Below are 57,288 nucleotides of genomic sequence, written 5' to 3'. Positions count from 1 at the left end.
ATATTCTCATAATAATTTTATTTCACTTTAGCTTGTTTCTCAAAGTATTGTTCAGGGAACATTTTATAGCAAACAAAGAGTTAGCTAGTACAAACCAAAACCCAAGAATCGAGTGGCAGCGCTTCGCACCGCCACTCGATTCTTGGGTTTTATGTCATATAGCAAAACTTGCTTTGCTATATGACTTCTGTTATCAGTGCTTGTGCAGAATAAACTACCCGAACCCATGAATTTGCTCTCCTACTGAGACTTAGACCTATTAGAGATTAAGGACAATATTTGCTGTTGATAATAATTTTGATAATATTTCCCTCCAGCCAATCCTAAACCTAGAAACCCCCACAATATTACTCCATGCGCCCCTCGCATCGTAGGACTGGCTAGAAGAAACATAAGTGACTTTATCAATATTCCGCGAGTTATGGGAATAAAAATATCGTTGTTGTTCTTGGTTTTGCTGGTAAAAACAAGAACACTTGCAAATATAAGACCACCCACATAAGGAATTACACCAATCCAACCTAAATTGAAAAATAGCACAAGTATGGCACTATCTGTATCAAAGCTTCCGATGCCCTCTCCAATAACTTTACTAAGAGCATCATTAATTAAAATTGCGTAAGTAGCTTGACGAACTTGGGAACTTCCATCGTCTTGTAAGTTAGATAAAGTGGCTAGACGAGGACCTATAGTCGTGGAAAATGGTTCTATAGTAGTTAAGGGAATTATTATTGCAGTTAAAATTATCAGTGTTAAAGCTATTCGGAATTTCTGCTTAGGTGTTAGAGATAATACCAATGAAATCATTCCTAAAAACCATCCTATCCAATCCGCTCTTACTAGACTGAGCAGTAATGATAAAGCACCTACACCAGCTGCTGGAGCCACTAGGTTTCCTTGACAACCCAGTAGCAACAACAGTCCTGTAACCATATAATCCCCAAAAGGACCCTGCGAATTCATGGTACTCCATACTCTCATTCCAAAGGGAACTGGGCTTCCAGCACTACTATCCATCCCAGAACCAATCATCCAAAGCCGATCCCACTCAGGAGCCACGAGGAATTGATAAATTCCGTATATGCCCATAATTAAAGCTCCCCATAAGAAGACACGCTTCACGTTTTGACTATAGGCTGGATATCGTTCCCAATTAACTAATAAATGATAACCAAAGAGTAATGGTGATATCCACTCAAGTAGTGCAACCGTAGCTCTTATCGGGCTTAGCGGAACTATAGCTTCTATACTTCCTACAGAAACTATCGGGATCTGACTATGAATCATGGCAATCACGTAGCCATAAATAACAGCAGCGATCGCTAATACAAAAGGCATAGTGCCCTGTTCGCGAGTCTTAGAGAGATTAAAGTGCAATGAATGAGCGCTTACTAAAATCGCCAAAAAGGGAGCTAAGAGAATATAGCTACTACTTGACTCTGTAAAAGCACCTATTCGCCAATCACAAATCCTTCTCAGGAACGGGGTGAGGAAAAATAACCACCATACAAATCCATTGTATAGAACTGGATAGCGAAAGTATAATAGCCAGCCGAGGGCAAGTGAAGCGGCTGGAAACAAAATATTGAGAATCCTTGCACCAAAGCCTCCAAGTCCAATTAGCATCAAAGATACTATGGAAAAACCTAAGATAGCTATCCATGCTCCTGCGGGTTGAAATAGTTTGTCGGGTATTTTTAGTGAGGGATTAGCTATTGTGGAATCTTGTTGGTTCATAAATTTGTTCATCGCTGAGCTAACGAGCTCTACCTAAAGTCGTAATGTATAAAACTGCTTCATCACTGGGAATACCAAGTACTTCATTGACGAGATCATCAAAGAATCCTGCGATGCCACTCACGCCCACACCTAAACCGATCGCAGCGAGATTTAACCTTTGTCCTAAATGTCCAGCGTCCATATGTAAATAACGATAAACGCGATCGCCATATTTCTCAACAGCTTTTTGGAGGTCAGCGGTATGGAAAATTACGGCTCCTGCATCGCGACCGAGTTCTTGACCGAGGCAGAGATAATGTAATTCATCACGGAAGTTCTTAAAACGAATTTGACGTAATTCCTGTGATTTGGGTGCGTAGTAATAACAACCTTCTTCCAATCCCACCACCCCTGTTACTGCTACAAAGGTTTCGATTAAGCTGAGATCGAAATAATCGGGATTACCATCAATACCTTGATCGGTATAGTGTTGGGGCTGATAAGTAAAATCAAGAATTGCTTTGAGTTCAGCTAGTTCTAAATTTGCTCCACTATATTCACGGGTCGATCGCCGTTGCAAGATCGTATTTTCCAGCATTTCCAAATCATCACCCCAATGAATGCTTTCAGTGGTAGTGCTGACTTTTGTACAGAAGGGGAAGTTGTACTTATCAAGATCTGGTTCAGAATTGTTTTCGGTTTGATCTGATTTTTTGACATCCAACTGTTCCCAAAGTTTTTGCTTATTTGGCTTTTCAGTAATTTTGGTGGATTGGTGTAGATATTCCAAAAGCTGACCATCGGGGAGTTTGGGGTAACTATGCACAGTTCCTGAAGGTAGGGCTGTCATTACTCCCCTAGAAATATCTAACGATCGCTGCATTGGTTCTCTGGATTCCTGACCTCGACCAATGCGCTCCTCGTCTTGCAAATCAAGAATTGGCACGATCGCGATCGCCCCTTCGATCTCTTTGTCTAAAAACAGCAGTTCATTGACAGACTCATCGGCAAAGCCGCCAATTAGTGAGGCTTGATAGTCCTCAATGGAACTTGCTAACTCAATATTTCCTAACAAATGTCCCGTATCTAGAAAAATACGGCGATAAGCGCGATCTTGATAGCGCCAAGCTGATCGATGAAATACGGCTGTGATTGCGATCGCCATACGGGTGTTTTGCAAAGCGGGATGACTAAAACAAGCTTGTTGCAAACCAGCCCAAACATGATTGTCTTGCCAAAAATGAATCAAACTATGGGTGCGAACTTGATAGTTATAGATTCCTGCGGATAACAGTGGTGTCCCTGCTGAGATCAGATACAACTCCGCAGGATATAACCCACCTGCCGAGGGAGCCGCCCTCAGATAAAAAGCCTCACCCGTTACGGTCGGTACTCTTGCGGTCAATCCATAGCTGCAAAATAGTAATCGTGATAATCGCCGCCAACGACTTGCCAATAATCCATCGCGATCCGACTGAATTTCTTCAGTGAGATAGGGTTTGAGATCATAAACTGTGCCAATTTTATAATCTTTATAAGGTGATGGTTGGGTACTCCAGTCTAATCCTTGACTTTTGCTGGCTAGGGTGGCAGGCGCATACTTAGTACGTTCATGATAATGTTCGGCGAAGGAAAGTCTGGCTTCGGGCATAGTTTTGCAACGTGACGGAAATAGGCGGCTAAATTAATCTTAAACCGATAAAGTAAGGGCAATTCATGAATTGCCCTTACTTTATTGGTTTAGCTACAACAATTCTCATTATAAAAATTGGTTTTTAGAAAGCCAACCAAAGGCTGGCATTCAAAAAACCAATTTTGGTGTTGCCAGTGCCTTCGGCGCTGGCAACACCAAAATTGGTTTCATAATGGGAATTGTCGGTTTAGCTAAAAATTGCGATCTCAATATCCATGATTTCGCATATAATAGGAAGGTTGTCAAAATTTTTCTAATTAGAAAATTATCGTATTTAATATAGGGATCACGTCATGGCAGTACCCAAGAAGAAAACTTCTAAATCTAAGCGAGATAGCCGTAAAGCTGTATGGAAGCGGAAAGCCGCAGTTCATGCTCAAAGAGCTATTTCCTTAGGTAAGTCCATCCTCTCAGGCAAAAATGATGGTTTTGTCTATCCAATGGCTGAAGAGGCTGAGACCGAAGAGTAATCTTAATAAAAAAGGCGAGCTAAGCTCGCCTTTTTTGATGGTTTGTTTAAGCTGATTGAGCTAGGCTTTCTTTGATACAAGCACCAATCTGAGTATCAATCTTTAAAATATGGCTGACCAACCATTCGCATAGTTCATTATAAATTTTGAGCGCAATCTCTTCACTTGCATCGCTCTGACGATATTGATCATGGAGCTTGCCAAAGGTCTCAATAAATTTCTTGTGGGCTTCTTGATTGACTCCAGCCATCGGGCAATTATGTTTTGCTGCACAGGTTTCTTCGTTACCAAAGTGCCATTCCGCGTAAAACTTGAGAAATACCAGCAATTTCTTAATAGCATTTGTACCATTGCCTTTTTCGAGTGCTTCCCCAATTTCGTTAGTCGCCGCAATTAGTTCACGATGCTGGCTGTCGATCATTGGCACACCAGTACTCAAGGAATCAGACCATTCAAATCTTTGCATACAGTTTCTCTCATCGCATTAGCGCATCATCTTTAATTCTCTTGTAAATAAGTGGAAAATCCTGAAAAAGTAATACAAATTTAACTCCATGATGCAGCTAGCCGCCACATTTGATGACCAATTCCTAAACCGATTAAACAAGGGGCAGTCAATATAGCAATCGCCATCCATAATTTGCGCTTTTTAGTTAGGAAATCACCAACAAAAGCGATCGCCGTTAATCCGACCCATGCCACGATTGCTACAACTAAGAGATAAAATTTCAACCTTACTAAAAAAACTAAACCCCCAACAATCAAAAAACCACTGATTAAATAGCTCCATTTCATCAGCGCATAGTCTGCAAAGGCGCTCAGGAGTGGCAGTAATGAAATAATCACAAAACCTGCGATCGCCAGATCTCGGCGGGCTGGGATCGTTAGCAGTATGGATAGGAAATAGCCCATGCACATGTAACTGATCAAAATGATGACTAGCCACATCCATAGAAAATTTATTTTTTTGAAAGATACTTCTGGCTTGGGTAACTTAAATTTGGGAAATTTAAGTTTAGGTAAACTAAACTTGGATTTCCCGAATCTAGGTGAGCTGAGACTCTTTAAGGTGTTGGGGTTTTTCGCATCAAATTTTGACGGATCAGAAGTGTTTGGTGATTGCTCCGCCGCAATTCTTTGATTTTCCGCATCATCAGTATCTGCCATAATTTCATACAAATGATAGGGCGGACAAAGCACGCCCTATTTACTAAAAGGCTGTTTCTGAGGCTACAATCATTGACCCTACACCACTATTTGTGAAAATTTCGAGCAGCAGAGAATGGGGGACTCGTCCATCTACAATGTGGGCTGCTTTTACACCTTGAGCCAGCGATCGTACACAACACTGGACTTTAGGAATCATGCCCCCACTGACGACATTTTGATTCATCAGTTCTCTAGCTTTCTGAATTGTCAAACTACGATAGAGAGTGCTGGGATCTTTATAGTTATGCAAAATCCCTGCAATGTCCGTTAGCAAGATTAATTTCTCAGCGCCCAAGGCGGCGGCAAGTTCACCAGCAACCGTATCTGCATTAATGTTGTAGGACTGCCCTGTTTCATCGGTTGCCACGCTGGACACAACGGGGATATGTCCTGCTTCTAGCAAGGTAGAGAGCAAGCCAATATTAATACCGCTAACTTCTCCTACAAAACCGATCGCATCATTGCCTTGAGGACGGGCGCGGATGAGGTTGCCATCTTTACCGCATAAACCGACTCCAGAGCCACCCGCCAGATTAATCATTTCTACAATCTGCTTATTGACTCGTCCCACTAGTACCATTTCTACAACTTCCATGGTGGCGGCATCGGTGACTCGTAAGCCATTGATAAACTGTGGCTCAATGTTGAGCTTGGTGAGCCATGTATTAATTTCTGGTCCCCCCCCATGGACTAACACGGGGCGCAGTCCCATAAATGACATGGTAACGACATCGCGGATCACGTCCTGTCGCAGGTTTTCTTCCTTCATTGCTGCCCCCCCGTATTTGACAACAATGGTACGCCCTGAAAATTGCTGCATGTAAGGCAGAGCTTCACTTAGAACCTGAACGCGATCGCTGTCTGTTAGCATTTAACGCCTCGACTACTCTAAAAAAATACTTTTATAAACCTTACAACCTCAAATACACCAATAGATAAGCGATTTAGGTTGCATATTAATATTTGATGACTTTTACGATTAGCTGTCCTATTTCCTTTTCCAAGATAGGGTTGGGCAGCGAAGCCGCGCACCCCTATCTTGGAAAAATGATTTAAAGACCATCAACTGTAGCTATAGCCACCTGTATCAGGACAAATCAAAACCCAAATAGTGTGGGGCGGCGCTTCGCGCCGCCCCACACTATTTGGGTTTTATGTCCCAACAAGACTGGCAATAGCTATAAATAAAATCTACAAATACCCAATAGATAAACCGTAGATTTTATTTGTACATTATCTCAAAAGTGGTGTATGGTATTTTAAGTACGGTAATCCCACCAAGATAACGTAGATTAAATCTGGAGATCCAAGCACATGAGTTCAAGGTATCAGCAGCCTTTGGGTAAATCCAAATCGGCAATTAAAGCGATCGCTAGTCTAGTCAGCAATACATTTAGCAGTCAGTTTGCACGTAAGTTTGTTTCCTTCTTTCTGGCAGGCGCACTCATCAGCGTCACTATGGCAGCCTGCACCGCCACCACTAATCCTAACTCAGGTAGTCCCGACGCATCTAAAAAGGATGTTGAACTCACGCTTGTATCCTTTGCTGTTACTAAACAAGCTCACGAAGTAATTATTCCTAAATTTGTCGAGAAATGGCAAAAGGAACAAAATCAAAAAGTAACATTTAAGCAAAGTTATGGTGGTTCAGGCTCTCAAACTCGTGCAGTCATTGATGGACTTGAGGCTGATATTGTGCATCTGGCGCTGGCGGCTGATACTACTAAAATTGAAAAAGCTGGACTAATTGACAAAGGCTGGGAACAGGAATACCCCAATGAGGGGATCGTCTCTAAGTCTGTTCCTGTGATTGTTACTCGTGATGGCAATCCCAAAAATATTAAAGATTGGTCTGATTTGGAAAAGGAAGGAGTAAGCTTAATTACAGCTGATCCTAAAACATCAGGTGTAGCTCGATGGAACTTCCTTGCCCTCTGGAATGCTGCTTTTAAGAAAGGTGGTAGTGATGAAAAGGCTTTAGAAGCATTAACTAAGGTATATACCAATGTACCGATTCTGACTAAAGATGCTAGAGAAGCTACTGATGCTTTCTTTAAACAAGGTCAAGGCGATGCGCTGATTAACTATGAGAACGAAATCATTCTTGCTTCGCAAAAAGGAACTAAGGTTAATTATGTAATTCCCGAAGTTAACTTCTCTATCGATAATCCGATCGCAGTTGTTGATAAGAACGTCGCTAAGCATGGTACAAAGGAAGTTGCTGAAGCATTTGTGAAGTTCTTATATTCTCCTGAAGCTCAAACTGAATTTGCCAAGGTTGGATTCCGTCCTGTGGATGAAACTGTAGCCAAGGAAAAGCAATTTGTTGAGCTTTATCCTGTGGTTAAAAATCTTTCAACCGTCAAGGATCTTGGTGGTTGGGATGCCATCAATAAGAAATTCTTTGCTGATGGTGCAGCCTTTGACCAAATTCAAGCCAAAATCAAGCGCTAGAATTTATCTAAATTGTTGATTTGCAAGGGGCTAAAGCCCCTTGTTTCTTAGTTTTTTATTTGAAGACATGACAACGACAACACCTTCATCACTACCCAACAGAAAGCAATCATCTAATCCTTTTCTGAAAATAATTACCAAAATTCCTTGGACTTGGGTAATCACTTTTACATATTTAGCTTTTTTGCTAATTTTGCCAATCACCGCCATGCTTATCAAAGCTGCGAGTGAACCTTTCGATAGCTTCTGGAAAACTGCAACATCTCCCCTCGCAATCTCTAGCTACGAAATTACCTTTGTCACCGCTTTTGCTGCCGCCGCAATTAATGGCATCTTCGGCACACTCATCGCATGGGTAATTGTACGTTATAACTTTTTTGGCAAACGCTTTCTCGAAGCTGTTGTTGATTTACCCTTTGCTTTACCTACGGCTGTTGCGGGTCTAACTCTTGCTACGGTCTACAGTGATAAGGGTTGGCTAGGCTCCCTTCTCGCTCCTCTAGGCATCAAAATTGCTTTTAGCCGAATTGGTGTCTTTGTGGCGATGACATTTATTTCTTTACCATTTATTGTTCGCACTGTGCAACCTGTACTTACGGATTTAGAGAAGGAAATTGAAGAGGCTGCTTGGTCATTGGGCGCAACACAAATACAGACTTTTATTAAAGTGATTTTGCCACCACTTACGCCTTCAATCCTTACAGGTATTGCCCTTGGCTTTTCTCGCGCTGTCGGTGAATATGGCTCCACCGTAATTATTGCCTCTAATACTCCTTTTAGGGATCTCATTACCCCAGTTTTGATCTTTCAGCGCCTAGAACAATATGACTATGTAGGTGCAACGGTAATTGGTGTTGTAATGTTAGCCATTTCCTTTGTGAGTCTCCTTGCCATCAATTTATTACAAGCTTGGAGCAAAAAATATGGTTAATCTGAATAATTCTGCAAGTAACTCTGCTCAAGATTTACCTAAATCTCAACCGAGAAAAGAGAAGAAAAGCATCGCGCCTAAAATCCTCATTGGAATCTCCTTTTTATATCTGGGTTTAGTGCTGTTAATTCCAGCGTCAAATGTATTTGTCCAAGCCTTTGCTAAAGGATTGACACCATTAATAGACTCTTTCAAGCGTGAAGATTTTCTCGCCGCCATTAAACTAACCGTAAGTTTAGCCGTAGTTGCTTTACCCCTAAATACGATCTTTGGTTTGAGTGCAGCTTGGGCGATCGCTCGCAATAAATTTCCAGGCAAGGCTTTGCTACTGAGCATTATCGATCTACCCTTCTCGATCTCGCCTGTGGTTGCAGGTTTGATGATTGTCTTGCTCTATGGTCGTATCGGTTGGTTTGGTTCATTTCTAGAAGCAAATAACATCAAAATTGTGTTTGCGTTCCCTGGGATGTTACTTGCCACAATCTTTGTGAGTATGCCTTTTATTGCCCGTGAAGTTATTCCTGTATTAGATGAAATGGGAACAGAACAGGAAGAGGCGGCGCGAACGCTTGGGGCTAATGACTGGCAGATTTTCTGGAAAGTAGTTGTTCCCAATATCCGATGGGGTTTGCTCTACGGCTTAGTTTTGACTAATGCCAGAGCTATGGGTGAGTTTGGTGCTGTTTCCGTCGTATCTGGTAATATTGCGTCAAAAACCCAAAGCTTGCCACTATTTGTTGAAGAAGCCTATAAGAACTATGAGAATGAAGTTGCTTATTCGGCGGCTGTTTTACTCGCGCTATTGGCTGTAGTTACTCTAGTTCTGAAGGAAATCTTGGAACGCAAAACCCATAATCCGAATGAACGCGAATAGTGATGGTGTAAACTTTCCACGCCACATATCCTTGCAAATTATCGTTGCTAATACCAATTCACAAAAGTGTAGTTACACTTTTGTGAATTAGAAACAAAACCCAGTAAGGGTTTTAAAAACACAAAATGGCGTAGCCATTTTGTGTTTCACTAAGCGGCGATTTCCGCCGCTTAGTGAAACATCCAATGATTATAAGGAGCTTAATTTTATGGCTATTGACACTCGTCCAGTAACTAAAGATGTCAAGATTCGCATCCCTGAAGATTTACATGGCGAACCTGTTATTTCGCAATTAATTTCACAGTATGGCATAACAGTAAATATCATCTCCGCAACTTTGGGAGTAAATGCTGGTAGTGGTTGGTTCCATCTCCGTTTCAACGGAACTCAAGCACAAATTCAAACTGCGATCGCCTATCTTAATGACCTTGATATCGAAATTTGGGAAGACAATAGTGAAACAAATACAGATCTATAGCAATCCTAAATGGTTTGTGGAAGGACACCCCATCGGGTGTCCTTATCAGTAAGTATCGGATCAGCAACTAATACCAAAACACAGAATGGTGTAGCCGTTAAGCATAATTTTTGGCTTTAACTTTAATGTTTTTTTGACTAGCACTAATGGGTTCATTCCGACGCAATCCTTCTAGTTGTTTTAGCTGTTGTGATTGCTCTTGTAATCGAATAGAGAGGCGATCGCTCACCAGTTCACATAGATCAAAAATAAATGGTTCGACAATTTCGTAATATACGCTGACTCCTTGAGGAGTCCTAGAAACAATCCCTGATTGAGCCAAAATCTTCAGGTGTTTCGAGACATTTGCTTGACCTAACCCTGTCTCTTCCATGATTTCCGTAACATTCTTTGAGCCTGACTTCAAAGAACATAGCACTTGCAATCGACTGAGTTCAGATAATACTTTAAAGTAATCAGCGACTTGAGTCAGAGCAGAGGAATTAAAGGTCATAACGGTGGAGAGAAGCTTTTTAACTACTATAGTTTATTACAACTTAATCCTAGCATATTACCATATAGTAATGTATCCCAAATAATGGTAACTACACAGTTGTCTGATGTTTAAGGGTGTTGACTGTAAACTTTAGAGTTAGCTAGTACAACCCAAGAATCGAGTGGCGGAGCGAAGCTCCGCCACTCGATTCTTGGGTTTTGGTTTGTACAGCAAAACTTGCTTTGCTATATTGACACTATACAGTCCAGACGGTATAGTTAATTTAAGACAAGTCAATTGACTTAAATTTTTAGTATTCGAGCAAAAGTTTATGGTAGAGGCTTTAGAGGTAGGCAAGCGATCGCGATCGGCGACGCGAGAATCACTGCTCAATGCAGCAGGTGAAGTTGTTTTGCGCTTTGGCTCTGACGCTTTGACCCTCGATGCTGTGGCAAAAGAAGCAGGCGTAAGCAAAGGCGGATTGCTCTATCATTTCCCTAATAAAGAAGCTCTATTGACGAGTATGGTGGCAAACCTGATCGCTGAGTTCGAGCAATTATTAGAGATAGAACTTCTTCGCGAAGGCGATCTTACGATCAAGGGAGCTTGGTTACGGGCTTACATCAGGGCTGGAGATACATTCGATCGCCAGAATGCCGCAATTCAGTCTGGATTGTTAGCAGCAGTCGCTAAAGACAGCAAACTCCTCCAACCATTCCAAGAAGCCTGTACTCAGTGGCATCAACAAGCCTGTAATTGTGGTATTGCTCCACTCAAGGCTGGGATAATTCTCTTAGCTGCGGATGGACTTTCTTGGAATCAGCTATTAGGGCTTAACTGCATTTCTGATGAGGAGCGATCGCAGGTGATCGGGGAACTCATTCGGATGACCTATGCGGATGAATGAAGCTTGCTAAATTTCTTTGAAAGTGGATTAGTAAAATATGACATCTCAATCTTTCTTTAACTCCCGCCATCTTTGGCTTGGGGGAATTTTCCTTGCGGCTCTAGCTACAGGAATTTCTATTTATAGCATTGTCTCTTCGAGCAAGCCCAATATTACCAATAACACTTCAGCGATCGCTAGTGCGCCTCTGCCCGTAACAGCGCTGGGTCGATTGGAACCCGAAGGAGAAGTCATGCGTTTAGCGGCTCCCGTTGCCCTAGATGGCGATCGCCTAAAGGAATTGCGCGTCCAAGTCGGCGATCGGGTGAAAGCAGGGCAGATTATCGCCGTACTAGATGCTAGCGATCGCTTTGCTGATGAGGTGGCGCAAGCTAAGGCTCAGGTGGAGATTGCTCAAGCGGAATTCGCAAGAGTTAGTGCTGGTGCGAAACAATCAGAAATTCAAGCCCAAGAAGCATCGATTTTACGATTGCAAGCAGATTTGCGCGGTAGTGAGGCTTCCCAATCGGCGACGATTTCCCGTTGGCAATCGGAAGTTCGTACTGCGGAGGCAGAGTTGGCTCGGTTTCAACAACTCTATGCCCAAGGCGTAATCTCTGCTTCAGTTTTGGATACGAAACGTCTGGCGGCGGAGACAACCCGCGCTCAATTGCAAGAAGCTTTAAGTAATCGCGATCGCTTTGCCAATACGCTCCAAGCCCAAATCCTTGAGGCAAGTAGCACTCGTGATCGCATTGCCGAAGTGCGTCCTGTGGATATTGCTACCAAGGCTAGAGAAGTAGACAGTGCGATCGCTGCTCTCAAACGGGCGGAGACGAACCTTGCTCAAGCCTATATTCGCGCTCCAATGGATGGACAAATCCTCAAAATCCGCACGCGATTAGGGGAAAAGGTTAGCAATGATGGCATCGTTGAATTGGGAGCAACCGATCGCATGGTCGCCGTGTTGGAAGTCTATCAAACGGAGATTGATCGGGTTAAGGTTGGACAATCGGCAACGATTACAGGGCAATCTTTTCAAGGCGAAGTAAAGGGTGTGGTTTCACAAGTTGGTTTGCAAATTGAACGTCAACGACAAGCAACCAATCAAGCAGGAGAGAATCTCGATCGCCGCGTGATTGAGGTCAAAGTGCGTTTAAGCCCAGAGGATAGCCGCCGCGTTGCTGCTTTTACAAACTTGCAAGTTCAAGGCAAGATCCAGCTTTCATCCATAAATTAATATCATCAGGAGATCTATTTATGACTATTCTCAATGACAAAATGACTGTTAGGAATGAAGAGCCGCAAATCCTCTCTCTTAAACAATCTCATATTTCTATTGCTGCCAAAATGATGGCAGACACGTTCTTTGTTGACCCCCTATCTTGCTATCTCATTCCCAATGAACGTTATCGCTTAGAAAGCCTCGAAAAAGCTTGGCGTAAAACGATAAATCATGACTTTCCTTTAGGACATGTCTATTGCAGTGAACAGAGCGATCGCAATACTTCTACGGCGCTCGATAACTTGCAAATTTTAGGAATTGCTAGTTGGTTGCCTCCTAACGCTAAGTCACCCTCATTGCTAGGATCACTGCCTTTGATCTTGGAAATATTCCTTCAGAACGGGGCTATTTCCACCAAGCGCATACTCAACACTTTGACAAAAACAGAAGCCTATCGCCTGCGTGATTGTCCAACCCCGCACTGGTATCTAGAAGGATTAGGTGTATCGCCAAAGGCTCAAAGCAAAGGGATAGGCAGTTTGCTATTACAACCTGTCTTGCAGCAAGCCGATCGCCAAGGTGAAATTTGCTATCTCTTTACTTCCACCGATCGCGCCGTAAAATTCTATCAACGACATGGATTTGTAGTGCGAGAGGAACTGCGAGTTCTCAAGGATGCGCCGCCCCTATGGATGATGATGCGATCGCCACAAGCTTAATCTCAGGAGATAAAAAATGTCATACACCTTTTTGTTAGCGCAATTGCCCAATGTCGCCTCAGTTCTAGAAGATGCGATCGCTGAAATTGAATACTACGCCGCTTACGAGCCAGATGTCATCAATTGTGCGATCGCCTTTGCGATATTCAAACCGTTAGAAATGACTTTTACTTACGGAATCGAATATCTATCTGCTTTTTTTAATGGTGATCGCCAAATCACAGCGAGTTTGGACTGATCAAATAAGATGACAACATACCTATAATTTCTTGTTCGAGTTCGCCATTTTTTAAGAGATTAGGGCGATCAACGATCGCATCATAAAGTAGGGCTTTGATTGTGCGGCTAACGATGAAAACCGTTATATCTAGGTTTTTTGGTCGCAATTGATCGCGATGTGGAGCGAGAAATGAGTAGAACATTTGCTCAATTCTGGCATCATCTAGCTTTCGCATCTCCTCACTGCGGGGAACCTGTTGGTGCAGGATGCGATAGAGTTTAGGGTTCACTGTATAAGCCGCTAAAACCGCTTTGATAATCTGCTGAATTACTTCTAGGATTGAGCGATCGCCTAGCCCTTCTAGATGATGTTGCGCTAACTGCGCCATTTCATTCGCATGATGCTCTCCTAAAGCATAAAGCAAAGATTCCTTATTGGGAAAGTATTGATACAGTGAGCCAACACTCACGCCTGCGAGTTCCGCGACTCGATTTGTATTGAATTTATCGTATCCCTCTTCGGTCAAAATGCGAGTTGTGGCGATGAGAATAGCGCTAACAGTTGCTTGAGAACGCTCCTGTTTTGGTAATTTACGCGGCTTTTGTAAGGGTTTGGTCATAGGTCACAAATATCAAAAAAAGATCAAAAAAGGCGAGTTGTCAGGCACTCTAAAGTAGCTATAAAATACGAGCAATTACTCACATTATATCAGGCAAGTCTCTCGATTTGTTGTAAAAAGGAAGGATTGTTTATGCGAATTGCGATTATTTCTCTAGGAAGTCGAGGCGATGTTCAACCCTATATTGCTTTGGGTAAGGGATTGCAAAAGGCAGGGCACAACGTGCGAATAGCAACTCATGAAAACTTTGAATTTCTAGTCAGTTCGCATGGGCTGGAGTTTTTCCCAATGACTGGGAATGTACAGGAATTTATGGCAACTCCCAAGATGCGAGAGTTAACGGAAAAAGGAGATTTTTTCGCGATTAACGCGGAAGCGACAAAAGCAACTAAACGCGCTGCTGTTGACTGGGCGAAAGATAGTTTGTCGGCTTGTCAGGATGTGGATCTTCTGATTACAGGTGTGGGCGGACTATTCCTCGGTCTTGCGCTTGCTGAAAAGTTTAATCTACCATTGCTTCAAGCCTATATCTTTCCATTTACCCCGACAAAAGCCTTTCCCGCGATCCTATTTCCGAAATCATTAGCAAAACTCGGTAGTTATGTTAATTGGTTGTCCCATATGCTATTTCGACAGATCATGTGGCAAGGAACCCGCCAAGGCGATGAACTAGCAAGAAAACAAGTTTTGGAACTACCTGCTGCCCCGTTTTTTGGTGCTTACAATTCCCCACATTTGCAGCGTTTTCCTATTCTCTATGGGTTTAGTCCATCGATAATTAATCCACCCTCCGATTGGCAAAATACCCATGTCACAGGATATTGGTTTTTAGATGAAGATCCCAGTTGGACTCCATCTAAAGACTTGATGGATTTTTTACTTGAGGGAGCGCCACCTGTATTTATTGGCTTTGGCAGCATGGGGAATCGTAACCCAGAGGCAACAGCCGATCTCGTTTTACAAGCGATCGCGATCGCAGGGCAACGCGCCATCTTGCAATCTGGTTGGGGCGGGTTGAGTAAGCGGGATTTGCCAGATACGGTCTTTATAGTGGATTCCATTCCCCATTCTTTTATCTTTCCCTATGTGGCGGCGGTAGTCCATCACGGTGGTGCTGGTACGACATCTGCGGCTCTCAGGGCAGGAGTTCCCAGCATTGTGATTCCCTTCTTTGGCGATCAACCATTTTGGGGTAATCGCATTGCTGAACTAGGTGGTGGCACTAAACCAATTCCCCGTAAAAAGCTGACTGCGGAAAATCTTGCAAAAGCTATACAAATGGCTGTAACAGATCGCTCAATGTGCGAAACAGCAGCCAATTTAGGCGAGAAAATTCGGGCTGAAAATGGAATTGCTAAGGCAGTCGCCATTGTCAACCAAATTGAATATTAAAAACTACACAGAGGATCTATGCTTCGTAAATTGCTGCGAAAAACTCCCCTTGCTTGGCTCCAACTGACTCGTAATAAAGTTCGCTTTATTGTGGCGCTATCGGGTATTGCCTTTGCTGATATCTTGATGTTCGTGCAGATGGGTTTTGAAGGAGCGCTCTATGATTCGGCGATGAAACCCTATCGCGAATTAATTCAGGCGGATCTAGCGATCGCTAGTACACAATTTCAAACTCTCATCTCTACTCCTAATTTTCAACGCGATCGCCTTTACCAAACCCTCGCCCATCCCCAAGTTAAATCCGTTTCTCCCCTGTACATTTCCGTTGCAGGTCAATGGCGCAATCCTGAAACTCGGCAAAATCGAGCGATTCTCATTTGGGGAGTTGATGCGGGTAATCCTAGCGTCAACCTACCCGATCCCGCCCAACAAATTCCCCAGATTCAACAACTCGATCGCGTTCTCTTCGATCGCGCTGGTCGTCCTGAATATGGCGATGTGGCAAATATGTTTATGCAAAAGGGTGAACTGGAAGCCCAGCTAAATAATAAATTGGTGCAGGTAAGCGGGCTATTTGAAGTTGGTTCTTCCTTTGCGGCGGATGGCAATATTATTACCAGTGATGCAACTTTTTTACGTTTATTTCCAGACCGACGTAGCGATCGCATTGAAATGGGGCTAATTCATCTAAAAGAAGGAGCCGACGTTCAGCAAGTCAAAAGGGAGATTGCTAGCCTGTTATCTGATGATATGCGCGTTCTGACTACCGAAGAATGGGCAGGTGTCGAAAAAAGCTATTGGGAAACGGGAACCAGTATCGGCTTCATCTTTGGGTTGGGCGTTGCCATGGGCTTTATTGTCGGTATCGTGATTGTCTATCAAATTCTCTATTCCGATGTCTCCGATCATCTTGCGGAATACGCCACTCTCAAGGCAATGGGCTACAGCGATCGCTTTCTCTTAAGCATCCTTTTTCAAGAGGCTCTTTTGTTAGCTTGCTTAGGATTTCTGCCCAGTTTCCTACTTTCTGTTGGACTATATCAAGTTACCTACGCCGCCACCATGCTACCGATAAAAATGACGCTAGAACGCGCCACTTCTGTATTTGTGATGACTGTAATCATGTGTACAGTTTCGGGCGCGATCGCCATGCGAAAACTCCAAACCGCCGATCCTGCTGATATTTTCTAATTATTTTTTAAACTTTATGTCAGCATTACTTCCCTCTCTAATAGCGATCGCGGCTCTCGATAGCCTTAATCCATCGGCGATCGCTTTACAAGTCTATTTGCTAGGAACGCCAAAGCCAATTCCGAGATCGATCGCCTTTGTAATTGGCATATTTTTAGCCTATTGGACATCGGGATTATTGGCAGTCTTGGGCTTAGATAGATTAATTCAGACCGTGATCGTAAACTCTGGATTCTCTTTATCTACGCCATTACTTTATACAATTCAGCTTCTGATTGGCATAATTTTATTGGTAGTGGGCATTATGCTCCGAATTCCTACTCAATCTGAACCAGCAAAAGTACCGAAAAAATTAAACTTGGCAAGAACTTTCCTGTTAGGAATGTCTGTAACGATTTTAGAACTTCCCACCGCTTTACCATATTTCGCAGCGATCGAGCAGATCGTCCGCGCTAACCTAGATCTCGTATCAACTATGAGGATCTTGGCACTCTATAACCTAATTTTTGTCCTGCCACCAAGCGCTCTAGTTGTTATCTATCTTTTCTTCCATCGTCAGAGCTTTGCCCTGTCTCTAATTCAGCGCATTAACCGCTCCATTGCCATCTATTCTCCTCACATCATCCGTTTTCTAATCTTAGGTTTAGGCATATTTTTTATTGCCGATAGCCTCGTCTATTGCATTGCCAACGCCTTTGGAAATCCATCAATCAAACTCCTATAGCTATGAACTCCCCACTTGCCATTGCTCCATCTACACCCGTAATCTCTGCCCAAAATCTCAATCATTATTTCGGCGAAGGTGATTTACGCAAACAGGCACTTTTTGATATCAATCTCGATATCTATGCTGGCGAAATCATCATCATGACGGGTCCCTCTGGTTCAGGCAAAACTACGCTCTTGACGCTCATGGGTGGTTTGCGATCGGCACAGGAAGGCAGCTTAAAAATTCTGGATCGAGAAATTCGTGGCGCTGATAAAAACGCTCTCGTGCAAATCCGCCGCAATATTGGCTATATCTTTCAAGCCCATAATTTGATGACATTCCTTACGGCTAGACAAAATGTACGCATGTCTCTAGAACTTCATGATGAGGATGGAACTTCTGATCTAGATGGTAATGCTACCGCCATGCTCGAAGCGGTTGGGCTGGGTCATCGCCTCGATTATTATCCTGATAGTCTCTCTGGTGGTCAAAAACAACGGGTGGCGATCGCCCGTGCGCTAGTTTCTCAACCCAAGATCGTCCTAGCCGATGAACCCACAGCAGCCCTCGATAAAAAATCAGGTCGCGAAGTTGTGGAACTCATGCAAACCCTCGCCAAACAAAAAGGTTGCACAATTCTCCTCATCACCCACGACAATCGCATCCTCGATATCGCTGATCGCATTGTCTATATGGAAGATGGCAAGCTCGTTCCCAATATTGAAGTTGGTCATTAATTAATGGCGATCGCCCCATAAATCACGACTCATGGTGATAGCGATCGCATTGAGTAGATAGATTGTTGATGCGATTGCATTTGACTTAAAGTAGGAATCTGCGATATTTTAGGTTAAATGAATAATTTGTGCAACATTTGCGATAAAACTGTAAATTATGCTTAAAGAGACGAATACATACACCAAATTCCTAATCTATGGATCTGCTTTGATAGCTTTTCTTACGATTCACGTTTTAGATGTAGACGCAAGAGTGAGAGTCCGTTTTCGTGGTTTAGGGCTTCGCAACAATATTCAGAATTCAGGTTCAGTTCTCTCCCGTGAGCAACTTCGTTCATGCGTTGGACAGCAAAATCGTCTCAATAGCGACAGTATTCGACTTGAACAAATGAAGTCAAGGCTAAAACAAAAATTGTCTGAGCTTGAGCGTTTTGAGCAAACAATTTCTCAACGTGAACCGTTCGTGGACAGGTATAGTCAAGAATCGGTAGACAGTTTCAATGCACTGATAACAAACCAGAGAAAACTTGTAGCCTCATATAACGAGTATCTGCCCACATACAATGCACAGGTAGATAAATATAAAATATTACAGCAGAGCTTTAACACTACCTGTGCTGGGCAGTCTTACTATGAAGACGATATGCAGGCAGTTATTTCAGATAAATAAGTCCAACAATTCGACCGTGCTAAGATTATTTATCTTTGCCCCAGACCAAGCAAATAAAGATAGTTGGCTGCGACGTGAGTTCTGAGAAATTATTGGCGATCATAAAGACAAATAATTGTGAAGTGATCGGGGCATAACAAATGATTGAAACGGGCAAATAGATATGATTTCAGTCGAGCTAAAGATAACTACAGCCTATTAATTCATTAGTCATAGGTCTTTATTGATATGGAAATTCGTCAATGTCTCACGTGTTTCAAGTCTTATCCATTGAATCGGGACAACTTTGGGAACACTCCTAGCGGGGGATTCCGCTTCAAGTGCCGTGCATGCATGAGAGCCTATGTTAAGGACTACAGCTCGGCAAATAAAGATGGTGTGGCTGAACGCTCAGCAATTCGTAGGGAGCGCGAGGCATCGTCTGCGGGCAATGGCTACACAGATAAAGATATTCTGGAAATTCGGATGTTACTTGAGGACAGGTGTGCATACTGCGATGCTCAACTCGCCGATAGATGGCACATCGATCACATGACTCCAGTTGTGCAAGGCGGTCGCACTGAGGTTTCCAATCTGACTCTTTGCTGCGAGAAGTGTAATTTTGCGAAGCATGCAAAGAATGTTGAGCAGTTTCTTCATTGGCGTACCCAGCGTGGACTCAAGAACAGGAATCCTCGTGTTGTCTAAACAAACACCTAATTCTTCGGCTGATAGCTAACGTTACAATATGGGTATAGATTATTGAGGCGATCGCCTAGAAATCATGACTCATAGTAATAGCGATCGCCTTTAAGAGATAGATTATTGATGCGATCGCCTAGAAATCATGGCTCATGGTAATAGCGATCGCCACTTTACAAAAATCAAACAGGGATCGCATTATTTCAGAACTGGGGTTTGATGTGAATGTTCCATACTTCACGCAAGTTATCAGCATCTTCTTGAGATAGCTGCCCTAATTTGGTAATCAGTAAAGATTTCTCTAAGCAATCAAGTCTTGATAAACGCACAGTTGAGGCAACTCGTAAACCACTGGTTGACCAGTCTCTTAGTAAAACATCGGTTTGTGTTCTCGGCTGCGCGGATGTCACTGCTGCTAATACAACATCATCTCCATCTAGCCAAAGAATTAATACGGGTCTCTTTTTTGAAGATATGCCATTGGTAAAAGGAATTGCTGCAACCCAGATTTCTCCTGCCTTAATAGTCGTCATATAATCCTTCATCTTCTGACGAATAACTTTTTAAAAAGGCATCATGGGCGCGATCGCCTGTTTCTGATTTTGGCTGAATAGTAATGAGCCATTTACCTTTGCCGATTCCTTCTATTATGGAGCTAGGTATTGTAAATTTTTCTCCGTCTTGAAGCTCTATTTCAAAAGCTAATTGTAATAACTGGCTTTTCATATTGTGTAGATACTAAAAATATTTAAAATCCTAACATAGAGTTCGGTTGGGGGGGTAGAGCGATCGCCCCCAAAACATCCCAATCGCCTAAAAATCATGACTCACGGTAATAGCGATCGCCTTTAGGAGATAGATTGTTGATGCGATCGCCTAGAAATCATGACTCATGGTAATAGCGATCGCATTGTTTATATGGAAGATGGTAAACTTGTTCCAAATATTGACGCTGGTCATTAATAGCGATCACCTAAAATCGCAATTCTTTCGGACTATAGATTAGCAATATTTTTATAGCGATCGCAGGAATTTGACTAGCTCCCTAAATGATGGGCAATACTTAGAGCATTCAACCATATCCAGCTTTTTAGCTAATTCAGCATTTCTATTAGTCCCATAACTTGGCTTTCCATTTTTCCCAATTGATAACTTCTTAAGAGCCTCTTTTGGACTTTTAATTTGGTGAGGGTTTGGGTTTGCTTTACATTTTTCGCCACCAATCTCTTTGATAATCTTTGAATCAGACCAAAACCAAGCCTCTAATTCTTCAATGGGAATACAGATATGTTTGCTAAAGCTATTCACCACAGAAAATAATGGTTCTAACTCTGATCGTAATGTTTCCTCATCTTTAAGGGAACCATTCGGAGAACGATCCAAATCCTGAACAACAATAAAAACATTACAACCTTTGTTAAAAAGAACTTTAAGCTCCCTTGAAAGTTTCTTTTTGGCAACAGATCCCCCAGATGTCCATTTTTTTATTGTTACATTTGAGTCAAGCACACGATGAATAATTTCTCGAACTGCATCCCAGTCCGTATCATCTTCGGTAATTAAACCTATTTTAATGTTACTCATCGAGAATACCACTGTAAATCCATTCCCCTAAGTTACCTTCTTCAGAAAGGTATTCGATAATACTGTGAATATCGTCTTCAGCTAATTGTCTAACAAATGTTTGACCGTCCTTGCGGTGAACTAGATTGATTTTTTCTGGACTAGCCCATGCGACTACTTGCGGAGAATGCGTTGAAATAATTAAATTTTCTCCATAAGTGTAAGTCTCGATTTCATTAAGTAACTTTGCTAGCATCGCTGGATGAATTTGTGCTTCAGGCTCCTCAATTATTATTGTTGATCTAGAATTTGAAACAATTATTTCTATAAGAATTGACAGTACTTTAAGAGTTCCATCGGAAAGGAATCCAATATTAACTCCATCTAACTTGACTTCAAAAAAATATTCTTTTTCAGAGATCTCTCTGGATTCGACATATTGAGGTGATTTTTGTTCAGTTATTTTGCCAAGTCCAACTCTCTGACAAACACTATCAAATTCATCAAGTTTCCCTATTTCCATAAGACGATGAATTTTTTGAGTTAATTTACTAGCTATTCCCAAACTATCGTCAACAACAATTTTTTTGTTGCGCGAAACTTTTATTGCAATGTTCTGACGCTTAGAAATAGTAGTCTTAATAAATATGCGAACTCCATTCAAAACATCATAGCTCCAAAACATTTCGCGAGGGAACTTTAGTGACGAGTTCTCAGGAAGAGTTGTTTGTGGGAACAAGTGAATATTGCCAAGAATTCCAGCATTTTGACCAAGCTCATTAATTATAGTTGTTATCCCATTTTCTGTAGTCCAGAGAGGCTCTTGTTTCCCATCAATATATTTGCAATAGCCATTCCAAGAGAATTGTCCTTCTACCAAGTTGTCACTTATAGAATCATCTATATCCAATCTTTCAGTAGATTTAGATAGAGGAATACGCTCATATTTATATATGAGATGACGTTTGTCTGGTGTCAAGATTTCGATCTCTAATATTTTGGGAATACTTTCGCTATGATTAGCTTTACCAATAGCACACAATGAGATAGCTTTAAGTCCTTCAATAATGGCTGATTTACCTGCTCCATTACGACCAACTAATACTGCAACACCATCGTGTAAAGGCACAGTAACTCGACCACCCAAAACAGACCAACCGTCAAGGGTGAATGATAAAAGGCGCGGATGCTTTGTGTTGGAATCTGGGTTAGACAAAATAGAGCTTCCTTTCCAATACAGATCGTCTTGATAAATTCTAGCCGAATATGTCTGCGCCTACCACAAACAAAATAACAGGATCAGCGATCGCCTCAATTTTTTGACTTACACCATCAATGCGATCGCATAGAAATCATGACTCACGGTAATAGCGATCGCCTTTCTCAAAGTTTTCCATTGTTAGTCTTCATCTTCTTCGGAATCAAATCCTAACCATACGAGTAAGACATCTTCTAAGTCTTCCATTTGCTCTGATGTTAGCTCTCCCAGTTTGCGTAAAAGTTTAGCATGAGGGATTGTGATGAGATTTTGCACATCAAAAGCGCCTTCTCGTATAAATTTAGCTTTCACTTTCACTTCAAATCTGGAATCGCGCAAACTTGTTGTATGTGGAACTAGGGTTACTAATGCTCGATCCCTATCTAGTGCTGGGATGCTAACAACTAAACATGGTCTGACTTTGGCGACATAGCCAATCGACTAGCCAAACTTCTCCACGATAGGGGCTATTCATAAGCAAATTCTTCTTCCTCTAGTGTTAGGAAGATATCCTCGGCATTCAGTGTTAATTCTTCGTCAGATAATGGTTCAAAGTCTAAATAAACTGTACGCCTCAGAATTTCTGACAATAAATCTAATCTTTCTGAGTACGTTAGGTTGTCAAAGGTGTTTAGAAGCTCTTGTACTACAGCAGTCATAGCTTTATTCCTTAAGTTATATTTTATAGATTAACATGATCGCCACTTTACAAAAATCAAACAGCGATCGCATCGCAATACAGCAAAATATACAATTGATCGGCGATCGTCCAGAAATCACGACTCACGGCAATAGCGATCGCTTTGAGAAGATAGATTGTTGATGCGATCGCCCATAAATCAAGCCTCACAGCATAACCATTTTTAATCTTAAAACCCTTGCTATAGTCTATCTCTGGCGTTCAGCACCCTTGGTAGATTTACCTCAATCCAGTCGGTCAAAGTGGCAACATGCTCAGCAACTTCTTCTCCCAGAGGCGTGAGGCTGTACTCGACAAAGGGTGGCACAACAGGGTGAGACACTCGCAGGACAAAACCATCTTCTGCTAACGTTTGCAAGCTTTGCGCGAGCATTTTCTCACTAACGCCCCCGATTTTTCGTCTCAACTCACTAAATCGATGCGTGCCTTGGCGAAGGGACATCAGACAGAGTACACCCCACTGACTGCAAACATGCTTGAGTATTCCCCGTGAAGGGCAGGGTTGAGCAAAAAGATCGCCTTTTTCAAGGCGTTCTGTCAAAGTATTTTGACGATTATTGGGAGGATTCATATACTTACCTTTTTGTATGTACTTACTAAAAGTTAGTGTATAGCACTATATTGAACTTGCATATGTCATTAAAACAAACAGCAAAGAGGTCAAACGATGATTGTTATTACAGGCGCATCAGGAATGTTAGGGCAATTGATCCTGAAAGAACTTTTAAAGTCAGTTCCTGCTAATGAATTAGTAGCCGCAGTCCGAAGTCCACAAAAGGTCGCGGATTTTGCCAGCTTGGGTGTGCAAGTTCGGCAGATTGATTACGATCGCCCCGATACTCTGGAGGCGGCTTTTACGGATGCCGAAAAAGTCTTGCTAATTTCTGGTAGTGAAGTCGGTAGCCGCGTTCCTCAACATGCAAACGTGATCAACGCTTGTAAAAAAAATGCCGATGTAAAATTGCTAGCTTATACGAGCCTCTTGCACGCCGACAGTAGCCCTCTGCCATTGGCTGCCGAACATCAGCAGACGGAAATTCTCCTCCAAGAGTCTGGGTTGCCCCATGTTATCTTGCGTCATGGCTGGTATACAGAAAATTATACTGCTGCTATTGCGGCTGCCCTTGAATATGGTGTTTTAATGGGCTGTGCGGGTGAAGGTAAAATTGCCTCAGCGACTCGCGCAGATTATGCCGCTGCTGCTGCTGTTTTATTGACGAGCGATCGCACTGACAAGGTGTATGAATTAGCAGGCGATGAGGCATATACTTTGAGCGAGTTTGCGGCTGAACTTAGTAGGCAGTCTGGTAAGACTGTTCAGTATCAGAATCTAAGTCAAGACGACTATAGTCGTGCGTTACAAAATGCTGGTTTACCTCAGCCAATTGCCTTGATGCTAGCGGAATCGGATACGGGAGCCTCAAAAGGAGGATTGTTTGATAACAGCAAAACTTTGAGTCAATTAATAGGTCGCCCAAGCACTCCCCTTAGCGAATCAATTAAAGCTTCTCTAACCACATAACAAGTTCTAGGCGATTGTGTTTAAGAGATAGATTGTTCTTGCGATCGCCTAATAATCACGACTCATGGAAATAGCGATCGCCTTTAAGAGATAGATTGTTGGTGCGATCGCCTAGAAATCACGCTTCACAGTAATAAGGAGTCTCGCCACAAAATAGTTATATAGCAATGTAAGTTTTGCTTAGGACATAAAACCCAAAAGATGAGTGGCGGCGCTTCCCGCCGCCACTCATCTTTTGGGTTTTGATTTGTCTTATCTATCTCTTCCGTTTGTTTCTTTATCTTTTTTCTTTTACATTTCTTGAATATTTTGGTAAGAGAGAAAGTTTTTCATTTGTATCAAACTTGATGAAATTACTTACGAACTGGGTAACCTATGAAAAGCACATTTTTCTGAAAGAATTTCAAGTACTCTAGGGGCTTTCCACAAACTACATAAGCAATTCTGAAACGGTACTATAGGAGATTTTATGTACGGCTTAGTTAACAAAGCAATTCATGACATGGTGTGTAGTCGGTTCGGTGAAGAAGCTTGGAAGGAGATTCAGCATAAAGCTGAAATTGGAGTTGATACTTTCATCAGCATGGAGTCTTACCCAGATGATGTAACCCATAACCTTGTAAAGGCTGCAAGTCTTGTTTTGGGACTACCTACTTCAGAAATCATGAAAGCCTTTGGAGAATTCTGGGTGCAATACACATCTCAAGAAGGGTATGGAGAATTGATGGCAATGAGCGGTGATACGCTTCCCGAATTTTTACAGAACCTAGATGATCTTCATACCCGTGTCGGAATAAGTTTTCCCAAACTCCAGCCGCCATCCTTTGACTGTGAGGAAGTTGAAGAACAAACCATACACCTTCACTATCATTCACAACGAGAGGGTTTAGCACCAATGGTAGTGGGATTGGTGAAAGGCTTGGGTACGCACTTAAATACGGATGTTGAAGTTACCCAGACTCAAAGCAAGTCTGACGGTGCAGATCATGATGAATTTACCATCCAGTATAAACCCAACTGAACTTTTCATGCAGCCTCAATTCACTTTGCCACCCCACTTACTTGCGAAAGCATTTCCTTTTCATTTTGTGTTTAAGGGCGATCTCACAATCATCCAAGCTGGAGAAGTTTTGCAGCGACTTATTCCTGACATTATCGAATCACAGTTTAGCCAGTGCTTCCAGATTAACCGCCCTATTATTCAAACTCCTAATTTTGCAGCCATTAGTAAGAAATCTAACAGTATATTTATTTTGAAATCGCTCCATAGCGAAATGGTTCTAAAAGGGCAGATGCTAACTGTTGATGATTCCGAGATCATTTTTTTTCTGGGTTCGCCAATCGTCACAGAGCTTAGACAGCTTAGCCAAATTGGAATCAAATTAAAAGACTTTGCAGTTCACGATTCTGTTGCTGATTTTCTTTTGCTTTTGCAAACGAAGAGTCGGCTAATGGATGAGTTAGTAGAACGGGAGACGAAACTAAAAGATATTTTGAGAGACAAGGAGGAGATTTCCATACTTGCAGAGGCAAGAGCCAGAGACTTAGAATTGGCTCTCGAGAACTTACAGAGAGCTAGAGACTTAGAACTGGCTCTCAGAGACTTACAGAGAACTAGCACACAGATGATTCAGGCTGAAAAAATGGCTGGGTTAGGGCAAATGGTGGCTGGAATTGCTCATGAAATTAACAATCCAATTAACTTTGTTAATGGTAATCTCACTTATATTGATCAGTATATTCGGGATCTGATAACCCTAATTAAACTTTATCAACAGCACTTTCCCACCCTCCCTTCTGAAATCATTGATTACATGGAGGAGATTGATCTGAATTTTTTATTGATTGACTTACCACGTATAATTGCATCAATACGAACAGGAACAGATCGGGTTATAGATCTTGTTGTGTCATTACGCAACTTTTCTAGATTGGATGAAGCAGAACAAAAAGATGTGGACTTACATGAAGGAATTGATAGCACGTTACTGATTCTTAGCCACAAGCTGAAGCAAGGCATTGAGGTTCTTAGGGAGTATGGAGATTTGCCAAAAGTTTTGTGTTATCCATCTCAGTTAAATCAAGTATTTATGAATATTATTTCTAATGCTGCTGATGCATTATTTGAGACTAATATAAAATCGAAGCAAATTATAATCAAAACCAGTTTAGATGACTCTAAACACATTTGTATTAGCGTTAAAGATAATGGAAATGGGATTCCTAATGAAATTAAGGACAGTATTTTTAATCCATTCTTTACGACAAAGCCTGTTGGCAAAGGGACGGGATTGGGATTGTCAATCAGCTATCAAATTATCGAAAAGCATCGGGGTATAATTGATGTCATCTCTGAGTTGGGAAAGGGAACTGAATTTGTCATTAAAATTCCAATTTCCTAATTGCCGTGGTTTTCTTTAGATCAAGAGATAAAGTTCCTAATCAATTGTCATCAGCCCAATACTGCGTTATACCAATTCAAGAAAGTGTGACAACACTTAATTATTAAGCGACCGCCTAAAAACCACCACTCACAATAATAGCGATCGCTTTAATATAATCACTGTCGCACTTGCAGCACATAGAACGTATATCCATAAATGTCACTAAATCTCTCAAACAGGTTCATTTCCTCTTCAATTTCATCGATAACTAATTGAATGACAGGGGAAATTTCCGCCTGACGCATCTGTTTGCTCAGTGGTTCGTAATAATTTTTCCACCAAGCCTGACTTGGCAGCCGATGCGTAGAAATCACCTTAAAGCCAGAGCGATGTGCCCGATCGCTATTCTCTGCCTCATTAGCAATCATCGGATAGGCATTTTGCCAGTACAAAGCCGCAGGTTCTGGTACATGATCGGCAAACCAACTCATTTCCGATATAACCGCAATACCTGTGTTTGTAAGCAGCGATCGCCAGATTGTCAGAGCTTGCTCAAACCCAAGATTATAAGCAGCCCCTTCAGACCAAAGTAAATCAATCGAACCATCTGCCCAATCAAGCTTTGCCATGTCACCATGAATCGGCTTGATCAGATGCTCCAGTTCACATTGTTTCGCACGAATCTTGAGTTCATCAATAAAACCCAATGCAAAATCCACCGCCATAACAGGGCTTTGATAATATTCTGCAAGTAGCAACGCGCCAGCACCACTCCCGCATCCCAGATCGGCTATCTGCGGATGGGGAGGTAAAGTGGGGAGGTTGCTCAAAATATTGAGTGAAAAGGCATTGTCGCCAGGTCCTTTACGTTCAATCCCTCGATGTAAATCAATCAAAGCGTCAATGTACTCGGTTTGAGGATCTCCACTCATTTAGTCTTTCCATTCTGATTTAGATTTTTGCCAATCTTACAGTCGATCCTCCCAGTAATGTCAAGTTTATAGGTGATCGCTACCTCACCCAAAAATTAAACAGCGATCATCCTTAGCAAACCATTAATCGCTCCGTAAATCACGACTCACTGTAATAGCGATCGGCTTCAGCAAACCCTTTGGCAGATAGGGGATTGATGCGATCACCTTGAACTTGCGACTCACAGTAATAGCGATCGCTTACAGTAAAACCTTAAATTGAATTTTCTTTTTTCCAATCGTTTTCAGTCTCCGCATCTGCTGGGAAAAAACATTCAATTCTAATTTCCTGAAGAGTGATATCGTAGGGAGTACCAAGAGTTGCGATCGTTGAGAAAAACTGCCAATTTAGATTGCTTTTCTGTAAATGCATAGTAAGCAGCAAAGTATGCTGTTCAGCGTGACTTGATTGATTCCACAATTCGGAAGCATCAGGATAACTTAGGAGTTCATTAAACAATAAAGCTGACTGTTCGCTCTCAATCGATGAATTAGCTTCACGATATGTTCGCTGAAGCAAATGCCTAGCCACTTCTTCCCAATTAGAAATAAAGGGACGTAAACCCTGTGGATCGAAAACAACTCGCATCAAATTGATTTTTCCATCAATACAAAATCGGCTTTGGAGCTTATCTGGATCGATGAAAGTACTCAACAGTCGAGCAGATCCTTGGTTGGTCAGAAGTAAATTCCAATAGCGATCGATGACGATTGCTGGATAAGGTTCTTGTTGGTGCAGCATAAAATTGATTGCTTTGTAAACTGATGCCATTTCAGGAGCCGACAAATCAGTTTCCGAATGAATAGGCGCAAAGCCAGCCGAACTAAGCATTAGATTTTGATGCCTGAGAGGAATTTCTAAAACTGTTGCTAATTGCAATACCATCTCCTGACTAGGCTTTGCTCGTCCTGACTCCAAGAAACTAATGTGACGCTGGGAGACTTGACTGATAAGAGCTAGATCAAGCTGACTAAGGCTACGCCGATCTCGCCATTGCTTCAGAATGGTTCCAAAGGTTGATGGTTGATGGTTGATCGCTAGTTGTTGCACTATCTAACTCCAAATACAACGTTTTTGATTACCTATGAGGTAATTGCTTTGATTATCTCTCTTTGACAAGATCATAACAAGCACTTGCATACCGTGGTTCGTTTGATTGGCAATTGATGTTATTTAGCTGTTTCCTCTCTATTTTTTTAATTTCACTAACCAGAAAAACAACATGACACTACTACGCGCTTTTTTAATTATTGCTACGCTGATAATTTATGCCGTGTCAATTTATGTTATTGCCACAATGGGCATTAACTATCCAGCCGTCTTTTTAAGTGACATGCTAAAGCTTGACTGGCGATCGCAGTTCAACACAGATCTTTTGATTGCTCTATGTCTATTCTTAATTTGGGTTGCATGGCGAGAGGGATTTACCATTAAGGGATTTCTATTCAGCCTTCTGTTCATGAACTTGGGTTTTATGTTCGGATGTCCTTATTTGCTATTCGCCACATATAGGGCAAATGGCAACATCAAGGCTCTTCTATTAGGTGTTCATGCTGATAAATGAATGATGTTGAGGGTAAGAAACTAAGAAAATGATTGTATAGGAACCACATCATAAAATCCTTATAAAGTCGATGCTGCTAGTTCTATGTCCTAAGCAAAACTTTTGTTGATATATAATTTGTTTGAACAATGCAATAAAAAAATGACTGACAACTGGATTGAAAATCTCAAATATGATGTTCAAGGATTGATTCCTGCGATCGCGCAAGATCATCAAGATGGCACGATTTTAATGATGGCTTGGATGAATCGCCAAGCCCTAGAACTAACCATCTCAACTGGTGAAGTCCATTATTGGAGCCGATCTCGCCAAGAACTATGGCATAAGGGTGCAACTTCAGGACATATTCAAAAGCTCAAAAAGCTCTACTACGATTGCGATCGCGATGTAATTTTGGTCAAGATTGAACAGGTTGGTGATGTCGCTTGTCACACTGGCGCAAGAAGTTGTTTCTTTACAGAAGTTCCCGTTTAATCCAAATTAAAGAGCAAACAGTATTTGTCAAAATAATGATTGGTGATACTGATGCAGGCTCAGAACTAGTTGAAGACTCAAGGTAAATATCCGCGATAGTCGTATTTTGAGCCAGATATATAAGCGATCGCTATCAATTTAGAAGCAAAGACTTAACTACAAAAATCGTTGCAAAACTTCTACAGTTGCTTGCCCCGTTTTTTCCCAGCTAAATTGTTTAGCCCTTTGTAATCCAAGTTGTGAAAGGTGCGATCTCAGACCTGTGTCATTAGCGATCGCCTGCATTGCATCGGCAATTTCTTCCACATTGTAAGGATCGATCAAAATCGCGGCATCACCAGCAACTTCGGGTAAGGATGACAGGTTAGAGGTGATCACAGGAGTGCCACAAGCCATTGCTTCGAGTACGGGTAAGCCAAACCCTTCCCACAGTGATGGAAATACTAAAGCGATCGCGCTACTGATTATTTTTGGTAAGTCCTCATAGGGTACATAGTCTAGGAATTTGACTTGATCCGTTAGTCCTAATTCTTGGACTTGTTTTTTTAACGCTGGAGTATAGCGATCGTCTGATGGCCCCGCTAGCCAAAGTTGATACTCATGATTTGACGGTAAACTAGCAAAAGCTGAAATTAGAGGACTAACGTTTTTATAAGGATCATGCCTACCAATATATAAAAAGTAAGAGTGTAATGATTTAGATTCTGACTTATTTACGATTTCTCGAAAGTGCTTCGCATCATACGCTAAAAGAATAGGTGTAATTTTATGTGATGGGATATGACAAAATTTAACGATATCGTTTGCAGTAGATTGGGAATTACAAACAATGTGCTGTGCCTGAGATAATACCTGAGGTACATAATATTGATTGTATGGTGTAAGCGGAGAAAATCGTTTAGGGAATCTCAAAGGTATAAAATCGTGAACCATCACCACTGTAGAACATTGAGACCATAATGGTGCTTCTGATATCGGTGAAAACAAAAGTTGCGATTTTAGCTCCTTGTAGATTTTTGGCAATTGAAATTGTATCCACATTAAGCGCCGTAGATGCCCTTTAAATCCTTGCTCTGCTGTTTGATCAACAGGTGTTTGATAACAATTATAATTAAGCAAAGGTTGTGAGGTTAAAATCGTCGGCTCAACCTTTTTTAGAAAAGGCAAAAGACTAAGTGCATAGGTTGTAGTACCTGTGGGCTTAGTTAATAAAAATGAATAGTTAATTAGTACAGACAAGATTATTTATAAACAAAAACTAATTTTATAATTTCTAGATTATAGAAGTTTGGTGATTTCAAATATTCATATAAAAATTTAACTAGTAAATATACTCTTAGACAGAATATTTCCCATAATTGGCAGTGCTTATGGTAGTAGTAAATTTGACTCTTCCTATATTCTAAAGACATTCTATCCGATAATTTTTTAACAGAATGTCCTCGCAAATGAATAATAGATATATGAGGAGTATATAAGACTTTATATCCTTTATCTCTAACTCTTTTACACAAATCAGACTCCTCAAAATACATAAAAAACCTTTCGTCAAACCCACCTAATAAATCGAACAAATCTTTCCTAATAAAAAAAGCAGCTCCAACAACTATATCTACAGCTCTAATAGATTGAAAATCCTTTTCAATGAGATATAGTTTATTTTCGTCATAAGAATTTTTATGCATTTTTTTTGCTCTAATTTCTCCAGTAAAACTAATTTCAGGTGAGAAAGAGACCTGAAATTTCCCATCAGGAAAAACTAGTTTAGGACCAATGATACCTACATCTGAATTTGAGGTCATTAATTCTAATAGGTGTGGCAGAAAATTACTTGTAACTATTGTGTCAGTGTTCAATAAAAGCAAAAAATCTCCCTTAGCTTCTCTAGCTCCAACATTATTTCCTGTTCCAAAACCAAGATTTTGAGGTAGTTTGATTAATCTCACATCAGGAAACTTGCTCTCAATAATATTGGTACTATTATCATGAGAGCTATTATCAACAACAATTATTTCAGAGTTATACTTAGGAACAAATTTTTCTAAAGATCTCAGGCAGTTAACTAAAACATCCTCTCCATTAAAGTTAACTAAAATAATTGACACAAAATTAGAAGACATATAGATTATCCACGCTTAGTAGTTTTTAATTGTCTATTAATTAATATTTGCTTAATCTTTTGTAAATCAAACAAGATTTTTAATAACCAAACCCTCAAAGCTACACCTTCAGCATTATATCCTGACGATATACTTGTGAATAGTAATGCAATTATTCTTACACCAAAATCAAACCTTTTATCTTCAAAAGGATTATTCCAGTTTATAATATCTAGATCTTTTTTAAATCTTTGATAGAACAGATTGCTAAAATTCCTCCTAACCAAGTAGCTATTAAGGGAAAGCTTAAATTTCTTCTTTATTAAAAGCATTATTTCTCGATAAATTTTTGAAGAATCTTTAGTGACTCCTACATTATTTAAACCATGAATTCTATACATAACTAGAGGCTGGCGAATATGTTCAATTCTACCTTTCTGTGCTGCAACTAAAGCAATCCACCAATCATGATACCAGTTAATTTTGTCTTGTTCAGGAAACGGGAGTATATCGTTTACTATAGATTTACAAAATATTAATGAGCATCCAGTTACTACATTACAAAGTAATAGCAGATCTGTTGATAGCTTTTCAGGATTTCGACCTTCAAATTCCCAAGTTGATTGATTAATTACATTGTCTTTAGAATCTATCATTTTCAAGTCAGAATGGACTAAAACTGCTTTTTTTTCTCTTAGTTTTGCTAATAATATAGATAATTTTTGAGGATGCCAAATATCATCTTGATCTGACAAAGCTATAGCAGTAATTGAACTATCTTCAATACAATATTTCAATCCACGTTCAAAATTATAATAATGATTAAGATTTTGATTATGAAAATGGCAAACAAATCGTGTGTCATCACCAATAATTATTTCAATAGATTTTTGCAAATCTATTAAAGAAAAGTCATCAACAATATGACAGATCCAATTTTCATGGATTTGATTTTTGATTGACTGAATCTGTTTTTGAAAATATTCTATATTGGGATTATATGTAGCTAAAACAATACCTATTTTCTCTAGTATTATCATTTTATTAAATTGAATACTGAATATTCATACAAATTAATTTCAATAAATATAAGCTCCAATAAAATCAACTAAATTAATTATATTACTATCTACTTAAAGTATTTATTAAATCACCAGTTTTTACCAAGCTTTCCTAATAGTCCATGATAAGTTCCTAACAAGCAAGCCCATATTTTTAATTGCTTATCGCTAAAGTCATAAAGTATGATCCAAAGAATATTAATAAGCATGTATCTCAAGCGCTGTATTAGACTAGTGAAATGATAATAACCTTTAGAAAATTGCATCTCTAAATATGTATGGTTTCGGCAAATATAGTAATGGCGTAAAGCTGAATATTGTTGAACTTGACGAGATTTATTCAAGAATTTCACTCTAATGGGATTCCCATAATTATGATGCATTGTAGCTTTACTAGAAATCAGATTGTGAAATCCTTTTTGTCTTAGCCTAAATCCATAGTCGAGGTCAATACCGTCGATAAACAAATCAATGCAAGGAGGAGAGACAGCTTGAGCCGCAGCTAATGAAATCAACGAACCTGATGTTATAGGTGAATCGCATTCATAAAAATCAACATCACTATTATGCTTAATTCCTTGAAATCGGTCACAACAAAAAACTGCACCTTCTATAATTTTACCTGTCCTAGGATCAGAAGGAGTTGGAGCAACAATACCAACTTCATAATTATTTCGTTGTATCGCTTCATTATATGTAGCGATTAATATTTCCAAGCAATTTTCTGAGGGAACACTATCTTGATCAAATGTCCACAGGAAGTCATATCCTTCAGCGATCGCCCATTCGATAGCTTTTACCATACCTCCAATAATTCCGATATTCTCAGGATAATGATGAATCAATAGCAGACCATTTTTATTATTTAATTGCAATGGCTCATGGGAATTATCTACTATATAAATAGCTTTAACTTGAACTGATTGAGCTCCGATAGATTGAATACATCTATTAGCAGATTCTTGATCTTGATAACATGTGATGTAGGCTGCTACTTTTGTCTGCATACAACAACTATTTCTTAATAAGTCTATTGATTCTAGCCTTGGTCTTTAGCCTTATGGATAAAGGTATTGTTTGTTTGATTTTTTTGAAAATATTAACCACAATATATTCCAATCTTGATAATTTATATGAATTGATTATTTCTGGATTTTCACATTTTAAAAAGTAATACTCTGTTAGTAATTTCCGCAAAACTTCAATTCTTTCCGCTTTAACATGAGATGCTCTAGGCTTAGAAGATAGGCTCTGGAAAAAAGACTCAAGCTTATCAATTGATTCTTCCCACTGCATAGAATTAGCTGTTATCTGCCCATTGCTCTGGAGTCTTGTATATAAATCTTTATCTTCAATTAGTCTCTTTAATGCTTGACGGGCTATCTCAATATCACCATTGGGTATGACTAAAGCATTATATTCATCCTTAATGTATTCATCATATCCAGTAACGTCACTAACAACACACACTCCACCACAAGCCATCATTTCTAAAGGTGGACCAAAAAAACCTTCTACACTGCTAAGTTTAACTAAAATATCACAGCTAGAATAAATCTTTTTCATTTGACTAAAATCAACTTTATAAAAGAAGCGATCTATTTTCCAATCTGGAGAAGGTTTCCCCCCATTTGAAACACACCAGATTTCGCAACCTAATCCTTCACTTGCTTTAATTGCCTCTCTTACTCTTTTAAAAGGAGAATCTATCGTGCCTTCTACTAATATTCTTAACTTGTCTTCTCTCTTTTTAGCAACTGGTTTGTCGGTATGAATAATACTAGTGTCAATAGCATTAGGGATATAAGCAGCTTGATGACCAAAGTTGTGATCAAGCCAATCAACAATCCACTTTGCTTCAGTCATATAATGAATATTACATAAATAAGTCAAAACTACCCAGTTTTTCATGATTAGATCATCATAAAAACGGGTTTCATCTGATTGAACAAAATAAACTTTATGCTTAGCAGGTAATTTAAGAACTTGAATTAATGTATCCCAGAAAGTTGCCACACAAATGTCAACATCTTTAGGAAAATTTTGGGGGTGAATGACAGGGTAGTCAAAGTTGGGAAACCAAGAGAAGGAAGCTGATGTGGGAGGTACAGTTTCATCTAAAATACAGATAGAAACATTATATCCCTTTTTAGCTAGCCGAGAAACATGTTGGAGAACTATTATATGTCCGCCACATAGCAAATTAGTGGTTAGTACATAAACTATTTTCATAATAGTGTTTTAATCCCTTCTTCTAGACTAACTAAAGCGCTGAAATCCAAATTTTCTTGAGCTAGATTAGGGCTTGCACAAGAGTGCTCAATCTCCCCTTGTCGAGACGACAAAAAATTAGGTTCTAAATAGGAATTAGTATATTTAGAAATTAGATCTAGTAATTCTAACAAGTTTGTTTTAATACCAGTTCCAATATTGAAAACTCGATGTTTATTCACTATAGTACTCGGTAGCATCGCTGCTAAAATGTTAGCTCTAGCGACATCAGAAACATGTATAAAATCTCGACTTTGGAGTCCAGTCCCGTAAATTTGAGGAGATTTTTTCTGGCGATAGCATTCTATAAATCGAGGAATCACTGCGGCATAATCTGAATCTGCTCTTTGACGTAAGCCATATACATTAAAGTATCTTAAGCATATTGTTTCTAGACCGTAGGAGTGGTAAAAACTTTCAGCAAATGCTTCTGCAATTAATTTACTAGCTGCATAAGGAGATTTAGGATTAGGCAAATAAGATTCTAGTAATGGAGGTTGGTGGCTATCTCCATATACTGAACAACTTGAAGCAATTATTACTCTTGAAACTTTTGCTTGTAATGCAGACCACAGTACATTTAATGTACCTGTATTATTAATTTGATTCGTGGAAAAGGGATCTAGTAAAGATTCGGTTACTGATGTTTGAGCTGCTAGATGAAATACATAATTTACTCCTTCCATTGATGCTTGAAGTTGCTCTAAATCAGTAACATCAGCTTTTATAATATGTATTTTTGAACTAATTGAACTAAGATTATTGACATCACCTGTTGAGAAATCATCATAAACAAGTGTAGTAATATTTTGTTTGACTAGCTCTTGGGTAATATAAGAGCCAATAAATCCTGAACCACCTATAACAATTGCTTTCATTTTACGTTTCCAGATTACAAGAAATTTGAATTTTGAACTATATTGCATTCACAAACATTTAAAAGAGATTAAGATCTAGTAATTAACTGAAGTTATTCTTCTTCTCAAGAGTTTTTATTCATCATATATTTAACCATTTGATAGATTAGCTTTTGGATTTTCTTATTGTCATTTCAAGGTAAAAGAGTGTTTTTTAATCCTCATATTTGGATGATGACTTCTTATATCCTTTACTTATTGATCATTAAAATAGCAGCAGTTTTTCAAGTTCAACTTGTTTTTTCTAATTCAATAGTCATAAACATTCCTAAAAATCTATTTAAAGGAGTTAATATAAATTCAAAAAAAGCTACTAAGGGATAAGTAAATGAAGGAAGAAGCTGGCGAAATGACAAACCACCACTTATCAAATATCTAAATGGGGTATGAAACGAGATTGAGCTTATTTTGAGGTTAGGATATTCATAAGTGAATTGCTTCAAATCTCTCTGAAAAATAATATAAGGTATAGCCATATTTGCTCCAGATAGTGGACCTCCTTCTTCAAAACCCCAACCCCCATTAACATCAAATGGCTCATGATGAAATCTAGTATATATAAATCTTGACCAGATTGTATTAGCTGGCTCAATCATTACCACCTTTCCTCCAACCTTTAAACAACGCTGCATTTCTTGAAAGAACAATCGGGAATCCTTAATGTGATGCAAAACATCAATCATTAAAAAAGCACTAGCACTACTGTCAGCCAAAGGTATATCCAAAGCAGAGAAGACCTTATCTACACCCTCATATGCAATAACGTCCGAAGTTATTACATATGGTATTTTTCTTTTAATAAATCCAGCTCCACTCCCTAGCTCAATCACTTCTCCTACAACTTTAATTGTTGACAATATATTAAGAAACTTTCTATAAAAGGATAGATAGATATTGCGCAAAAATACCTTTCTTTGGATGATTTTCCTAAGAATATATATATTTTCTGAATCGTCTAAACTCTTAATCTGCTGATTTTCTGGAAGTTTTAAAGTACGGACTAATTTTTGTATCATAGTTTGTATTAACGACTAAACTTTTAGATAAATTTTATCTTTTGGGCTGCATATAAACACATTTTCAATAAGACTAATCCTTCTTTGATATGTTGAATGTTTGATTGACCATACGTGCGTGGCATGTATCTTACAGGAATATCTTGAATCTGTAGCCCTAATTTGGCGGCTCCGAAAAGTAAGTCAAAGTCTCCAAAAGGGTCAAAGTCTCCAAAGTAACTGCGGTTTTGAGCAATTCTTTCATAGTGGATTTTTTTTAGAACTTTGGTTCCACAAAGTGAGTCTTTGATTTTTGTATTTAGTAGATAAGATAGCAACCATGCAAAAAAGCGATTTGCCATACGATTTAGCCATGGCATCGTATCTTCAGACACAGGATATATCAAACGACACCCGTTGGCAAATTCACATCTGCCTGAGGCAACAGCATTAAAGAAATAGATCAGATCTTCAGGGCGAACGGTCAAATCGGAGTCCAAAATAATTAGAATGTCTCCTTGTGCCATGGCAAAGCCCTCTCTAACAGCATTTCCTTTTCCTTTGCCTGTTTGCTGACAAATCTTGATATCCCATTTATCTTGATACTTGTTTTGTACACGCTGAATTTCCTCCCAAGTATCATCACTAGAATGCCCTTCAACAAAGATAATCTCTGTGTTTTTACCAAGCCTTGGCATTCGAGTAATACAGCTTTCGATATTTCCTGCCTCGTTACGGGCTGGGACAATCACAGAGCAGGTTAACTCTCTAGCATTTTCTTGAGATTCGTATGTGCTAATACGAGGTCTAGCAATAATATATTCAGTTAAACATAGCTGATTGAATATAGGTAAAGGAGCAATAAACTTATTAACGATATATGAAACTAGAGGGATATTTCTAGGAAATAAGCAACGCTTACCATGTTTAATTACTTCAAAACCAGCCAAATTGAATAAGTTTTCAATATCTTCTAAGTTTAACCAATTTAGAGAAGATACTGGCATTCTCTGTTTAAGGAATGTCGCTAATCTAAGGAATAATTCCCAACCAGGATTGTGAAAAGTTAAGATTACTCTGGTGGATGAATGACACATTTTTGATAAATTAGTAAAAACCATCTGAATATCACCAACATAACTGATTGTATTTGCTAATAATATGTAGTCAAACAACTGGTTACTTATAAATTCTTCAGCGTCAGTAGCTTCAAATTCAAGATGATTATACTTTTCTTTAGCGTTTTCAACTGCTAAAGGGTTTACGTCTATACCTAGTCCATAATCTGGCTTTACTTTATCTAGCAAATCACCCAAGCCGCTGCCAACTTCCAATACCTTAGTATATGGCTGAACCCAAAACTGGTAAAACAACTCTATGTCTCTATAATAATATGAGTTTCTGTTTCGCCATTTCTGAAGCTGTGTACTGACAAACATAAATATTCAAGGAGAAAGTAACTAACTATTTTTACAATATAATGGACAAATTATCAATCTAATTCCCAAAGCTCAGTCTAAAAATACTTTACAGGAATACATTGGAAATTAATATTATCATATTACAAACTAATAAAGAGATATACGAGAGATAAAAGTGATATTGGCAAAAAGATAAAAATGAATTTAAGTAAATCAAATAATTGATGAATATAAGTTGTAGTTTTATATTTCTATACTAGATACAAGCTTTTTTATCAATTTCTTGCCAAAGTTTATCCCGGGAATTTCTATAAAATAGTATGTAATTAGTGAAAAAATAGTTGAGAAAAATAAAATCAGTAGAAATGCTGCAATAAATTTAAAGTTTCCAGCAGAAATTTTAATAAAAAATGCCAGCTTGTCTAAAACTATAAAGTGTACGAGATACAAACTAAAACTTATTTTCCCCAGAAAAACAGTTGTCTTATTAACTAGAAATGGACTTGGATAAAAATGCAATGATAGTATAAAAAAAGAAAAAGAAATACTATACAAAAAATGTTTTGTAAGTAGATCGTTGAAACTTTGTGGTGTCAAAAATGCAATAAATAGAAATGCTGATGCAAACAGGAGTATTCTAGCAAGTGTTATATCTTTACAAGGAAATTTCTTGATAGTATGATAGACCAATATTCCTAATATAAATATTGGCAACTGTGAGAAAAAGTAAAGAGTTGAGAAATTATAAACTAAATAATTTTGAGTACTTGGATAAATACGGTAGAACAAGTCCAATACTATAATTGATGCAATTTTTGATAGTAACAAAGAGATAAGTAGAGCTATCAAGGTAGCTTTGATGCCATTTAATTTCTTAAATAGGAAAGGTAAAAAGAGATAAAATGTCACTTCTACAGCAATAGACCATCCACCTGGGACTACAGATGTAATTGTTTCAGGATTCCAACCATGAACAAAAAATACTGTTGAAATAATATGCCACCAATCAATTCCATTGGGAGCCCAATATCTAGGAGCCATACCATCACGCAATGTGTAGGTAACAATAGCTAAATAAAAAAGAGGTGCAATTCTAAAGAATCTCCTTATATAAAAACTAAGTAATGGTTTGGGTTCACTCTGTTTTCTTGCTTCCATGGACAAGAATAAAGTTAAAGCACTTGTCATAAAAAAAAGTTGCACTCCTCTTGAGCCTTCTGCAACTAGTTGAGACAAGAAAATGTCAGTAGGAGCAACCCTCTGTGAAGAGTGAACAATAATGACACCTAATATGGCAAAGCCCCTAAGAGCATCAATATAATCGAACTTTTTAATCGAATTATCTTTCATGAAATTATTTGTAAATTCGTCTGGATTAAATTCAAATCAGAAAAAGTCAGGTTGAATTTAATTTAAGCAATAATTTCATGATTCTAGTTAGTGATATTTTTGTAGAGTAAAACTGAGTCGTTATCAGTAGAAGGATACAATGTAAATTGTGAAGACTTTTGAATTCGTTCTAGAATTGGCAAAGAAGTTTGATTAAATGGATCATTAGGATGTAGTTCAGTCTTTAGCGTAATAAAAAAATTAATTTTCAAATCCAACAACCTTTTCCACGCTCTTTCTATATCTTTGTCTGCATAACCTAAGGGAGTATAATAGCAATGTATTTCTTGTGGGGAAAGCAATTGTTTAGAAGAATAATATGATGCTGAATTTGCATTAAACCAAGTTAGCTCTAAACCTATAATGTTGTATCTTTCGTTTCCTTCTTGCTTGCAAGTTGTATTTACTACATCAGCTAACAATTTTTTATTCGATATACTTCTATCAAATGCATATAACCAATACGAAAAATCACTATTTGGAAGAGTTAAGCCTAATGCTTGACTTTGGACAAAAAAGAACTGGGAAGTTAATATTAAAGCAAAGAAAATCACTATCAATTTCTGCCTTGTTCTCTTTAAAATCCAAGAAAGAATAATAACTAAGTAAGGCAATAAAGGTAGTAAATATCTATTCTCTTGATTTACATTTAGAGAGAATAAACATAATACTAAAACTATTTGAAACAAGGAAACAATAGCAAGAATATCAAAATAACTAGGCTTATAGAACCTTACTTTATTTTTAATTTTTAATACTTTTTTTGCAGCAATATAACCAAGCAAAACAAAAGTAGATATTAGACAAGTTGAAGAAAAAAAACTTTTTTGAAATGATGGTAGCCAAAATTGCAGTTTGCGAAAGAAATCTGCTTTTTCTCCATACAAAAGCGAAGCCTCTCCTGATGAGGCTAACATAGTAAAAGATAAAATAGTTTGTAGATTCTTTCCATACCATAACAAGAAACCACTTGCTAATACAAATGCTGTTAAAGCCAGAAAACCAGATTTTGAAATTGCATTAATATATTGGGGCTTACTATTGTTAATATTAATTTTATTATTCTTATCAATATTTCTGTTTTTCCAGATATTGTATAATATAAGTAAAACTGCAAGAAAGGAATATAATGGAGACGTTATTTTAGCCAGCATTGACAAAGATATTGCAGAAATCAAATGAAGAAGAGTTCTCTTTGTTTGCCAGTCTGGCGAGAAAACTGTTATGAGAACAATCCAAGTTACGGAAAGATACTGTAAAGGTTCAACAAGATACTGATGGGTTAATGCAACGGATAAAGGTGATGAAGCGGCAAAAAGACAACAAATAATTGTGATTAAGCGACTGCTTGTTAGTTTTGATACTATTTGATAAATAAGTACTAAAGAGCAGAATTGGGTCAATACTGTTGATGCAAGTAATCCAATTTCAATTGAGCCAATAAGATTGCCAATAGGAACAAATAGTTGTCCCAGCCAAGCAGTTCCCGGCGCTTTAATTCCGAAGGCTGATATCATATCTTTAGCCCAAGATATAGGTGAATGAGTTAGTTTGTAAAATAATTCTACAGAAACCTGCCCATACCAAGCTTGATCCCAAGGCCAAACACGTTGATCAAGGCTGATCCACAATATGCTAGGAGAAACAAATAGAAACAATAACAAATAAGAGTATAGATTGTTAAGCTTGTTTTGTTGTGCTTTTTCCATGATCATGGTTTGCAAAAAATAGATATACAGTCTAAATCATTGTTAATAAGTTGTTGTTTGACGATTTTTAGTCCAGCTTCACTACAATACTCAACAAATAGTTGTGCTGTCATATTGGTTCTCCAGCCAGGATTTTGCATCCATTCATTACTTGAATTGATAACACCATAATTAGAATGATGGACAAATCCAAATCCACCAGATCGCAAAACCCTGCAAAACTCTTTAACATATTCTTTGACTACTAATTTGTCAAAGTGAACCATTGCATCCCAAGAGTAGATGAATTGAATAGAATGGCTACTGATCTCTTTCAAAGTATGACCATCATTCACGTAGTAAAAGAAAGCGCATTTTTCGTCCCTCTCTCCAAATCTTTTCTTGCAAGCATCTATGCAACTTTTATTGACATCAACAAGATGGATCTCTTTTGCATATTCTCTCAATTTATTTGTGTTGCGACCGTGTCCTGAAGCAAGATCAATACAAATACTTAAATCACAATCTTTAATGTTTGGATAGATATACTCATTCCACTGATCATCCATAGCGGGTTCCGCCAAGTCAAAATAGGTTACATCTGATCCAAGAAGAACATCATGCGTATCTCTACATTCTTGAATCTGTTTGTACATTATTTTTTCTTTGTCATCAGATATTGGCGCACTAATAGCGTTTGACTTAGGTAAAAATAAAGATTGAATAGATTTAATTAATTTTTCCATAAAAAATTGAGCTCGGCGTGAATATTTTAGACTTTGATAATAGATGGTATCTTATTTGCGTCCCAAAAACAATATATAAATTCGTTAAAATTAATGCTCGTTATTGTCTGCTTCTGAGATTTTCTAACAATACTCAGAAAAATCTAGTATAAGCCAAATTTAATAACGCGTATTAACAAACGTACTGATTTCTTAAATCCAATATCAGTAGAGAAATTCCATACTAAATAAATAGCATCTTTCCATAATTTAAGATTTAATAATTCCAAGATCGTACCATTAGCAACCTGTTCGAGAAAGTAGACTTTGTCTATTTGTTTTAACATTTCTTGTGCTTTTGAATTTATCAGATCAATTGAAGCATTCTCATTTGTATGAGCTGACTGTGCAAGATAAACATAAAATAATTGTTCCCATTTTCGGCTTAATGTCATTCCTGAGACAGAAAATCTGTATCGTAATAATGGTTCGGAAATATTAGATAATGGATATAATTTACTAACTCGCAACCATAAATCGTAATCCTCCGCATTCTTAAATTCAGCTTTATAACCACCAAGCTCTAAAATTTTATTACGTCTCATCATCACTGAAGGATGATACATACAGTTGTATTGCAAAAGGGTTTGTTTGATTTGTTCAGAATTAGATGGAAGTTCTACTAAACGATCAAACTCTTGCTTAGCACCCATATGATAAACGTAGCTACCAACAACGGCAAATTCTGGATGACTAAGCATATAATCAAGTTGAATTCTAAGACGCTGGGGTAAAGACTCATCATCCTGATCCATTCTTGCAACAAAATCTGATTTCGCTAATTTAAGTCCTTCATTCAAGGTTTTAGCTAGTCCAATATTGACTTCATGAAAAATCAGGATGATCCTTGAATCCTTATCCGCGTATTGACGAATAACAGAAGTAGAGTTGTCAGTGGAACAGTCATCAATGATTATTAATTCAAACTCTGACATATCCTGAGAAAGGATAGATGCGATCGCTTGAGATAAGGTTGCCCCCCCATTATAAACAGGGAGTAAAACCGAAACCTTTACTGATGATTCCATAGTGTTTGCTCACATAAGGCTTTTAAACCTTGTTCAAGTTTAATTAAAGGCTCCCATGCTAAATTCTCATAGGATTTTTTTATGTCTAGCACTGTCCATGACGGCAATTGATTAGTAGTCTGGTTTGCTTGCCATATTTCTTTTGTCATAACAATACCAGTAAATTTCTCGATTAAGTCTAGGACTTGATTGACGGAATAGCCTGTTCCACTTCCCACATTGTAAACTTCAAAGGAGGATCTTTGATGTATAACCAACTCAAACATACGACACATATCCTCTAAATGAATGTAGTCTCTTACATTATTAGGATCTCCGTAAATTTTAACTGGTTGCCGATTAAGAGTTTTATTTAAAGCTACTCCAATTAAACCTTGCATACGCTCTGATGCTAGTAAAACTCCGTAGGGATTACCGATTCTGAGGCAAGTAGCTGTTAACCAGTTTTGTTCTGCACTCAAACGCAAATAATTTTCAACTGTAAGTTTTTGAATTCCATAAGAAGATGAAGGTTCGCAGGGATCAGATTCTTTAAAAGATAGGCAATTTAGAGAAGGCTTATAAATAGCCCCTCCGCTACTAGCATAAATTATGTTAGGAGATGCTCCATAGTCTCGAACTGCCTGCAATAAATTAAGTGTAGGGACTAAGTTAAGTAAGGTGTCACTAGAAATATCTCGATTTGAAGTAAGTGGCGTGTTGGTATGTGCAAGATGAATAATTAGATCAAGATTTTTGACAAAATCTGCACAAATTTGATTTGAGCTTAAATCCCCTTCAATCCAAACTACACTGTTAAAGCTTTTAATTTTTTCTGATGATATAGTTCTGCTTAAAGCATATAATTCATACTTTTCTAGATTCATTAAATACTTCAGCAAATATGATCCCAAAAATCCTGTTGCTCCAGTTATTCCAATTTTCACTATGTAGACCTTTGATAAAGGATGATTTTTTCTTTATTCATGATTAATATTAATTGCTAACAAAGTTAGCAATTATTCTGAAGCAATAATTTTTCAAACAAGCTTATATATTTGTTTTGGGCAATATTAATATCAAGATATTGCACAGCGTAATTCCTGGCATTTTTTCTCATACTTAGATAAAGCTCCTCATTTGCAAGCACCTTTTGAATGCAGTTTACAAAGCTTTCTATATCACCAGATGCACATAGAAATCCATTGTATTCATCCTTAATGATTTTCGGCAATCCTCCAACTGATGAGGCGATAACAGGTACAGCCATCGATAAGCTCTCTAGAACAGCATTTGGTCTCCCATCAATTTCAGATGGCAAAATAAGTAAATTAGAAATTTTTAGATAGTCTCTAGTGTCTACAAATCCAGGTAGATATACTTTACTCTCTAATCCATATCTTTTTATTTGCTCTAATGTTTCATGATACAAATTGCCGTTGCCAGCCATAACAAAATAAAGTGAATCATCATTTTTAAAGTGATTTGCAATTTCCACAAATAGTTTGGGACACTTTTCTTGTGAAAATCTGCCTAAAAAAGAAATGACAAACTTATCTTTAGGAACCAAATTATCAACTAATTCAATACTATTGATTACATTAGGATTGAAATAATCGGTATCGACTCCGTTATTAATTAGACGAACCCTATCGGATTGCTCTTGATGGTCTAATAAAAGACAATTTTCAACTGCTTCATTCTCAGCAATATTCATATCAATAAATTTTGAGTATCTACGATTGTTATTGATATGTCCAAATTCATTATATAGTTGATCAACAATCTTAATGTCTGGAAACTTATCTTTAATATCTGGCAATATGTCGTAAAGATAGGTTGATCCAGAAAGAAAAATAATTCCTATACTTTTGGATTCAATTAGATAAAAAACTAGTTCTTTCCAGATTTCAGGCTTAAGTAATTTGCATAGATTGTATATTTTTGTAGTTAACTCTTCGTACTTTGAAGTGTTATCACCCATGTCCAGAGTTACTGGGGATGTTGTGCAAATTGTTACATCAAAGCTTTGAGTTTTTAATGTTTTAATTAGTTGCAAAATTACTGTGTCAACGCCTCCAGTTGTCATCCAAGGTAAAGCAAATAAAATATTATTTTTCTTACACTCTTTAATAGAACTTTCTTGAAAAGAAAGACGTAAATTAGCGAAGCTATTATTAACAATATATTTCTTTCGATTACGCTTAATCTCTCTAACAAATCTGTTGTTAAGGTACAAGTTTTTATGATTATCCTTCACTTGTTTGTATAAAGCATCATGTTTTTCAAGTGCAGAAGATATCATTGAACGTCCATGCTTTCGGTACAAAAATAGGGGCTCATCAATTTTAGAGCCCGATCCTCCAATTTTAGCGATCGCCAACCAAAAATCCCAATCTTCATAGCCCTCAACCATCGACTCGTTGTAGCCTCCTACAGCCTCCCAAATACTACGCTTGAAAACTGCTGAAACATGTAGGCAATTTTGAACCATTAAAGTATCAATATCAAATTCTTTAGTTGGTATGACAGCTTGACTATCACCAAATTCTTGAACCCATGTATAACAAACATCTACATTTTCAGATTCGAGCCTAAACAAGCATTTCTCTAAGTAGGTAGGCTTAAGCAAATCATCAGCATCTAAACAGCAAATATATTTTCCTTTCGCTTCTTTAATCCCATTATTACGAGTGGCTGGAAGCTTGAAATTATTAGTCCTAACTATCTTTGTTTTAGGCTTGTTTAAATTTCTTAACAACATTATTGTATCTGGCTCAGTCGAACCATCATCAACAACAATTATTTCAAAATTTGTGTAAGTTTGAGCTAAGACTGAATCAATCGCTTCTTCTAGATATTTGCCATAGTTATAACAAGGAATAATCACACTAACTAGAGGTAAGTCACGAGACCACTGTTCTTGCTCAATGACCACTAAATTATCTTTCTTAGCGTTAGTACTAATATTGAATTTATTGTCAAAAACTTTGTAAAGAGTCAGCAATGAAAAACCCTGATCTTCATTCCTCACACCTATTTTTTTCCTGATCTCGAACCATTTCTCTCTAATTTTCCAGAATTTACTACTTTGAATAGCCTTTAAGTTAATTTTTTCTTGTTGTAGTTGAGATTTAGTTTGTTGTAGTCGCGATTCAGTTAGGAGGAGTTGAGATCTGGATTGTTGTAGTTGAGATTCAGTTTGTTGTAGCTGTAATTTGGTTTGTTGTAACTGAGGATTTGTAATTTCAAGTTGATATCGAAACTGAGACTTAAGTTGTTCTAGATTAGAGGCTAGATATTCCTTTTCATGTTTGGTTTGTTGCAGATTGTAGAAGTCTATATCTTCAAGATTACTAGTTTCATTGAGATAATCCTCAATAAAAGTGGATGATATATTTTTGTCAACATCTAGGAAAACAAAATTATTTTCTCTTTTAACGCTTTGGCTTGTATCTGCTGCTTCTTCAGTATTGTAATTAACTGTTACTTCTATATTGAAATAGAAGTTTTTTGTTAATTCAATAACTTTTGAGCTTTCTAGACATGAAGACTCTTCATTAAGTATACAAATTATGGTTGCAGGTAAAATTGATTGGCAGAGTAAAGACTCAATTTGATAGACCAATCGGAGAATATCGTTTCGACATAAAATGCCAACTACAAGACTAGAAATATTTTGAAATGGATTAAAGAATTGCAATGGAATTTCTTGATGAACAGAAATATTTTTAGTTTCTAGAACAGGTTTTAAGCTTAGACGATAGCCATTTAAAAAATGTTGATTCAAATTATTCAAATCACTCATCTGAGCATGACGATTACTATAAATATTTTGAACCTTATTAGCTGGTATATTAACAATCTTACTCTCGGCGTAACAGATCATCTGGTGCGCTGATATCGGTCGCAGAGCTAGCTGAGTTTCTAAAGTGTTGGGGTTATTAAATGATCGCTTGGATTCAATAAGATCGTATATTTCAAGAGTTCTAAATATATGCCCATCAAGAGACATAGGATAGCCCCAGTCTGAGTTTTTAGGCTGCTTTTGCCAATCCCATACAAGATTTGTGTCGAATGGAGGGGGAGGAGAGAAAATATTTGATGTGTAACAATACTCAATATCAGGAGAAAGCCTTAGTGATAAGCAAAGAATATTTGAGTCATTAATAAAAGTTTGAAATGTATTGTCTGCAAGATTAACAGGTGACTTGAATACTAAGTCATCAACGAGGAACATTGTGTAAGGATGATCATTCTTAAAGCATTCTAAAACTAATTGTTTAAATGAATCAGCAACAAATTGGTCTTGAGACTCTGGGAAATAGTTGAATGATGGAAATTGTTTTTTTACTATTTCATATCCCTGTTCATATTCTCTGTTTGTATAACTGAAGATAATATTTACAGAATAAAGTTGCCAATCTTGAAGATAGATCTTTAAACTTCTTAGTAATAGCTCTAACTGACAAGCTCTATTTTTACTAAAAATGATTATGTTTAACATGGCTTTATCAAGTGATACTAATGATTAATACTTTTTTCTGCTAATACGTGATAACCAAAACATAATAACTCTTCAGAATTATTTTGCTCCTGATTAATAATCTCTAAAAGACATAATGATTGATAAATTGTGTTATGGTCTAGTTCAGAAAAATTATAGTTGGCATATCGCTGAGCTACATAATTTATACGTCTTAACTCCTGTGCTACATAGTCAAAGAAGTTTCCGTTAGCTTCAATCTCAAGTATCTCCAAACCATATTTTCTCAAGTTTGCCTCATAAAAATATCTGTTAAATCCTGAATAAAAATGATACGGAGAAAAATGAGTTAAGCTGCAAAATGGAGCTGTTAAAATTAGTTTGCCACCTGAAACAAGCAGACGCTCAAACTCTTTTAAAGCGCCTAATGGATCAGGGAGATGCTCAAAAACCTCTGAACACAAAATAACATCAAAAGATTGATCTGGTTCAGGGATAGCGACTATGTCACTAATGATATCAATATTACTTTGATCCCAATTCCCCATCTGTAATCCTTTGAGATCTCCCTGTCCGTGATAGCTATCAAAGTCCTGCCCAACATAGTTTAAATGTTGGCAGAATTTTCGATGTTGTTGTTCCCCACATCCAGCATCTAGTATCCTTAATCCTGCGGGTAATGCTCTAAGTTGTTGCTCAATCCACTGATTACGTGGTTGCTCGTTTATAGTGCCTATTTGAACAGGCTTAGGATTATCACGAGCTTCTAAATTGGAGATTACTGGGTAATCAAAGACTTTTGTAGCTTCATCAAGTTGATTAGACTCTGATTTTAAGAACCTTTTAAATTTAACCCAAACATTTCTCAACTTCCAAAACTTACTGCTTTCCATAGCTGCAATTCTTTGTTGAGCTGCTTCGAGTTGTTGTACCAGTTCTATTTGTTTTGATTGCGTCATAAATACTTAGCGGTTCAAAGGTTATTCATTAAATGTTTGATGCAAAACATTAGGTTGAATTATAAATATATATTAGTTAACCTAGTTTGTTTTAATATTAACCGATCAAATCCACTAAATTAATTTAGATAAGAAATTTATGGTTTGTATTTATCGCAATAAAATATTTGAAGAGTGGCAATCATTAAACAATCAATTCAGTGTGGTTAACAGTACTAAGATATGACTCAACCACTTTATCTGCATCTCCAGTTAATTCTATTGTGCCTTTATTCATCCAAATTGCTTTAGTACAAGATTCACGAATAAACTCCATAGAATGAGAAACAACTAAGATAGTCACATGAGAATCCCAAAACTTATCTAAACGTTTTTTACATTTGTTTTTAAAACTCTCATCTCCTACAGACAGAACTTCATCCAGTATGAGTATGTCTGGCTGAACATCTGTAGCGATCGCAAATGCTAACCTAGCCACCATACCTGATGATAAACCTTTAACTGGGACATACTCGTATTCTTCTAACTCTGCAAACTCAAGTATTGATTTTGTTCTTTCTGCCATTTCTGCTCTAGAAAAGCCCAGAAGCACACCGTACAAGAGAATATTTTGTTTGACCGAAATTTCTGCATCAAAGCCAGCACCCAATTCAATTAAGGGTGCGATGTTTCCACGCACCCTAACAGTGCCAATTTTGGGTTCTAAAATGCCAGAAATCACTTTTAGTAACGTGGATTTACCTGCACCGTTACCACCAATAATTCCGATTTTTTCACCCTTTTCTACCACAAAGTCAATTTTATCAAGTACTAGCTTTCTCTCGGGATGACGATATTTGCCTTCTACTATAGATAGTATAGTTTTCTTGAGATCGTAGGAAAACTCTTCTTGAGTTCTGCGCCACAAACTAACTTGATCTAGCCGAATAACTTCCATCTATCGTAAATCCATGATTTTCGATTGTGAACCTTGAAAATGTAACGTGAAGATCATAATATCAAAGAATATACAGTTTGAGAAATTTTTTGCAATTACAAAGCTATTTTTTCCAGACTACTAGTATTACTCCAAGCATAATAAAGCTCAAACCAAATAGACGACTAGGAGGTATTGATTCTTTGAAGAAGAAGTACCCAAGCATTACAGAAAAAACATAGATAAGTGAGCCAGAGGGTGCAGCTATACTAAGATTAACTCTAGTAAGAAGGAGAATATAGGTCAAAGCCCCCAGCCCATAGAATGCTAACCCTCCAATTAATTCAGGTATTGTAATAATACTGAGGATATGACCAAGAGCATTGCTAGCACTAACTTTCCCCAATTTTATTGCGCCTAATTTCAAGAAAAACTGCCCCCCCACACTCGCCAAAACTGACATAAGCAGCAAACTAAACTCTTGTGGTGTCAACGCTTTATATACTCTAAATGAATAAATGGACGAATTTTAGGGCATCAACTTAAGATTCAAATATTCCCTATCTAAAGTAAATCCATAAACTGAGATCGAGATCGCTGAAAGTACAAGAAGCCCAGTCCTGCAAAAATCATACCACTTAAGAGTGCGGTCAAGATCAGGGTGAAATCTGGCAGATTGCCAGAGAGCGTTATTTGACGAAAGCTCTCAATAATTGGAGATAAGGGATTTAAATTCACAAATGGCTGTACAGATTTTGGCACAATTTCGGCGGGATAAAATACAGGACTACTAATCCAGAGCATAAAGACTAATAGTTCATAAAAATAGGGCAAGTCTCTGTAAAAGACATACAAGGCACTTACAAAAAATCCTACGCCAATACAAAATAATACCAATGCAATGAATGGTAAAAATATAGCAAAAACATTAATCAAGCTTTTTGATTTGATTAATGCAACGATCGCCAGTAGAAGAAAAGGTCCCAGCACAAACTGAAAAATATTGGCGGCGATCATGGAGACGGGAAAAACGCTCACAGGCAAGCGGATTTTATTTAGTAAGCTACCATTGCCAACAACACTCACTAGAGCCTGTGATGTAGAAGAAGAGAAGAAGTTGATTACTACTAAACCCGTGAAAGCAGCTAGGATATAGTTCCAAATTGACCCGTAATACTTAGAAAATGTACTACCGAAGATGGCTGAATATAATGCAGTCATTATTAAAGGGTTGAATAATGACCAATATATTCCCAAGACTGAGCCTCGATAACGCACATTGACGTTTCGACTGACTAAAACATGAAGTATTTCCCAAAAATGCCTTAATTCAGGGCTAATATATTTATTAACTAATGACAGATTCATTGACGGTCAAGACCTCATAATATTGAAAAGATAGTCTAACGTATGCACTATGCTAATAGTGTTTTACCATTAATGTGTGTTTATTGACTCAGGATACTAGCTTACAATGCTCTTCAATTAAATATTGAGATCACTTTCAGGCATTGATTTCAATTAAAACTTAATTCCTCATCGGCACTGGCTCACTAATTAGTGATATCAAGCTGTAATCCATATCTGATAGCAATCCTAGGCTTTAGCTACGATTTGCTTGTAAAGTCTCGCCAATCAACGGCTTCATCGGTCTATCACTAATTAGCTATCCAGAGCCCCTCATCAGTCTATCCAAAATATTTGAAATGTTTATCATTATCAATCCAAACATTTTTATCAAAGTACCCACTTATCTTTCTTGACAAAGATGGTATTGATATATGTGTCGGCATAAACCATGTACCCTTTACTCTCTAAAAACTGAATAATATGTATATCTTTCACTCCGTTACCAGTTTCGGAAAAGGAAATAGTTTCAACACAAATTATCAATGGAGAACTCTGTTCATAATTTATAGATTGTAGAATTTTTAGGTCAAGTCCCTCTACATCTAAAGACAAGAAATCTGGAAAGATTCCTTTGCAATAGTTCTGTATGATATTTGAAATCACGTCTACTTTAGTTCTTGAGATCGCAACTATTTGATGATTATTTTCTCGTATGCAATTTTCTGCTTCTTCTTTAGAAAATGTATTTAATGTGGGAGTTGAGATGATATAAAAATCTCTTTCTCCTTGCACATCATCAACCCCAACGTTTAGGTTAATATCTTCTGAACGCGCTAATTTAAAACTTTCAAACAAAGTAGGATCAGGCTCTATGTTTACACCTCTACTACCGTTTTTATAAAACAAAGCTGTATTGCTAAGATGCTCTGGATGATAAGCCCCAACATCAATGTAAGAAGGTGTTGAGATTCCAATAGCATCAAAGATAAACTTGACAATTAAATCTTCACCTGATTGAGAGTAAGATGTTTTAGAGTAGTTCTTTTGTTCTTTGATAGAGTCATTATTGTCTCCATTAGGAAGGTTATTCTTAGGCGATTTAACTTTTTTAGACTTTATTGAACGAATCTTTTTTGCCACCCAAACTAAATTAGAATCGAATGTTATTAGAAGTTCAACAACAAAGAATTTAAGCTTGTTGAAAATATTGATATCTTTATAGTTCTTTTCATGCCAAAGAAATAATCGAGAAGTCGTAATTAGAACTTTGCGTACAAGCTTAAATTTATCTTTTAAGCTAATAGAACTTCCAAAAATTAAGCTGATTTGTTTCATGATATATGGACTGTATACAAGCATTCTATCTACTCTTGAATCAACAGCCTTAATAACATACTCTGTATTATCTACTCCAGCTATGTAGAGCGCTTTATCCAGACTGTTTAAAACTTCAACTTGTCCATTGAGTAAAATTTTAGTTAATATAGCGCAGTCAGCAAAATCAAAGTAAAAATCATCATAATTCTGTTCATAATTCCGTATTAATGATTCTTTGAGATGTACCCCATAAAACATACTGGGTGCAGGTGAATCTAAAAATGCATTCACATTTTCTGCTCTTGAGTTGTTACTAGAGATGTTCGGTAAAACTATTTCTTCAATCAGATTATTATTTCTGTACAAAAGCTTCATTTTCGGGAAAACAAGTGTCGTGTGCTCATCAAAATTGGCTAAACATACTTGAATGAATTCAGGTTCCCACTCATCATCGTCAGCAGCCCACATAAAATATTTACCCATAGCTTGCTTAAGCACGAATAAAAAATTAGATCCTGCTCCTTTATTCTCTAATTGCCGAAAATAACAAATACGATTGTCTTTTGATTGAAATTCTTTAACTACTATTTCTACGTTTGGATCTATAGAACAGTTATCGGACACAATAATCTCAATATTTCGATAAGTTTGTTGAGTAATACATTCCAAAGTTCTTTTAAGACCGTTTGGACGATTATATGTCGGAATACCAACACTAACTAAAGGTTGTTTTTCTAGCTCATCTATGTTGTGCGTCATTATTTAACTCTCTTCAAATAACCATCAGGGGCAACGGTAATTAACAATTTATGTTGAATAATCTTATCAATTTCAAACTCTGGATGCGACTTGAGGTATTCCCACACTGCTGTTTTCGGATTGTTGCCTACTCCCCAAGGGCGATCTCCAAACATTTCATTAGGCAAATCCTCGATCGCAGTATCAAATATAATACAGTAACTACCCACAGAAGTTAGTGGCGCATATGCCTCTAGCTCAGCAAGGACATGATCGTGAGTGTGGTTACTGTCTAGGCATACTAAAATTTTCTGCTTACCAGCCGCTTTTGCTTTGACCTGTTCAATAATTTCAGGAGCGATACTTGATCCTTGAATCATCGAAATTCGCTTAAACATCGGATGTGATTCAATTGCCTCTCGGTTATGGGTGCGAATATCAATATCTAACCCCAATACTTCCGCATCTTGGCAACCACCACAAACCGCATTAAGTTCTAGCATCGAAGCCGAAAAAATCAGCGATCCACCATGGGCAATACCAGTCTCAATAATTAAGTCAGGCTGCACTTTCCAGATCAGCTCTTGCATCGCCAACATATCCTGCGGATATTGTATTATTGGGCGACCTAACCAAGAAAAATTATAAGTGTACTGATACGGTGCAGAATCCAGCATAAACTGAATAGCCGAACTCTTTGCTCTATCATCCTTGCCTAAACCATCAATATTGATAGACTTAGATTGCTCAAATTGTTCAATAGGATTCATGCTAAAAATTCTTTCCAGTAAATTGTTGATGACTTAATATATTCTTTCCCTTGTTTACCGATATTAGCAATAAGATCTAGTATTGATACATGAGGGTTAAATGTAGAAAATTGCTGTGGGTAAGGCAATTTGAGATAATTCATATACTCTACCCTAATACCGTTATTCTCGAAAAGAGAATGATCTAAATAATTTTTAGCTCCATGTCCAGTAATGTAATGAGTCCCATTTAAATATTTAACTATCTGATATACCCTCTCAGAACTACTACCTTCTATCTCCAGTTTAGAAGCAGTGTAAAAACTTTTATCTTTTGCAATATCAAAGTAATTCATACTAAGTTCTATACTTTTCATAGAGACTTCTGAAATAGTATTAAGATGGCAATCAAAAAGATTAGTTACTAAATCTAGCATTTCCTTAAGATAAGGTGCATTTTTATAAGATTGTTTAAGCAATTCTAGATGTTGGTTTTGCCAATCCCTTTGATTATCTATCTCTAATTCATTAATCAAAACACCTAGTTTTAAATTTTTTAGAGGCACTGTAAGCCAGTTAAATCCTCTTGATGAATTAGTTTTGATCTGTACACGATTAGTAAAACTACCTTTAGAAAACTGCACATCATCATAATTTACGTAAGCATCACATAAATTCACCTGCTCGAACATTCCGACCCAAGGGAAATACATTGGTTGAGATATAACAATCTTCATATTTAGATAAACTTATTTAGAACTTCCGCTTTCTAGCAGGATTACCCATAAGTTGTATGTTGCTGTCTGTCCACCTTCCATATACTACAGAATTGGGCGCTACACTACAGTAATCTCCCAATTCTGTGCCTGGCATAATGATACTACCAGCACCTATCCATACTCCTTTCCCGATTTTAACAGGTTGATACTTTAAGGAGGTTTCCGCAAGAGAACTTGTACTTCTATTTCCATATTGAGTCGTCAAAACTACATTAGGTCCAAAATGTGTAGCATCTCCAATCTCGACTCCGCCTTCTCCTAATATAGTACTTCCCATCCCTATAGCAACATCATCACCCAAAACCACCTTCATCCCGCGTCTAGAACCATAAATGTAGACACCAGATTGGAGAGTACACTTATGTCCAAATGAAATAGTGTCTATATACTTCAGAGTGACTGATTTCTCTATAAGCACATCATAACGATAGGCAATTTTAAAAGTATTGAGCCAAAGCCTAAATTGATGTTTAATGTTCTTCAACAACATAATTAAGAGTTTATAAATTCTGAAATGGCAAGTTTGATTAGCTTGTAGTTTAATAAATCACCAATTTGCTCATCATCAAAAACAACTGTAAACTCCTCCTCCAATGCAACCACCAAATTCATATGGTGTAAGGAGTCCCAAATTTCAATGGTATCTGGAGAAGCATCTTCAGAAATAGAATCAGCTTCAATCTCAAACACTGCCGCCATTACTTGTTTAATTCTTTTGTCAATCATATTTAACTCAACGTTGTTATACAAACTATTTAAAAATAAACTTAAAAACAAAAAAATCATTCTTATAGTGAATTTAATAATAAACGATATTCAGTCCTAGAATCACTAGCAGATAAAATATCAAAGCCATTTTTTTCATAGAAGTTAGCTACTTGCATATTCTTAGGGGTTTTCACATAATTTGCAAAGATATGATTTACACCTAATTCTTTTAGGTCATTAATAATAAAGTTAACAAAGTTAATTTCTATATTACGTCCCAATACTCTACAACTCAATAAGAATGTATCTATTTCTGCTTCGGTATGATTGATAGCGATGATTGCCAACCCTGTAAGACCATAATCTCCAAATTTGTCGCTTACTTCCATAACATAGATACGATGATCGCCGCCTTCTAATAAACCTTTAATTTCTGTTTCTGTATATCGTTTAGTTGTGAGATTAAATTGATTGGTCTTTTGAGTAAGTTGAGATGCTCTTGTTAGATGTTCTGAATGATTAATATGAATCGATAGTTTAAGCTCTAATGAACTTAAGTATTCATCTATTGATGCAAACTTTTTTCTTTCATTCTTTCGCCGAGCCTCATAATGATACATTTCTATCCTTTTGTTATCTTCAGCAGTTTGAGATAGCTTAAAAAATAGCGAAGTGGTTTCTCGAAATAAAGAAGGATAAGTATGAAGTGGCTTAGGAACTTGTAGAGTTGTAACTTCTGGTAAACTACTTTCAACACAGCTTATCTCAAATGATGAATCATCTACAAAAACTAAACTATCAGCACCAACATTTAAATCTTCAATTAATTCCTGTAAGTTTTTATCTTTGCTCTGCCAATTTATCTTTTTTGCAAAAACATCCCTTTCATCCAAAGCAAAATCGGATCTAGATTTCCATATCTCATCTAGATCCGATTGATTATTTTTACTGCATAAACAAACCATGACTCCATCGTTTGACAGATTTTTAATTAAATGATGTACCTCTTCAAAAAAAACACCATTTTTATCATTAGTAGATAAGGAAATCCCTTCTAATCCATCTTCCCCAATAATACCTTTCCACAATGTATTATCACAATCTAAAACTAGTACCTTCTTACTTTTGCCATTAACGGAAAGAATAAGAGGAGATATAAATTGTGCATAACATTTAAGGAAATCTATACTATAGAGAGCCTTAGAGGAATAGTAGTAACGAAGATCTACACTTCTTGCTATAGAGACTTGGGCAAATAACTTATCTATAGGTATTAAAAAGAAGTTGCTTGGAATATTGCTACTAATATATTGGTTTAGTTCATTACAAATTTCATCAAATTGGTTTACACGCAAAAAATGTTGATTAAATATTAATGTGCTAAATTGATTGAAAATCACTAAAGGTGTTGTAGACAAAGAATAAAATACAAAATCAATTTCTTGCTTTACTTTTACTATAAGTGCTGCAATTTCATCTGAAGTCATTGTTAAGGATTTATATTGCAGACCATCTATTATGTTCGCTAATTCCCAAAAAACAATTACCACATTAGATTTGGCATAGGTTGCACTATTCTGAACAATATTATCGTAGTCTCCAGAATTGACTTTTGCATTAATTCCTTGACTTCTGATGGCAAATTCTAAAATATCATTAAGCTGTGATGTAATTATGTTAGACAACACAGATATTGTATACATAGGTAAATTTGCTAGACTTTCACCTAACACTTTATTGTTGGATAATATTTCCGTATATTTTAAATCCTTAAGTACCAGTGTTCTCATAAATTTAAAGCAAATCAATATAAGTCCAATCATTAATTTTAAATATCAAAAAATATTGAATAAAATATCGACAA

The 57,288-nt window shown here is 37.7% G+C and carries 62 protein-coding genes (1 of these 62 running past the window's edge); 20 read left to right on the top strand and 42 right to left on the bottom strand.

What is annotated here, in order from left to right; genetic code table 11:
* From H6G05_RS01145 to H6G05_RS01135, 3 genes are all read right to left on the bottom strand, one after another.
* Window positions 1–10, bottom strand: partial view of a glycosyltransferase family 4 protein gene (locus tag H6G05_RS01145; RefSeq protein WP_190575543.1) — the start only. The gene continues 1,121 nt to the left of window position 1, outside the view; the window shows 10 of its 1,131 coding nt (coding positions 1–10); it begins with the start codon at window positions 8–10; the stop codon falls past the left edge of the window.
* A gap of 230 nt (window positions 11–240) precedes the next feature.
* Window positions 241–1,737, bottom strand: a complete 1,497-nt coding sequence (locus H6G05_RS01140; protein ID WP_190575541.1) for an O-antigen ligase domain-containing protein — start codon at window positions 1,735–1,737, stop codon at window positions 241–243.
* Between the two features lie 19 nt (window positions 1,738–1,756).
* Complete coding sequence (locus H6G05_RS01135; protein ID WP_190575539.1) at window positions 1,757–3,370, bottom strand: SagB/ThcOx family dehydrogenase; 1,614 nt, start codon at window positions 3,368–3,370, stop codon at window positions 1,757–1,759.
* A gap of 335 nt (window positions 3,371–3,705) precedes the next feature.
* On the opposite strand from H6G05_RS01135, the gene rpmF reads away from it, so the two are divergent.
* Window positions 3,706–3,882, top strand: coding sequence for a 50S ribosomal protein L32 (gene rpmF, locus H6G05_RS01130; RefSeq protein WP_094528850.1), 177 nt, complete (start codon window positions 3,706–3,708; stop codon window positions 3,880–3,882).
* 46 nt (window positions 3,883–3,928) lie between these two features.
* Here the strand turns inward: rpmF and H6G05_RS01125 are convergent, their stop codons facing one another.
* From H6G05_RS01125 to argB, 3 genes are all read right to left on the bottom strand, one after another.
* Window positions 3,929–4,348 carry a bacteriohemerythrin gene (locus H6G05_RS01125; protein WP_190575537.1) on the bottom strand — a complete coding sequence of 140 codons (420 nt, stop codon included), beginning with the start codon at window positions 4,346–4,348 and terminating at the stop codon, window positions 3,929–3,931.
* A gap of 80 nt (window positions 4,349–4,428) precedes the next feature.
* On the bottom strand, window positions 4,429–5,049 hold the full coding sequence (locus tag H6G05_RS01120) for a hypothetical protein (protein ID WP_190575534.1): 621 nt from the start codon (window positions 5,047–5,049) through the stop codon (window positions 4,429–4,431).
* A 43-nt stretch (window positions 5,050–5,092) separates the two neighbouring features.
* A complete protein-coding gene (argB, locus tag H6G05_RS01115) occupies window positions 5,093–5,962 on the bottom strand; it encodes an acetylglutamate kinase (RefSeq protein WP_190575532.1) in 870 nt (289 codons plus the stop codon).
* Between the two features lie 443 nt (window positions 5,963–6,405).
* Here argB and H6G05_RS01110 point away from each other — a divergent pair, with 443 nt between their 5' ends.
* The 4 genes from H6G05_RS01110 to H6G05_RS01095 all read left to right on the top strand — a co-directional run bounded on the left by H6G05_RS01110 (window position 6,406) and on the right by H6G05_RS01095 (window position 9,828).
* On the top strand, window positions 6,406–7,545 hold the full coding sequence (locus tag H6G05_RS01110; protein ID WP_190575530.1) for a sulfate ABC transporter substrate-binding protein: 1,140 nt from the start codon (window positions 6,406–6,408) through the stop codon (window positions 7,543–7,545).
* Between the two features lie 67 nt (window positions 7,546–7,612).
* Entirely contained in the window at window positions 7,613–8,476 is an 864-nt protein-coding gene (gene cysT / locus H6G05_RS01105) for a sulfate ABC transporter permease subunit CysT (protein ID WP_190575528.1), read from the top strand.
* A complete protein-coding gene (cysW, locus tag H6G05_RS01100; protein ID WP_190575526.1) occupies window positions 8,469–9,350 on the top strand; it encodes a sulfate ABC transporter permease subunit CysW in 882 nt (293 codons plus the stop codon). Before cysT ends, cysW begins: the two co-directional genes overlap by 8 nt.
* A 208-nt stretch (window positions 9,351–9,558) precedes the next feature.
* Entirely contained in the window at window positions 9,559–9,828 is a 270-nt protein-coding gene (locus H6G05_RS01095) for an NIL domain-containing protein (protein ID WP_190575524.1), read from the top strand.
* Window positions 9,829–9,925: 97 nt separating this feature from the next.
* Here the strand turns inward: H6G05_RS01095 and H6G05_RS01090 are convergent, their stop codons facing one another.
* Entirely contained in the window at window positions 9,926–10,321 is a 396-nt protein-coding gene (locus tag H6G05_RS01090) for an ArsR/SmtB family transcription factor (RefSeq protein ID WP_190575522.1), read from the bottom strand.
* 313 nt (window positions 10,322–10,634) lie between these two features.
* Between H6G05_RS01090 and H6G05_RS01085 the strand changes: the two genes are divergently transcribed.
* Genes H6G05_RS01085 through H6G05_RS01070 form a run of 4 tightly spaced genes read left to right on the top strand, consistent with a single transcriptional unit; the run spans window position 10,635 to window position 13,371 of the window.
* Window positions 10,635–11,210: a TetR/AcrR family transcriptional regulator gene (locus H6G05_RS01085; RefSeq protein WP_190575520.1), complete on the top strand. Its 576-nt coding sequence runs from the start codon at window positions 10,635–10,637 to the stop codon at window positions 11,208–11,210.
* A gap of 37 nt (window positions 11,211–11,247) precedes the next feature.
* Complete coding sequence (locus tag H6G05_RS01080; protein ID WP_190575518.1) at window positions 11,248–12,429, top strand: HlyD family efflux transporter periplasmic adaptor subunit; 1,182 nt, start codon at window positions 11,248–11,250, stop codon at window positions 12,427–12,429.
* 20 nt (window positions 12,430–12,449) lie between these two features.
* Complete coding sequence (locus H6G05_RS01075) at window positions 12,450–13,133, top strand: GNAT family N-acetyltransferase (protein WP_190575516.1); 684 nt, start codon at window positions 12,450–12,452, stop codon at window positions 13,131–13,133.
* 16 nt (window positions 13,134–13,149) lie between these two features.
* A complete protein-coding gene (locus H6G05_RS01070; RefSeq protein ID WP_190575515.1) occupies window positions 13,150–13,371 on the top strand; it encodes a hypothetical protein in 222 nt (73 codons plus the stop codon).
* Here H6G05_RS01070 and H6G05_RS01065 read toward each other — a convergent pair.
* Window positions 13,352–13,972, bottom strand: a complete 621-nt coding sequence (locus tag H6G05_RS01065; RefSeq protein WP_190575513.1) for a TetR/AcrR family transcriptional regulator — start codon at window positions 13,970–13,972, stop codon at window positions 13,352–13,354. The genes H6G05_RS01070 and H6G05_RS01065 overlap by 20 nt on opposite strands.
* 132 nt (window positions 13,973–14,104) lie before the next feature.
* On the opposite strand from H6G05_RS01065, the gene H6G05_RS01060 reads away from it, so the two are divergent.
* The 6 genes from H6G05_RS01060 to H6G05_RS25935 all read left to right on the top strand — a co-directional run bounded on the left by H6G05_RS01060 (window position 14,105) and on the right by H6G05_RS25935 (window position 19,358).
* The gene (locus tag H6G05_RS01060) at window positions 14,105–15,364 is read left to right on the top strand and encodes a glycosyltransferase (RefSeq protein WP_190575511.1); all 1,260 of its coding nucleotides are present in this window, start codon (window positions 14,105–14,107) and stop codon (window positions 15,362–15,364) included.
* 18 nt (window positions 15,365–15,382) lie between these two features.
* Complete coding sequence (gene devC / locus H6G05_RS01055; protein ID WP_190575509.1) at window positions 15,383–16,555, top strand: ABC transporter permease DevC; 1,173 nt, start codon at window positions 15,383–15,385, stop codon at window positions 16,553–16,555.
* A 16-nt stretch (window positions 16,556–16,571) separates the two neighbouring features.
* Window positions 16,572–17,279 (top strand): GAP family protein, encoded by a 708-nt coding sequence (locus tag H6G05_RS01050; protein ID WP_190575507.1) that lies wholly within the window; start codon window positions 16,572–16,574, stop codon window positions 17,277–17,279.
* Window positions 17,280–17,281: 2 nt separating this feature from the next.
* Window positions 17,282–18,001 (top strand): DevA family ABC transporter ATP-binding protein, encoded by a 720-nt coding sequence (locus H6G05_RS01045; RefSeq protein ID WP_190575505.1) that lies wholly within the window; start codon window positions 17,282–17,284, stop codon window positions 17,999–18,001.
* A gap of 157 nt (window positions 18,002–18,158) precedes the next feature.
* Complete coding sequence (locus tag H6G05_RS01040) at window positions 18,159–18,671, top strand: hypothetical protein (protein ID WP_190575503.1); 513 nt, start codon at window positions 18,159–18,161, stop codon at window positions 18,669–18,671.
* Between the two features lie 228 nt (window positions 18,672–18,899).
* Entirely contained in the window at window positions 18,900–19,358 is a 459-nt protein-coding gene (locus H6G05_RS25935) for an HNH endonuclease (protein WP_408962453.1), read from the top strand.
* A gap of 197 nt (window positions 19,359–19,555) precedes the next feature.
* On the opposite strand, the gene H6G05_RS01030 is transcribed toward H6G05_RS25935, so the two are convergent.
* The 8 genes from H6G05_RS01030 to H6G05_RS01000 form a co-directional block, all read right to left on the bottom strand.
* Complete coding sequence (locus H6G05_RS01030; RefSeq protein WP_190575499.1) at window positions 19,556–19,885, bottom strand: type II toxin-antitoxin system PemK/MazF family toxin; 330 nt, start codon at window positions 19,883–19,885, stop codon at window positions 19,556–19,558.
* Window positions 19,872–20,078 (bottom strand): hypothetical protein, encoded by a 207-nt coding sequence (locus H6G05_RS01025; protein WP_190575497.1) that lies wholly within the window; start codon window positions 20,076–20,078, stop codon window positions 19,872–19,874. Before H6G05_RS01025 ends, H6G05_RS01030 begins: the two co-directional genes overlap by 14 nt.
* A 288-nt stretch (window positions 20,079–20,366) precedes the next feature.
* Window positions 20,367–20,936, bottom strand: a complete 570-nt coding sequence (locus tag H6G05_RS01020) for a DUF4276 family protein (RefSeq protein WP_190575494.1) — start codon at window positions 20,934–20,936, stop codon at window positions 20,367–20,369.
* Entirely contained in the window at window positions 20,929–22,131 is a 1,203-nt protein-coding gene (locus H6G05_RS01015; RefSeq protein ID WP_190575492.1) for an AAA family ATPase, read from the bottom strand. The genes H6G05_RS01020 and H6G05_RS01015 overlap by 8 nt, the downstream gene beginning before the upstream one ends.
* 183 nt (window positions 22,132–22,314) lie before the next feature.
* Window positions 22,315–22,569, bottom strand: a complete 255-nt coding sequence (locus H6G05_RS01010) for a type II toxin-antitoxin system PemK/MazF family toxin (protein ID WP_322096306.1) — start codon at window positions 22,567–22,569, stop codon at window positions 22,315–22,317.
* 71 nt (window positions 22,570–22,640) lie between these two features.
* Complete coding sequence (locus H6G05_RS01005) at window positions 22,641–22,832, bottom strand: hypothetical protein (protein WP_190575490.1); 192 nt, start codon at window positions 22,830–22,832, stop codon at window positions 22,641–22,643.
* Between the two features lie 56 nt (window positions 22,833–22,888).
* Window positions 22,889–23,023, bottom strand: a complete 135-nt coding sequence (locus H6G05_RS25535; RefSeq protein WP_277874732.1) for a hypothetical protein — start codon at window positions 23,021–23,023, stop codon at window positions 22,889–22,891.
* A 31-nt stretch (window positions 23,024–23,054) separates the two neighbouring features.
* On the bottom strand, window positions 23,055–23,444 hold the full coding sequence (locus H6G05_RS01000) for a winged helix-turn-helix transcriptional regulator (protein ID WP_190575488.1): 390 nt from the start codon (window positions 23,442–23,444) through the stop codon (window positions 23,055–23,057).
* Window positions 23,445–23,540: 96 nt separating this feature from the next.
* On the opposite strand from H6G05_RS01000, the gene H6G05_RS00995 reads away from it, so the two are divergent.
* The 3 genes from H6G05_RS00995 to H6G05_RS00985 all read left to right on the top strand — a co-directional run bounded on the left by H6G05_RS00995 (window position 23,541) and on the right by H6G05_RS00985 (window position 26,797).
* Window positions 23,541–24,395, top strand: a complete 855-nt coding sequence (locus H6G05_RS00995; protein WP_190575486.1) for an SDR family oxidoreductase — start codon at window positions 23,541–23,543, stop codon at window positions 24,393–24,395.
* 469 nt (window positions 24,396–24,864) lie between these two features.
* Window positions 24,865–25,416, top strand: a complete 552-nt coding sequence (locus tag H6G05_RS00990; RefSeq protein WP_190575484.1) for a heme NO-binding domain-containing protein — start codon at window positions 24,865–24,867, stop codon at window positions 25,414–25,416.
* On the top strand, window positions 25,337–26,797 hold the full coding sequence (locus tag H6G05_RS00985; RefSeq protein WP_242025174.1) for an ATP-binding protein: 1,461 nt from the start codon (window positions 25,337–25,339) through the stop codon (window positions 26,795–26,797). Before H6G05_RS00990 ends, H6G05_RS00985 begins: the two co-directional genes overlap by 80 nt.
* A 158-nt stretch (window positions 26,798–26,955) precedes the next feature.
* On the opposite strand, the gene H6G05_RS00980 is transcribed toward H6G05_RS00985, so the two are convergent.
* Together H6G05_RS00980 and H6G05_RS00975 are read right to left on the bottom strand one after the other, a co-directional pair.
* On the bottom strand, window positions 26,956–27,711 hold the full coding sequence (locus H6G05_RS00980) for a class I SAM-dependent methyltransferase (protein ID WP_190575482.1): 756 nt from the start codon (window positions 27,709–27,711) through the stop codon (window positions 26,956–26,958).
* Window positions 27,712–27,964: 253 nt separating this feature from the next.
* Window positions 27,965–28,801 (bottom strand): helix-turn-helix domain-containing protein, encoded by an 837-nt coding sequence (locus tag H6G05_RS00975; protein ID WP_322096302.1) that lies wholly within the window; start codon window positions 28,799–28,801, stop codon window positions 27,965–27,967.
* Window positions 28,802–28,973: 172 nt separating this feature from the next.
* Between H6G05_RS00975 and H6G05_RS00970 the strand changes: the two genes are divergently transcribed.
* Together H6G05_RS00970 and hisI are read left to right on the top strand one after the other, a co-directional pair.
* Entirely contained in the window at window positions 28,974–29,315 is a 342-nt protein-coding gene (locus H6G05_RS00970) for a hypothetical protein (RefSeq protein WP_190575480.1), read from the top strand.
* Window positions 29,316–29,456: 141 nt separating this feature from the next.
* Window positions 29,457–29,789 (top strand): phosphoribosyl-AMP cyclohydrolase, encoded by a 333-nt coding sequence (gene hisI / locus H6G05_RS00965; protein ID WP_190575478.1) that lies wholly within the window; start codon window positions 29,457–29,459, stop codon window positions 29,787–29,789.
* Window positions 29,790–29,945: 156 nt separating this feature from the next.
* Here hisI and H6G05_RS00960 read toward each other — a convergent pair whose 3' ends face one another.
* The 24 genes from H6G05_RS00960 to H6G05_RS00845 form a co-directional block, all read right to left on the bottom strand.
* Window positions 29,946–31,031 carry a glycosyltransferase family 4 protein gene (locus tag H6G05_RS00960; protein ID WP_408962454.1) on the bottom strand — a complete coding sequence of 362 codons (1,086 nt, stop codon included), beginning with the start codon at window positions 31,029–31,031 and terminating at the stop codon, window positions 29,946–29,948.
* Window positions 31,031–31,909: a glycosyltransferase family 2 protein gene (locus H6G05_RS00955; RefSeq protein WP_190575474.1), complete on the bottom strand. Its 879-nt coding sequence runs from the start codon at window positions 31,907–31,909 to the stop codon at window positions 31,031–31,033. The genes H6G05_RS00960 and H6G05_RS00955 overlap by 1 nt, the downstream gene beginning before the upstream one ends.
* A 5-nt stretch (window positions 31,910–31,914) precedes the next feature.
* Entirely contained in the window at window positions 31,915–32,928 is a 1,014-nt protein-coding gene (locus tag H6G05_RS00950) for a glycosyltransferase (RefSeq protein ID WP_190575473.1), read from the bottom strand.
* Window positions 32,929–33,038: 110 nt separating this feature from the next.
* Entirely contained in the window at window positions 33,039–33,956 is a 918-nt protein-coding gene (locus tag H6G05_RS00945) for a glycosyltransferase family 2 protein (protein WP_190575471.1), read from the bottom strand.
* Window positions 33,957–33,963: 7 nt separating this feature from the next.
* Window positions 33,964–35,181: a glycosyltransferase family 4 protein gene (locus tag H6G05_RS00940; protein ID WP_190575469.1), complete on the bottom strand. Its 1,218-nt coding sequence runs from the start codon at window positions 35,179–35,181 to the stop codon at window positions 33,964–33,966.
* Window positions 35,178–36,098, bottom strand: coding sequence for an SDR family NAD(P)-dependent oxidoreductase (locus tag H6G05_RS00935; RefSeq protein WP_190575467.1), 921 nt, complete (start codon window positions 36,096–36,098; stop codon window positions 35,178–35,180). The genes H6G05_RS00940 and H6G05_RS00935 overlap by 4 nt, the downstream gene beginning before the upstream one ends.
* Before the next feature lie 269 nt (window positions 36,099–36,367).
* Window positions 36,368–37,153, bottom strand: coding sequence for a methyltransferase domain-containing protein (locus H6G05_RS00930; RefSeq protein WP_190575465.1), 786 nt, complete (start codon window positions 37,151–37,153; stop codon window positions 36,368–36,370).
* 23 nt (window positions 37,154–37,176) lie between these two features.
* Window positions 37,177–38,571 carry a glycosyltransferase gene (locus tag H6G05_RS00925; RefSeq protein WP_190575463.1) on the bottom strand — a complete coding sequence of 465 codons (1,395 nt, stop codon included), beginning with the start codon at window positions 38,569–38,571 and terminating at the stop codon, window positions 37,177–37,179.
* 225 nt (window positions 38,572–38,796) lie between these two features.
* Window positions 38,797–39,903: an acyltransferase family protein gene (locus H6G05_RS00920; protein ID WP_190575461.1), complete on the bottom strand. Its 1,107-nt coding sequence runs from the start codon at window positions 39,901–39,903 to the stop codon at window positions 38,797–38,799.
* A gap of 83 nt (window positions 39,904–39,986) precedes the next feature.
* Window positions 39,987–41,651, bottom strand: coding sequence for a hypothetical protein (locus H6G05_RS00915; protein ID WP_190575458.1), 1,665 nt, complete (start codon window positions 41,649–41,651; stop codon window positions 39,987–39,989).
* A 2-nt stretch (window positions 41,652–41,653) separates the two neighbouring features.
* Entirely contained in the window at window positions 41,654–42,376 is a 723-nt protein-coding gene (locus H6G05_RS00910) for a class I SAM-dependent methyltransferase (RefSeq protein WP_190575456.1), read from the bottom strand.
* Window positions 42,377–42,519: 143 nt separating this feature from the next.
* Complete coding sequence (locus H6G05_RS00905; RefSeq protein ID WP_190575454.1) at window positions 42,520–43,443, bottom strand: glycosyltransferase family 2 protein; 924 nt, start codon at window positions 43,441–43,443, stop codon at window positions 42,520–42,522.
* A complete protein-coding gene (locus H6G05_RS00900; RefSeq protein ID WP_190575452.1) occupies window positions 43,428–44,369 on the bottom strand; it encodes an NAD-dependent epimerase/dehydratase family protein in 942 nt (313 codons plus the stop codon). The genes H6G05_RS00905 and H6G05_RS00900 overlap by 16 nt, the downstream gene beginning before the upstream one ends.
* Before the next feature lie 65 nt (window positions 44,370–44,434).
* On the bottom strand, window positions 44,435–47,929 hold the full coding sequence (locus H6G05_RS00895; protein ID WP_190575450.1) for a glycosyltransferase: 3,495 nt from the start codon (window positions 47,927–47,929) through the stop codon (window positions 44,435–44,437).
* 17 nt (window positions 47,930–47,946) lie between these two features.
* A complete protein-coding gene (locus tag H6G05_RS00890) occupies window positions 47,947–48,867 on the bottom strand; it encodes a class I SAM-dependent methyltransferase (RefSeq protein WP_199310234.1) in 921 nt (306 codons plus the stop codon).
* A gap of 184 nt (window positions 48,868–49,051) precedes the next feature.
* Window positions 49,052–49,804 (bottom strand): ABC transporter ATP-binding protein, encoded by a 753-nt coding sequence (locus tag H6G05_RS00885; RefSeq protein WP_190575449.1) that lies wholly within the window; start codon window positions 49,802–49,804, stop codon window positions 49,052–49,054.
* A gap of 103 nt (window positions 49,805–49,907) precedes the next feature.
* Entirely contained in the window at window positions 49,908–50,276 is a 369-nt protein-coding gene (locus H6G05_RS00880) for an EamA family transporter (RefSeq protein WP_190575448.1), read from the bottom strand.
* Between the two features lie 71 nt (window positions 50,277–50,347).
* Entirely contained in the window at window positions 50,348–51,151 is an 804-nt protein-coding gene (locus H6G05_RS00875; RefSeq protein WP_190575447.1) for an ABC transporter permease, read from the bottom strand.
* Between the two features lie 369 nt (window positions 51,152–51,520).
* Window positions 51,521–53,209: a glycosyltransferase gene (locus tag H6G05_RS00870; protein WP_190575446.1), complete on the bottom strand. Its 1,689-nt coding sequence runs from the start codon at window positions 53,207–53,209 to the stop codon at window positions 51,521–51,523.
* On the bottom strand, window positions 53,209–53,958 hold the full coding sequence (locus tag H6G05_RS00865) for a cephalosporin hydroxylase family protein (protein ID WP_190575445.1): 750 nt from the start codon (window positions 53,956–53,958) through the stop codon (window positions 53,209–53,211). Before H6G05_RS00865 ends, H6G05_RS00870 begins: the two co-directional genes overlap by 1 nt.
* Complete coding sequence (locus H6G05_RS00860; protein WP_190575444.1) at window positions 53,955–54,674, bottom strand: WbqC family protein; 720 nt, start codon at window positions 54,672–54,674, stop codon at window positions 53,955–53,957. Before H6G05_RS00860 ends, H6G05_RS00865 begins: the two co-directional genes overlap by 4 nt.
* Before the next feature lie 16 nt (window positions 54,675–54,690).
* A complete protein-coding gene (locus H6G05_RS00855; RefSeq protein WP_190575443.1) occupies window positions 54,691–55,029 on the bottom strand; it encodes an acyltransferase in 339 nt (112 codons plus the stop codon).
* Window positions 55,030–55,208: 179 nt separating this feature from the next.
* On the bottom strand, window positions 55,209–55,442 hold the full coding sequence (locus H6G05_RS00850; protein WP_199310232.1) for an acyl carrier protein: 234 nt from the start codon (window positions 55,440–55,442) through the stop codon (window positions 55,209–55,211).
* Window positions 55,443–55,504: 62 nt separating this feature from the next.
* Window positions 55,505–57,214: an HAD-IIIC family phosphatase gene (locus H6G05_RS00845; protein WP_190575441.1), complete on the bottom strand. Its 1,710-nt coding sequence runs from the start codon at window positions 57,212–57,214 to the stop codon at window positions 55,505–55,507.
* Between the last annotated feature and the right edge of the window lie 74 nt (window positions 57,215–57,288).

It is taken from the genome of Phormidium tenue FACHB-1050 (assembly GCF_014696925.1).
Classification (GTDB): domain Bacteria; phylum Cyanobacteriota; class Cyanobacteriia; order Pseudanabaenales; family Pseudanabaenaceae; genus Pseudanabaena.
Note: the sequence above shows the minus strand (reverse complement) of the source record. Positions and strands in the feature narration are given on the sequence as shown.

What these genes read in the sequence shown, in the direction of transcription:
- H6G05_RS00885 (WP_190575449.1), bottom strand. Translation starts at nt 49,804, where the DNA reads ATGGAAGTTATTCGGCTAGATCAAGTTAGTTTGTGGCGCAGAACTCAA.
- H6G05_RS00920 (WP_190575461.1), bottom strand. Translation starts at nt 39,903, where the DNA reads ATGAAAGATAATTCGATTAAAAAGTTCGATTATATTGATGCTCTTAGG.
- H6G05_RS00945 (WP_190575471.1), bottom strand. Translation starts at nt 33,956, where the DNA reads ATGCAGACAAAAGTAGCAGCCTACATCACATGTTATCAAGATCAAGAA.
- H6G05_RS01110 (WP_190575530.1), top strand. Translation starts at nt 6,406, where the DNA reads ATGAGTTCAAGGTATCAGCAGCCTTTGGGTAAATCCAAATCGGCAATT.
- H6G05_RS00845 (WP_190575441.1), bottom strand. Translation starts at nt 57,214, where the DNA reads ATGAGAACACTGGTACTTAAGGATTTAAAATATACGGAAATATTATCC.
- H6G05_RS00865 (WP_190575445.1), bottom strand. Translation starts at nt 53,958, where the DNA reads ATGAATCCTATTGAACAATTTGAGCAATCTAAGTCTATCAATATTGAT.
- H6G05_RS00930 (WP_190575465.1), bottom strand. Translation starts at nt 37,153, where the DNA reads ATGATACAAAAATTAGTCCGTACTTTAAAACTTCCAGAAAATCAGCAG.
- H6G05_RS01005 (WP_190575490.1), bottom strand. Translation starts at nt 22,832, where the DNA reads ATGACTGCTGTAGTACAAGAGCTTCTAAACACCTTTGACAACCTAACG.
- H6G05_RS01065 (WP_190575513.1), bottom strand. Translation starts at nt 13,972, where the DNA reads ATGACCAAACCCTTACAAAAGCCGCGTAAATTACCAAAACAGGAGCGT.
- H6G05_RS01080 (WP_190575518.1), top strand. Translation starts at nt 11,248, where the DNA reads ATGACATCTCAATCTTTCTTTAACTCCCGCCATCTTTGGCTTGGGGGA.
- H6G05_RS01090 (WP_190575522.1), bottom strand. Translation starts at nt 10,321, where the DNA reads ATGACCTTTAATTCCTCTGCTCTGACTCAAGTCGCTGATTACTTTAAA.
- H6G05_RS00905 (WP_190575454.1), bottom strand. Translation starts at nt 43,443, where the DNA reads ATGGAATCATCAGTAAAGGTTTCGGTTTTACTCCCTGTTTATAATGGG.
- H6G05_RS00940 (WP_190575469.1), bottom strand. Translation starts at nt 35,181, where the DNA reads ATGAAAATAGTTTATGTACTAACCACTAATTTGCTATGTGGCGGACAT.
- H6G05_RS00985 (WP_242025174.1), top strand. Translation starts at nt 25,337, where the DNA reads ATGTTGAAGTTACCCAGACTCAAAGCAAGTCTGACGGTGCAGATCATG.
- H6G05_RS00850 (WP_199310232.1), bottom strand. Translation starts at nt 55,442, where the DNA reads ATGATTGACAAAAGAATTAAACAAGTAATGGCGGCAGTGTTTGAGATT.
- H6G05_RS01025 (WP_190575497.1), bottom strand. Translation starts at nt 20,078, where the DNA reads ATGAAAAGCCAGTTATTACAATTAGCTTTTGAAATAGAGCTTCAAGAC.
- H6G05_RS01120 (WP_190575534.1), bottom strand. Translation starts at nt 5,049, where the DNA reads ATGGCAGATACTGATGATGCGGAAAATCAAAGAATTGCGGCGGAGCAA.
- rpmF (WP_094528850.1), top strand. Translation starts at nt 3,706, where the DNA reads ATGGCAGTACCCAAGAAGAAAACTTCTAAATCTAAGCGAGATAGCCGT.
- H6G05_RS00970 (WP_190575480.1), top strand. Translation starts at nt 28,974, where the DNA reads ATGACACTACTACGCGCTTTTTTAATTATTGCTACGCTGATAATTTAT.
- H6G05_RS00980 (WP_190575482.1), bottom strand. Translation starts at nt 27,711, where the DNA reads ATGAGTGGAGATCCTCAAACCGAGTACATTGACGCTTTGATTGATTTA.
- H6G05_RS00855 (WP_190575443.1), bottom strand. Translation starts at nt 55,029, where the DNA reads ATGAAGGTGGTTTTGGGTGATGATGTTGCTATAGGGATGGGAAGTACT.
- H6G05_RS00875 (WP_190575447.1), bottom strand. Translation starts at nt 51,151, where the DNA reads ATGAATCTGTCATTAGTTAATAAATATATTAGCCCTGAATTAAGGCAT.
- H6G05_RS00925 (WP_190575463.1), bottom strand. Translation starts at nt 38,571, where the DNA reads ATGTTTGTCAGTACACAGCTTCAGAAATGGCGAAACAGAAACTCATAT.
- H6G05_RS01070 (WP_190575515.1), top strand. Translation starts at nt 13,150, where the DNA reads ATGTCATACACCTTTTTGTTAGCGCAATTGCCCAATGTCGCCTCAGTT.
- H6G05_RS01095 (WP_190575524.1), top strand. Translation starts at nt 9,559, where the DNA reads ATGGCTATTGACACTCGTCCAGTAACTAAAGATGTCAAGATTCGCATC.
- H6G05_RS01125 (WP_190575537.1), bottom strand. Translation starts at nt 4,348, where the DNA reads ATGCAAAGATTTGAATGGTCTGATTCCTTGAGTACTGGTGTGCCAATG.
- H6G05_RS00910 (WP_190575456.1), bottom strand. Translation starts at nt 42,376, where the DNA reads ATGGAAAAATTAATTAAATCTATTCAATCTTTATTTTTACCTAAGTCA.
- hisI (WP_190575478.1), top strand. Translation starts at nt 29,457, where the DNA reads ATGACTGACAACTGGATTGAAAATCTCAAATATGATGTTCAAGGATTG.
- H6G05_RS00995 (WP_190575486.1), top strand. Translation starts at nt 23,541, where the DNA reads ATGATTGTTATTACAGGCGCATCAGGAATGTTAGGGCAATTGATCCTG.
- H6G05_RS01050 (WP_190575507.1), top strand. Translation starts at nt 16,572, where the DNA reads ATGTCAGCATTACTTCCCTCTCTAATAGCGATCGCGGCTCTCGATAGC.
- H6G05_RS00990 (WP_190575484.1), top strand. Translation starts at nt 24,865, where the DNA reads ATGTACGGCTTAGTTAACAAAGCAATTCATGACATGGTGTGTAGTCGG.
- H6G05_RS00870 (WP_190575446.1), bottom strand. Translation starts at nt 53,209, where the DNA reads ATGACGCACAACATAGATGAGCTAGAAAAACAACCTTTAGTTAGTGTT.
- cysT (WP_190575528.1), top strand. Translation starts at nt 7,613, where the DNA reads ATGACAACGACAACACCTTCATCACTACCCAACAGAAAGCAATCATCT.
- H6G05_RS00860 (WP_190575444.1), bottom strand. Translation starts at nt 54,674, where the DNA reads ATGAAGATTGTTATATCTCAACCAATGTATTTCCCTTGGGTCGGAATG.
- H6G05_RS01060 (WP_190575511.1), top strand. Translation starts at nt 14,105, where the DNA reads ATGCGAATTGCGATTATTTCTCTAGGAAGTCGAGGCGATGTTCAACCC.
- H6G05_RS00935 (WP_190575467.1), bottom strand. Translation starts at nt 36,098, where the DNA reads ATGAAAGCAATTGTTATAGGTGGTTCAGGATTTATTGGCTCTTATATT.
- H6G05_RS25935 (WP_408962453.1), top strand. Translation starts at nt 18,900, where the DNA reads ATGGAAATTCGTCAATGTCTCACGTGTTTCAAGTCTTATCCATTGAAT.
- H6G05_RS00950 (WP_190575473.1), bottom strand. Translation starts at nt 32,928, where the DNA reads ATGATAATACTAGAGAAAATAGGTATTGTTTTAGCTACATATAATCCC.
- H6G05_RS01040 (WP_190575503.1), top strand. Translation starts at nt 18,159, where the DNA reads ATGCTTAAAGAGACGAATACATACACCAAATTCCTAATCTATGGATCT.
- H6G05_RS00895 (WP_190575450.1), bottom strand. Translation starts at nt 47,929, where the DNA reads ATGTTAAACATAATCATTTTTAGTAAAAATAGAGCTTGTCAGTTAGAG.
- H6G05_RS01140 (WP_190575541.1), bottom strand. Translation starts at nt 1,737, where the DNA reads ATGAACCAACAAGATTCCACAATAGCTAATCCCTCACTAAAAATACCC.
- devC (WP_190575509.1), top strand. Translation starts at nt 15,383, where the DNA reads ATGCTTCGTAAATTGCTGCGAAAAACTCCCCTTGCTTGGCTCCAACTG.
- H6G05_RS00955 (WP_190575474.1), bottom strand. Translation starts at nt 31,909, where the DNA reads ATGTCTTCTAATTTTGTGTCAATTATTTTAGTTAACTTTAATGGAGAG.
- H6G05_RS01135 (WP_190575539.1), bottom strand. Translation starts at nt 3,370, where the DNA reads ATGCCCGAAGCCAGACTTTCCTTCGCCGAACATTATCATGAACGTACT.
- H6G05_RS00890 (WP_199310234.1), bottom strand. Translation starts at nt 48,867, where the DNA reads ATGACGCAATCAAAACAAATAGAACTGGTACAACAACTCGAAGCAGCT.
- H6G05_RS01000 (WP_190575488.1), bottom strand. Translation starts at nt 23,444, where the DNA reads ATGAATCCTCCCAATAATCGTCAAAATACTTTGACAGAACGCCTTGAA.
- H6G05_RS01020 (WP_190575494.1), bottom strand. Translation starts at nt 20,936, where the DNA reads ATGAGTAACATTAAAATAGGTTTAATTACCGAAGATGATACGGACTGG.
- H6G05_RS01030 (WP_190575499.1), bottom strand. Translation starts at nt 19,885, where the DNA reads ATGACGACTATTAAGGCAGGAGAAATCTGGGTTGCAGCAATTCCTTTT.
- cysW (WP_190575526.1), top strand. Translation starts at nt 8,469, where the DNA reads ATGGTTAATCTGAATAATTCTGCAAGTAACTCTGCTCAAGATTTACCT.
- H6G05_RS00915 (WP_190575458.1), bottom strand. Translation starts at nt 41,651, where the DNA reads ATGGAAAAAGCACAACAAAACAAGCTTAACAATCTATACTCTTATTTG.
- H6G05_RS01045 (WP_190575505.1), top strand. Translation starts at nt 17,282, where the DNA reads ATGAACTCCCCACTTGCCATTGCTCCATCTACACCCGTAATCTCTGCC.
- argB (WP_190575532.1), bottom strand. Translation starts at nt 5,962, where the DNA reads ATGCTAACAGACAGCGATCGCGTTCAGGTTCTAAGTGAAGCTCTGCCT.
- H6G05_RS01075 (WP_190575516.1), top strand. Translation starts at nt 12,450, where the DNA reads ATGACTATTCTCAATGACAAAATGACTGTTAGGAATGAAGAGCCGCAA.
- H6G05_RS01085 (WP_190575520.1), top strand. Translation starts at nt 10,635, where the DNA reads ATGGTAGAGGCTTTAGAGGTAGGCAAGCGATCGCGATCGGCGACGCGA.